This is a genomic window from Tatumella ptyseos (assembly GCF_030552895.1).
GTDB classification, from domain to species: domain Bacteria; phylum Pseudomonadota; class Gammaproteobacteria; order Enterobacterales; family Enterobacteriaceae; genus Rosenbergiella; species Rosenbergiella ptyseos_A.
Window position 1 is genome coordinate 1,614,529 of the sequence record NZ_CP130649.1, and the last position, 57,671, is coordinate 1,672,199.

General features: G+C 45.8%; 52 protein-coding genes, 1 tRNA gene, 2 pseudogenes and 1 other annotated feature (2 of these 56 only partly in view). Of the genes and pseudogenes, 29 read left to right on the top strand and 26 right to left on the bottom strand.

The window, feature by feature from the left end:
• On the top strand, positions 1-505 hold the 3' end of the coding sequence (locus QJR74_RS07605) for a basic amino acid/polyamine antiporter (protein ID WP_304371280.1). Its footprint begins 887 nt before the window's first position; 505 of the gene's 1,392 nt are visible here — the last part of the coding sequence; its start codon lies beyond the left edge, outside the window; it ends in the stop codon at positions 503-505.
• Positions 506-552: 47 nt separating this feature from the next.
• On the opposite strand, the gene QJR74_RS07610 is transcribed toward QJR74_RS07605, so the two are convergent.
• Positions 553-951 carry a hypothetical protein gene (locus tag QJR74_RS07610; protein WP_304371281.1) on the bottom strand — a complete coding sequence of 133 codons (399 nt, stop codon included), beginning with the start codon at positions 949-951 and terminating at the stop codon, positions 553-555.
• A gap of 161 nt (positions 952-1,112) precedes the next feature.
• Between QJR74_RS07610 and rstA the strand changes: the two genes are divergently transcribed.
• The 5 genes from rstA (at position 1,113) to QJR74_RS07635 (ending at position 6,287) form a co-directional block, all read left to right on the top strand.
• Positions 1,113-1,841, top strand: a complete 729-nt coding sequence (gene rstA / locus QJR74_RS07615) for a two-component system response regulator RstA (protein WP_304371282.1) — start codon at positions 1,113-1,115, stop codon at positions 1,839-1,841.
• Positions 1,838-3,160 carry a two-component system sensor histidine kinase RstB gene (gene rstB / locus QJR74_RS07620; RefSeq protein ID WP_304371283.1) on the top strand — a complete coding sequence of 441 codons (1,323 nt, stop codon included), beginning with the start codon at positions 1,838-1,840 and terminating at the stop codon, positions 3,158-3,160. The genes rstA and rstB overlap by 4 nt, the downstream gene beginning before the upstream one ends.
• Positions 3,157-4,641 (top strand): carboxypeptidase M32, encoded by a 1,485-nt coding sequence (locus tag QJR74_RS07625; protein ID WP_304371284.1) that lies wholly within the window; start codon positions 3,157-3,159, stop codon positions 4,639-4,641. The genes rstB and QJR74_RS07625 overlap by 4 nt, the downstream gene beginning before the upstream one ends.
• 125 nt (positions 4,642-4,766) lie before the next feature.
• A complete protein-coding gene (asr, locus tag QJR74_RS07630; RefSeq protein ID WP_304371285.1) occupies positions 4,767-5,225 on the top strand; it encodes an acid resistance repetitive basic protein Asr in 459 nt (152 codons plus the stop codon).
• Between the two features lie 249 nt (positions 5,226-5,474).
• Positions 5,475-6,287: a trypsin-like serine peptidase gene (locus tag QJR74_RS07635; protein ID WP_304371286.1), complete on the top strand. Its 813-nt coding sequence runs from the start codon at positions 5,475-5,477 to the stop codon at positions 6,285-6,287.
• 13 nt (positions 6,288-6,300) lie between these two features.
• Here QJR74_RS07635 and hrpA read toward each other — a convergent pair whose 3' ends face one another.
• Positions 6,301-10,203: an ATP-dependent RNA helicase HrpA gene (hrpA, locus tag QJR74_RS07640; RefSeq protein WP_304371287.1), complete on the bottom strand. Its 3,903-nt coding sequence runs from the start codon at positions 10,201-10,203 to the stop codon at positions 6,301-6,303.
• A gap of 247 nt (positions 10,204-10,450) precedes the next feature.
• Between hrpA and QJR74_RS07645 the strand changes: the two genes are divergently transcribed.
• On the top strand, positions 10,451-11,044 hold the full coding sequence (locus QJR74_RS07645) for an FMN-dependent NADH-azoreductase (RefSeq protein WP_304371288.1): 594 nt from the start codon (positions 10,451-10,453) through the stop codon (positions 11,042-11,044).
• Positions 11,045-11,137: 93 nt separating this feature from the next.
• On the opposite strand, the pseudogene QJR74_RS07650 reads toward QJR74_RS07645, so the two are convergent.
• Both QJR74_RS07650 and QJR74_RS07655 read right to left on the bottom strand, forming a co-directional pair.
• Positions 11,138-11,311 (bottom strand): annotated as a pseudogene (locus QJR74_RS07650) (YnbE family lipoprotein); the annotation flags it as partial.
• Positions 11,308-13,929 carry a YdbH family protein gene (locus QJR74_RS07655; protein WP_304371290.1) on the bottom strand — a complete coding sequence of 874 codons (2,622 nt, stop codon included), beginning with the start codon at positions 13,927-13,929 and terminating at the stop codon, positions 11,308-11,310. The gene QJR74_RS07655 and the pseudogene QJR74_RS07650, both read right to left, overlap by 4 nt.
• A 147-nt stretch (positions 13,930-14,076) precedes the next feature.
• Between QJR74_RS07655 and QJR74_RS07660 the strand changes: the two genes are divergently transcribed.
• Positions 14,077-15,066, top strand: a complete 990-nt coding sequence (locus QJR74_RS07660; RefSeq protein ID WP_304371291.1) for a 2-hydroxyacid dehydrogenase — start codon at positions 14,077-14,079, stop codon at positions 15,064-15,066.
• Positions 15,067-15,090: 24 nt separating this feature from the next.
• Here QJR74_RS07660 and QJR74_RS07665 read toward each other — a convergent pair whose 3' ends face one another.
• Positions 15,091-15,360: a putative hemolysin gene (locus QJR74_RS07665; RefSeq protein WP_304371292.1), complete on the bottom strand. Its 270-nt coding sequence runs from the start codon at positions 15,358-15,360 to the stop codon at positions 15,091-15,093.
• Between the two features lie 251 nt (positions 15,361-15,611).
• On the opposite strand from QJR74_RS07665, the gene ttcA reads away from it, so the two are divergent.
• Positions 15,612-16,550 (top strand): tRNA 2-thiocytidine(32) synthetase TtcA, encoded by a 939-nt coding sequence (ttcA, locus tag QJR74_RS07670; protein WP_304371293.1) that lies wholly within the window; start codon positions 15,612-15,614, stop codon positions 16,548-16,550.
• Between the two features lie 229 nt (positions 16,551-16,779).
• Here ttcA and zntB read toward each other — a convergent pair whose 3' ends face one another.
• Positions 16,780-17,763, bottom strand: coding sequence for a zinc transporter ZntB (gene zntB, locus QJR74_RS07675; protein ID WP_304371294.1), 984 nt, complete (start codon positions 17,761-17,763; stop codon positions 16,780-16,782).
• A 79-nt stretch (positions 17,764-17,842) separates the two neighbouring features.
• Positions 17,843-19,450 carry a peptide ABC transporter substrate-binding protein gene (locus QJR74_RS07680; RefSeq protein ID WP_441007602.1) on the bottom strand — a complete coding sequence of 536 codons (1,608 nt, stop codon included), beginning with the start codon at positions 19,448-19,450 and terminating at the stop codon, positions 17,843-17,845.
• A gap of 162 nt (positions 19,451-19,612) precedes the next feature.
• Here QJR74_RS07680 and tpx point away from each other — a divergent pair, with 162 nt between their 5' ends.
• A complete protein-coding gene (gene tpx, locus QJR74_RS07685; protein WP_304371295.1) occupies positions 19,613-20,116 on the top strand; it encodes a thiol peroxidase in 504 nt (167 codons plus the stop codon).
• A 63-nt stretch (positions 20,117-20,179) separates the two neighbouring features.
• Here tpx and tyrR read toward each other — a convergent pair whose 3' ends face one another.
• From tyrR to pspA, 7 genes are all read right to left on the bottom strand, one after another.
• Complete coding sequence (gene tyrR / locus QJR74_RS07690; protein ID WP_304371296.1) at positions 20,180-21,733, bottom strand: transcriptional regulator TyrR; 1,554 nt, start codon at positions 21,731-21,733, stop codon at positions 20,180-20,182.
• A 101-nt stretch (positions 21,734-21,834) separates the two neighbouring features.
• Positions 21,835-22,902 carry a YcjF family protein gene (locus tag QJR74_RS07695; protein ID WP_304371297.1) on the bottom strand — a complete coding sequence of 356 codons (1,068 nt, stop codon included), beginning with the start codon at positions 22,900-22,902 and terminating at the stop codon, positions 21,835-21,837.
• Positions 22,899-24,290, bottom strand: a complete 1,392-nt coding sequence (locus tag QJR74_RS07700; protein ID WP_304371298.1) for a YcjX family protein — start codon at positions 24,288-24,290, stop codon at positions 22,899-22,901. The genes QJR74_RS07695 and QJR74_RS07700 overlap by 4 nt, the downstream gene beginning before the upstream one ends.
• Positions 24,271-24,522: a phage shock protein PspD gene (pspD, locus tag QJR74_RS07705; protein WP_441007603.1), complete on the bottom strand. Its 252-nt coding sequence runs from the start codon at positions 24,520-24,522 to the stop codon at positions 24,271-24,273. Before pspD ends, QJR74_RS07700 begins: the two co-directional genes overlap by 20 nt.
• Positions 24,523-24,561: 39 nt before the next feature.
• Positions 24,562-24,924 carry an envelope stress response membrane protein PspC gene (gene pspC, locus QJR74_RS07710; RefSeq protein WP_304371299.1) on the bottom strand — a complete coding sequence of 121 codons (363 nt, stop codon included), beginning with the start codon at positions 24,922-24,924 and terminating at the stop codon, positions 24,562-24,564.
• Complete coding sequence (gene pspB, locus QJR74_RS07715; RefSeq protein WP_048912168.1) at positions 24,921-25,148, bottom strand: envelope stress response membrane protein PspB; 228 nt, start codon at positions 25,146-25,148, stop codon at positions 24,921-24,923. The genes pspC and pspB overlap by 4 nt, the downstream gene beginning before the upstream one ends.
• Before the next feature lie 35 nt (positions 25,149-25,183).
• Entirely contained in the window at positions 25,184-25,849 is a 666-nt protein-coding gene (gene pspA, locus QJR74_RS07720) for a phage shock protein PspA (RefSeq protein ID WP_304371300.1), read from the bottom strand.
• Positions 25,850-26,009: 160 nt separating this feature from the next.
• Here pspA and QJR74_RS07725 point away from each other — a divergent pair, with 160 nt between their 5' ends.
• The 9 genes from QJR74_RS07725 to osmB all read left to right on the top strand — a co-directional run bounded on the left by QJR74_RS07725 (position 26,010) and on the right by osmB (position 35,980).
• Positions 26,010-26,975: a sigma 54-interacting transcriptional regulator gene (locus QJR74_RS07725; protein WP_304371301.1), complete on the top strand. Its 966-nt coding sequence runs from the start codon at positions 26,010-26,012 to the stop codon at positions 26,973-26,975.
• A gap of 249 nt (positions 26,976-27,224) precedes the next feature.
• Positions 27,225-28,853, top strand: coding sequence for an ABC transporter substrate-binding protein SapA (gene sapA / locus QJR74_RS07730; RefSeq protein WP_304371302.1), 1,629 nt, complete (start codon positions 27,225-27,227; stop codon positions 28,851-28,853).
• Positions 28,850-29,815 (top strand): putrescine export ABC transporter permease SapB, encoded by a 966-nt coding sequence (gene sapB, locus QJR74_RS07735; RefSeq protein WP_304371303.1) that lies wholly within the window; start codon positions 28,850-28,852, stop codon positions 29,813-29,815. The genes sapA and sapB overlap by 4 nt, the downstream gene beginning before the upstream one ends.
• Positions 29,802-30,692 carry a putrescine export ABC transporter permease SapC gene (gene sapC, locus QJR74_RS07740; RefSeq protein ID WP_304371304.1) on the top strand — a complete coding sequence of 297 codons (891 nt, stop codon included), beginning with the start codon at positions 29,802-29,804 and terminating at the stop codon, positions 30,690-30,692. Before sapB ends, sapC begins: the two co-directional genes overlap by 14 nt.
• Positions 30,693-31,685: a putrescine export ABC transporter ATP-binding protein SapD gene (sapD, locus tag QJR74_RS07745; protein ID WP_304371305.1), complete on the top strand. Its 993-nt coding sequence runs from the start codon at positions 30,693-30,695 to the stop codon at positions 31,683-31,685. It abuts the gene before it with no gap.
• A gap of 2 nt (positions 31,686-31,687) precedes the next feature.
• Positions 31,688-32,491 (top strand): putrescine export ABC transporter ATP-binding protein SapF, encoded by an 804-nt coding sequence (sapF, locus tag QJR74_RS07750; protein WP_304371306.1) that lies wholly within the window; start codon positions 31,688-31,690, stop codon positions 32,489-32,491.
• Positions 32,492-32,622: 131 nt separating this feature from the next.
• Positions 32,623-33,411: an enoyl-ACP reductase FabI gene (fabI, locus tag QJR74_RS07755; protein WP_304371307.1), complete on the top strand. Its 789-nt coding sequence runs from the start codon at positions 32,623-32,625 to the stop codon at positions 33,409-33,411.
• Between the two features lie 145 nt (positions 33,412-33,556).
• Positions 33,557-35,491, top strand: coding sequence for an exoribonuclease II (locus tag QJR74_RS07760; RefSeq protein ID WP_304371308.1), 1,935 nt, complete (start codon positions 33,557-33,559; stop codon positions 35,489-35,491).
• A 270-nt stretch (positions 35,492-35,761) separates the two neighbouring features.
• On the top strand, positions 35,762-35,980 hold the full coding sequence (gene osmB / locus QJR74_RS07765) for an osmotically-inducible lipoprotein OsmB (RefSeq protein ID WP_304371309.1): 219 nt from the start codon (positions 35,762-35,764) through the stop codon (positions 35,978-35,980).
• A gap of 39 nt (positions 35,981-36,019) precedes the next feature.
• Here osmB and yciH read toward each other — a convergent pair whose 3' ends face one another.
• The 5 genes from yciH to QJR74_RS07790 form a co-directional block, all read right to left on the bottom strand.
• A complete protein-coding gene (gene yciH / locus QJR74_RS07770) occupies positions 36,020-36,343 on the bottom strand; it encodes a stress response translation initiation inhibitor YciH (protein WP_304371310.1) in 324 nt (107 codons plus the stop codon).
• Positions 36,340-37,047 carry an orotidine-5'-phosphate decarboxylase gene (pyrF, locus tag QJR74_RS07775; protein WP_304371311.1) on the bottom strand — a complete coding sequence of 236 codons (708 nt, stop codon included), beginning with the start codon at positions 37,045-37,047 and terminating at the stop codon, positions 36,340-36,342. Before pyrF ends, yciH begins: the two co-directional genes overlap by 4 nt.
• A gap of 129 nt (positions 37,048-37,176) precedes the next feature.
• A complete protein-coding gene (gene lapB / locus QJR74_RS07780; RefSeq protein WP_304371312.1) occupies positions 37,177-38,343 on the bottom strand; it encodes a lipopolysaccharide assembly protein LapB in 1,167 nt (388 codons plus the stop codon).
• A gap of 44 nt (positions 38,344-38,387) precedes the next feature.
• Complete coding sequence (locus QJR74_RS07785) at positions 38,388-38,657, bottom strand: LapA family protein (protein WP_092673508.1); 270 nt, start codon at positions 38,655-38,657, stop codon at positions 38,388-38,390.
• Positions 38,658-38,790: 133 nt separating this feature from the next.
• Positions 38,791-39,507 carry a phosphatase PAP2 family protein gene (locus QJR74_RS07790; RefSeq protein WP_304371313.1) on the bottom strand — a complete coding sequence of 239 codons (717 nt, stop codon included), beginning with the start codon at positions 39,505-39,507 and terminating at the stop codon, positions 38,791-38,793.
• Positions 39,508-39,634: 127 nt separating this feature from the next.
• On the opposite strand from QJR74_RS07790, the gene ribA reads away from it, so the two are divergent.
• Complete coding sequence (gene ribA, locus QJR74_RS07795) at positions 39,635-40,228, top strand: GTP cyclohydrolase II (RefSeq protein ID WP_304371314.1); 594 nt, start codon at positions 39,635-39,637, stop codon at positions 40,226-40,228.
• A gap of 86 nt (positions 40,229-40,314) precedes the next feature.
• Here ribA and QJR74_RS07800 read toward each other — a convergent pair whose 3' ends face one another.
• The 4 genes from QJR74_RS07800 to sohB form a co-directional block, all read right to left on the bottom strand.
• A complete protein-coding gene (locus tag QJR74_RS07800) occupies positions 40,315-40,449 on the bottom strand; it encodes a hypothetical protein (protein WP_304371315.1) in 135 nt (44 codons plus the stop codon).
• A 127-nt stretch (positions 40,450-40,576) separates the two neighbouring features.
• Positions 40,577-41,551: an HTH-type transcriptional regulator CysB gene (gene cysB, locus QJR74_RS07805; RefSeq protein ID WP_304371316.1), complete on the bottom strand. Its 975-nt coding sequence runs from the start codon at positions 41,549-41,551 to the stop codon at positions 40,577-40,579.
• A 179-nt stretch (positions 41,552-41,730) separates the two neighbouring features.
• On the bottom strand, positions 41,731-44,328 hold the full coding sequence (topA, locus tag QJR74_RS07810; protein WP_304371317.1) for a type I DNA topoisomerase: 2,598 nt from the start codon (positions 44,326-44,328) through the stop codon (positions 41,731-41,733).
• A gap of 343 nt (positions 44,329-44,671) precedes the next feature.
• Complete coding sequence (gene sohB, locus QJR74_RS07815) at positions 44,672-45,715, bottom strand: protease SohB (protein ID WP_304371318.1); 1,044 nt, start codon at positions 45,713-45,715, stop codon at positions 44,672-44,674.
• A 137-nt stretch (positions 45,716-45,852) separates the two neighbouring features.
• Between sohB and QJR74_RS07820 the strand changes: the two genes are divergently transcribed.
• From QJR74_RS07820 to QJR74_RS07835, 4 genes are all read left to right on the top strand, one after another.
• Complete coding sequence (locus QJR74_RS07820; protein WP_304371319.1) at positions 45,853-46,614, top strand: YciK family oxidoreductase; 762 nt, start codon at positions 45,853-45,855, stop codon at positions 46,612-46,614.
• Positions 46,615-46,691: 77 nt separating this feature from the next.
• Positions 46,692-47,270 (top strand): DsbA family protein, encoded by a 579-nt coding sequence (locus QJR74_RS07825; protein WP_304371320.1) that lies wholly within the window; start codon positions 46,692-46,694, stop codon positions 47,268-47,270.
• A gap of 114 nt (positions 47,271-47,384) precedes the next feature.
• Positions 47,385-47,460 (top strand) — tRNA-Asn (locus QJR74_RS07830).
• A gap of 270 nt (positions 47,461-47,730) precedes the next feature.
• Entirely contained in the window at positions 47,731-49,008 is a 1,278-nt protein-coding gene (locus tag QJR74_RS07835) for a histidine-type phosphatase (protein ID WP_304371321.1), read from the top strand.
• A gap of 25 nt (positions 49,009-49,033) precedes the next feature.
• Here QJR74_RS07835 and rluB read toward each other — a convergent pair whose 3' ends face one another.
• Entirely contained in the window at positions 49,034-49,978 is a 945-nt protein-coding gene (gene rluB, locus QJR74_RS07840) for a 23S rRNA pseudouridine(2605) synthase RluB (RefSeq protein WP_304371322.1), read from the bottom strand.
• Positions 49,979-50,257: 279 nt separating this feature from the next.
• Between rluB and QJR74_RS07845 the strand changes: the two genes are divergently transcribed.
• Positions 50,258-50,719, top strand: a complete 462-nt coding sequence (locus QJR74_RS07845) for a hypothetical protein (protein ID WP_304371323.1) — start codon at positions 50,258-50,260, stop codon at positions 50,717-50,719.
• Between the two features lie 35 nt (positions 50,720-50,754).
• Here QJR74_RS07845 and QJR74_RS07850 read toward each other — a convergent pair whose 3' ends face one another.
• Positions 50,755-51,375, bottom strand: coding sequence for an L-threonylcarbamoyladenylate synthase (locus QJR74_RS07850; RefSeq protein ID WP_304371324.1), 621 nt, complete (start codon positions 51,373-51,375; stop codon positions 50,755-50,757).
• 9 nt (positions 51,376-51,384) lie between these two features.
• Entirely contained in the window at positions 51,385-52,260 is an 876-nt protein-coding gene (gene rnm / locus QJR74_RS07855; RefSeq protein ID WP_304371325.1) for an RNase RNM, read from the bottom strand.
• 153 nt (positions 52,261-52,413) lie between these two features.
• Positions 52,414-52,522, top strand: a sequence feature (Trp leader region).
• 24 nt (positions 52,523-52,546) lie between these two features.
• Here rnm and QJR74_RS07860 point away from each other — a divergent pair.
• The 4 genes and pseudogenes from QJR74_RS07860 to trpB form a co-directional block, all read left to right on the top strand.
• On the top strand, positions 52,547-54,103 hold the full coding sequence (locus QJR74_RS07860; RefSeq protein ID WP_304371326.1) for an anthranilate synthase component 1: 1,557 nt from the start codon (positions 52,547-52,549) through the stop codon (positions 54,101-54,103).
• Positions 54,103-55,692: pseudogene (gene trpD / locus QJR74_RS07865) on the top strand (bifunctional anthranilate synthase glutamate amidotransferase component TrpG/anthranilate phosphoribosyltransferase TrpD). The gene QJR74_RS07860 and the pseudogene trpD overlap by 1 nt, the downstream one beginning before the upstream one ends.
• 1 nt (position 55,693) lies before the next feature.
• Positions 55,694-57,070 (top strand): bifunctional indole-3-glycerol-phosphate synthase TrpC/phosphoribosylanthranilate isomerase TrpF, encoded by a 1,377-nt coding sequence (trpCF, locus tag QJR74_RS07870; RefSeq protein WP_304371327.1) that lies wholly within the window; start codon positions 55,694-55,696, stop codon positions 57,068-57,070.
• 19 nt (positions 57,071-57,089) lie between these two features.
• A protein-coding gene (trpB, locus tag QJR74_RS07875; protein WP_304371328.1) for a tryptophan synthase subunit beta crosses the window boundary here: on the top strand, positions 57,090-57,671 show its 5' portion. It continues 609 nt past the right edge of the window; the window shows 582 of its 1,191 coding nt (coding positions 1-582); the start codon lies at positions 57,090-57,092; its stop codon lies beyond the right edge, outside the window.

Below are 57,671 nucleotides of genomic sequence, written 5' to 3' on the forward strand. Positions count from 1 at the left end.
TGCTTACTTAAGCTGGACGATTATGGCAGCTGAGATACCTTTTATTGCAGCTAAACGCGGCGCATTTCCTAAAGCGATCGCAAAACAGAACGCTGCGGATGCGCCAATCGGTAGTTTATGGATGACCAATATCAGTGTTCAGATTTGTTTGATTGCAATTGCGTTATTTCATCTTGATTACAGCACACTATTAATTATCGCCTCAGAAATGGTGTTAGTCCCCTATCTGTTGGTCGGCTTGTTCTTAGCTAAAATCAGTTATCAAACGCAGAGCTACCGATCACTCCTTATCGGTATTGGTGCCACCCTCTATGGTATTTGGTTGCTCTACGCATCAGGCTTCGAACATTTAATGATGTCGTTAACGCTTTATGCGCCGGGGCTATTAGTATTCCTTTATGCTGGATGGCAACATCGTCAGGATTACACACTGCGCAAAGCAGATAAAGTGCTGATTGGCGCGATTATCATACTGGCGGTAGTTATCGGTATAGGTCGGTTATAACATGATAAGGTTATCCCAAAAGGGATGGCCTTTATCTCTGAAGGTAATTAGAAGTGGACGTGCAAATAATCATTTTCTTGATGCAAAGAAACTGATTTCCGATATTCCGCATAAATGAGTGCAATTTGGTGTTCGGAAAGTGAATAAGGCAATTGAATAGTAAAGTGTTTAATATTCTGCTGTTCAGCAAGCACTAATAATCGAGAGATATTCATTTCGTCACTCACTTGTGTCGAAATTATTTGCAGCGCCAGTTCTTTAAAATATTCAGCAGTTTCTAGATTATTATGGGCAGATTTACGAGTCACTACACCAAAGATAGGAAGAACACCGTAGATCGCATCGACGAAACGCCATTTCTTCTTACATGAAGCTGAGAGTAAGCTGCTGTAATTAAATGAAATAGCATCATTATTATCGATTGTTGATGTTGATGGCGTCGGCACATCATCCCCCAGTATTCTTCGTTTAAACCATATCTCTGCGGCGCTTATAGTCGCATATAATTACGTTATTATACCAGCAAGAGATGCCTTTTTCGTGATAACGTAGCTATAATTTCCAGTAACGTTGTTTTATTGTTAAATAAAAAAGAATTTTGTTAAAAATGAATAAAATAGTTTACGTTGAAGATGAAATTGAAGTGGGTGAATTAATTTCCGCCTACTTAAAAAAACACGATATTGAGGTTATTATCGAAACACGTGGTGATCAAGCTGAAGCGACTATCCTCGCCGAAAAACCTGACTTGGTGTTGCTCGATATCATGCTGCCAGGTAAGGATGGGATGTCGGTTTGTCGAGATTTACGCACTCAATGGCAAGGCCCAATTGTATTGTTAACCTCCTTAGACAGTGATATGAATCACATCTTAGCGCTCGAAATTGGCGCTAATGACTATATACTCAAAACGACGCCTCCTGCGGTATTGCTGGCTCGATTACGATTGCATTTACGTCAAAGCCAACCTATCACCACTACAGAAGAACGGTTAAGCCCGGCTCGACAAAGTCGCGTTATGCGTTTTGGCAAGCTTACCATTGATATGGCTAACCGCCAGGTCATTCTAGACGGGGAAATTATCTCCCTTTCTACCGCTGATTTCGATCTATTGTGGGAGTTGGCAAGTCATGCCGGGCAGATATTGAACCGCGATGTATTATTACAAACCCTACGTGGGGTAAGCTATGACGGAATGGACCGAAGTATAGATGTAGCCATTTCTCGCTTACGTAAGAGACTCTACGATAGTGCGACTGAGCCTTTTCGTATTAAAACGATTCGTAATAAAGGCTATCTTTTTGCCCCCCAAGCGTGGGAAACCAACTCAGAATGAAAAAATTATTCATTCAATTCTACCTACTGCTTTTTGTTTGCTTCATTGTCATGACTTTATTAGTAGGGCTTGTCTATAAAATGACAGCGGAGCGTGCAGGCCGACAATCCATGAACGATCTGATGGCGAGTTCACTGTCATTGATGCGCAGTGAATTACGTGAAATACCGCCTAAAGATTGGAATAGCACTGTCGATAATCTTGACCTCAACCTCTCATTTAAACTTCACATTGAACCCCTTACTAACTATCAATTACCGGATGCGGAGATGCGCCGGTTGCATGCAGGGGAAATTGTTGCCTTAGATGACCAATATACCTTCATTCAACATATTCCTCGCAGCCATTATGTTTTATCGGTCGGTCCAATACCTTATCTCTTCTTTCTTCATCAGATGAGAATGCTAGACGTTCTATTATTAACGTTCATAGCGATGTCTTTAGCCCTACCCGTATTCATCTGGATGCGGCCTCACTGGCAAGAAATGTTAAAGTTGGAAAAAATGGCACAACGATTTGGTGACGGTGACTTGGATGCGCGTACACAATTCGAGAGTACTTCCAGCCTTTATCGATTAGGCATCGCCTTCAATCAAATGGCCGATAATATTAAAGACCTGGTGGCGAGTAAAAAACTGTTAATTGATGGTATAGCCCATGAATTACGGACTCCATTAGTACGTTTACGCTATCGATTGGCAATGAGCGACAACTTATCATCAGCTGAGTCGACCGCCTTAAACCGTGATATCGGGCAACTTGAGGCCTTAATCCAAGAGTTATTAACCTTTGCTCGCCTTGATCGACCGCAAGTGGCTTTGTCATTACAACAGATCGACTTGCGGGAGTGGTTAGTAGAATGGGTCGATGATCTTCGCGTTATCCGTGCTGATAAAACGATTCAATTAGACGTCCCGCCTCAGTCGGCAAACCATGTCACTGATAATCGTTTAATGGAACGTGTACTCGATAATTTAGTCAATAATGCGCTACGTTATGCCGAGCAACGATTACGTATCAGTCTATGGTTTGACGCGCAACATGGCTATTTACAAGTTGAAGACGATGGACCGGGTATCCCCGCCGAGCAACGAGCCAAGATCTTTGAACCTTTCGTACGTCTTGATCCGAGCCGTGATCGTGCTACGGGCGGTTGTGGTTTAGGGCTAGCGATTGTCCATTCCATCGCGCAAGCTTTTCAAGGTTCGATTCGCGCAGAAAGTAGCCCCTTAGGAGGGGCCTGTTTACGCTTTAGTTGGCCACTTAATACCTTTACTCCAGATACCTCACTGCTTACCGCACGCAAGGATAATTTATGAAAGCCTATCAAGCTCTAACAGAACGTTTTCAACGCTTGTCCCGTCTCGATCATCTCGCCGCTATCGCCGGTTGGGATATGCAAACCATGATGCCAAGTGGCGGTAGCGACGCCAGAGGCGAAGCACTAGCAGAACTTAGCGTAATGCATCATGAAATTCTGGTGCAAGATAGCACGGCGGAGCTTATTGCTCAGGCTCAACAAGAATCCTTAGAGAGCGATATGCAAGCAAACCTTAATGAAATGATTCGCCACTATACTGATGCGGCTTTACTGCCGACAGAATTAGTTGAAGCTAAGGCTCTAGCGGGAAGCCGTTGCGAACAAGCATGGCGTCAGCAGCGAATTGAAAATGATTGGCAAGGTTTTCAGAAGAACTTAATCCCTGTTGTAGCATTATCACGGCAAGAGGCACAGCTGCGAGCGCAAGCACAAGGGAGTACGCCCTATGATGCGCTGCTTAATCTCTATGAACCAGGAATGACCAGCGAACGACTCGATACGCTTTTTGGAGAACTTATTAGTTGGTTGCCCGGGCTGCTACAACAGGTTGTCGCAAAACAGCCCTCTCTCACATCCTTACCCACACAGCGTATCTACCCTATTTCACAGCAAAAGGCCCTAGCAGAGTCGGTCATGCAACTGCTGGACTTCAATTTCGACCATGGTCGTCTCGATATTAGCGCCCATCCTTTCTGTGGTGGAGTACCGACCGATGTACGCATCACTACGCGCTATGATACCAGTGAATTCTTGAGCGCCTTGATGGGGGTCATTCACGAAACCGGACATGCACGCTATGAACAGAATCTGCCTAAACAATGGCCAGGCCAACCTATTGCATTGGCACGTTCAACTGCCATTCATGAATCACAGAGTCTTTTTTTAGAGATGCAGCTCGGTAGAAGCCAGTCATTTTTACGTCATCTGCACCCTCTTATTTGCCAGCATTTAACCGCCGCCACTGATCTTTCCCTTGACGAATTAGTGAAACAAGTTCAACACGTGAGTCCTGGCTTTATTCGCGTAGATGCCGATGAAGTCAGCTATCCCGCTCACGTAATCTTGCGTTATGAAATCGAACGCTCACTTATCAATGGTGAGGTTGAAGTCTCTGACATTCCTGAATTATGGGATGAAAAAATGCAGCGTTATTTGGGTATCAGTACTGCGGGCAATTATCGTGATGGCTGTATGCAGGATATACACTGGACAGATGGTTCCTTTGGCTATTTTCCGACCTATACTTTAGGTGCCATGTATGCTGCCCAGCTTTTTAATAGCCTTCAGCAACAACTCCCGAGTATTGAAGAAGCGATCACGCTTGGGGAGTTAAAACCTATTTTCGCTTGGCTTAACCAAAATATTTGGCGTCAAGGCAGCCGATACTCTATTGATGCGTTGATGCAACAGGCGACAGGTGAAACCCTGAATCCTACATGGTTTAAGCAGCATTTAGAACGCCGTTACTTAGGTATCTAGCTGACATGTACATACCGTTACATACCGATACCAATCACCAACGGACAGTTTACGAGATTCCTCATATAGTGATTCTACCGGCTCCGCAGTGGGCTATCCGATAATGTGATATTGAGGAAATTCAAATGAAAAAGCTTTTCGCACTGGTAGTTGCCGCGGCTATGGGTATCTCTTCAGCAGCTTTCGCTGCAGACACTACAGCTACCCCAGCAGCTTCCGCTGCTAAGACTACAACTACTGCAGCACCTGCTAAGCACAATGCTAAAAAGCATCATGCTAAGAAAGCAAAACCTGCTGCAGAGCAAAAAGCGCAAGCAGCTAAAAAGCACCACGCTAAGAAAGCAAAACCTGCTGCAGCGCAAAAAGCGCAAGCAGCTAAAAAGCACCACGCTAAGAAAGCAAAACCTGCTGCAGAGCAAAAAGCGCAAGCAGCTAAAAAGCATCACGCTAAGAAAGTAAAACCTGCTGCAGCGCAAAAAGCGCAAGCAGCTAAAAAGCACCACGCTAAGAAAGTAAAACCTGCTGCAGCGCAAAAAGCGCAAGCAGCTAAAAAACACCACGCTAAGAAAGTCACTAAAAAATAAGTGAATCCTAAACGTTACTAGCGTTAAAGTGTTTAAACACCCGGTTATGCCGGGTGTTTCTTTACGGGAGTTTGTCCATGATGCGCCGCTACCGTTATGAAATAATTCTTCTAACCGTTATTGTTTGCGGCATTATGGCTGCATGTTGTTTCGTCTAACATCTTCCACTCTGTGACAATTACCTTCCCTTTTCTTAGTTGATACGTCTATAGTGTCGCTATAGATTTCTATGCTGCTATTGAGAACATTATGCGCTTCAAAAGATTGTGTTTTTTTGCCCTGTTCTGCTGTCATTTTCAAGCCTATGCAGATGACGATACCCCTAGTGCAGCACAGATTAAAACCCTCTTTTTCGGCAAAGATCATCGTGTAGAGATTGATAAACCTCAGAATCATCCTTGGGATGCAATCGGACAATTAGAAACAGAAAGTGGTAATCTCTGTACTGCTACCCTAATTTCTCCCCATATCGCCTTAACGGCTGGACACTGCTTACTCGCCCCACCAGGTAAATTTGATCCTCCAGTGGCTTTGCGTTTTATTACGACAAAAAAAGGCTGGGTGTACGAATTGCATGACATAGATGCCAAAGTTGCACCAGGTTTGGCCGGGAAATTGAAGGCTGCTGGTGATGGTTGGATTGTGCCGGCTAAAGCCGCACCCTCTGATTACGCAGTCGTCATCCTACATAATCCTCCTTCTGCCATTACGCCTATTCCACTTTTCGATGGGGATAGAGAAAAGTTGATTTCAGCGTTAAATTCTGTGAATAACCAGGTTACGCAAGCGGGTTATCCTGCCGATAATCTAGATAATCTTTTTGCCCATATTGGCTGTAAAATTACTGGCTGGTCACAAACGGCTGTACTATCGCATCAGTGTGACACACTACCCGGAGATAGCGGTTCACCGTTGATGATAAATCGCGATAACCAGTGGCAAATCATTGGTGTGCAGAGCTCAGCGCCTTCAGCTAAAGATCGTTATCGCGCCGATAATCGTGCCATCGCAGTAAGCTCTTTTAATGGCAAAATATCGACGCTGACCAATAATGTTCAGTAAGTCACAGCGAGTATCAGTTCGGCGTCTCTTCAAGTAATTGCGTGATTCGCTTTTCTGATACCGGATAGGGTGTTCCTAATTGCTGAGCAAAGAGGCTCACCCTTAACTCTTCAACCATCCAGCGAGCCGCCATGACGGTATCATTGTGCTGTTCAGCCTTAGGCAGTTTATTTCGGTAACGTTGAACAGCTTGCTCAACCTGCTGTATCCGTAACATTCTTGCGCGATCACTGTGCGGATCAACAGGAAGTTTATCTAAGCGACGTTCAATGGCCTGTAAGTACCTCAAGGTATCGGAAAGTTTTTCCCAGCCATTTTGCGTTACGAAGCCAGGATAGACCAAGTGTGATAACTGCGCCTTAATATCGCTCAGCGCTAAGGCTAAGGCCATATCGACACGCCCTTTAAGTCGCTTATTAATCGCAAACACGGTAGAGAGGATCTGCTCAACTTGCTGGGCAATCTCCACCACGGTCTGGTTTAATTCGGCTTTAACTTTTTCACGTAACGCCTCGAAATGCTGCTTATCCCACACCAGCCCTCCTTGCTCTGCCATAATCTTATCGATCCCACAGTGTATACAATCATCAATTAACTGTAGGACTTGACCATAAGGATTAAAATAGAGTCCAAGCTTCGCTTTATTAGGAAGCTTCTCATGCAGATATTTAATGGGCGAAGGAATATTGAGTAGTAATAACCGCCGTTGTCCCTGCCACATAGCCTGTTGTTGTTCCGCTTCGGTGTCGAATAACTTAATGGCGACACTCTGCTTCTCGTCAACCAGCGCTGGCCACGCCTTCAAGGTAAAACCTGCTTGTTTACGGCTAAACGTTTGAGGCAATTCGCCAAAGTTCCACTCCGTGACGCCTTGCTTTTCTAGGCCTACATCGGCGACCTTAGAAAGTGTTTCACGCACCTTACCTTTCAATTGCAGCTGGAGATCCGCTAGAGACTTACTCTCTTGTAGGATTTTCTTATTCCCATCGACAACTCGGAACGTTATTTTAAGATGATCCGGAACCTGATCTACTTGCCACGCTTCACGTTCAATAGTGACGCCACTCATTCGCCGGAATTCACGCTCCAAGCATTCGAGTAGCGGTAAGCTTAGGTCCGTTACCCGGCCCAAAAAGGCGTCAGCATAGTCTGGTGCGGGAACGAAATTACGCCGTATTGGCTTGGGTAATGATTTGATTAACGCCACGATCAAGCTTTTACGTAATCCTGGAATTTGCCAATCAAAGCCTTGTTCAGTGATCTGATTGAGTAGCGGCAACGGGATATGGACTGTCACCCCATCAGCATCTTTACCTGGTTCAAATTGATAAGTGAGTGGTAATTGCACGTTACCTTGTCGCCAGCTATTCGGATAGTCGTTCGCATCAATGTTTCCCGCCCCTTCGCGTACCAACATCGTTTTATCAAAATCGAGTTGATGCGGGTCTTGTCGATAAGCCGTTTTCCACCACTTATCAAAGTGACGAACCGAGATAATATCGGCCGGAACTCGCTGTTCGTAGAACGCAAATAACGTTTCATCATCGACTAAGATGTCTCGTCGACGTGATTTATGCTCAAGATCCTCAACTTCTAAACGCAACTTTTGGTTATGAGTAAAGAAACGATGGGTAGTTTGCCACTCCCCCTCAACCAAGGCGTGACGAATGAAAAGTTCACGACAGATCACCGGATCGATTTTGCTATAATTGACTTTACGTTGCGAAACAATCGCTAAACCATATAACGTGACTTTTTCCAAAGCAGAGACAGCGCCTTGTTTCTTTTCCCAATGAGGTTCACTGTAACTGTGCTTCACCAAGTGACCCGCAAGCGGTTCAATCCACTCAGGATCAATCTTAGCGGCGATTCTTCCCCACAGTTTGCTGGTTTCCACCAGTTCAGCTACCATCACCCACTTGGGCGGTTTTTTAAATAAACTCGAGGCCGGGAAAAGGTGGAAGCGGGTTTGACGTGAGCCCATAAATTCGCCCTTTTCGACCTCTTTCTGGCCAACCCGAGATAATAGCCCACTCAATAAGGCACTGTGCAGCTCGCGGTAAGGAGCCGGTTCACTATTTAGAGAAAATCCGAGCTCGCGAACCACTTGCCGTAATTGCGTGTAGATATCTTGCCATTCTCGAATTCGCAAATAGTTAAGATAATCGCTTTTACATTGTCGGCGAAATTGGTTGCCGGTTAGTGCTTTCTGTTGCGCTTGAACGTAATCCCATAAATTGACCCACGCCAAAAAATCCGACTCTTTATCGGCAAATCGGCGATGTTTTTCATCAGAGGCCTGTTGACGGTCGGCAGGCCGCTCCCTAGGATCTTGGATAGAAAGCGCGGCGGTGATGATCATCGCTTCCCGTACACATCCAAATTGTTGTGCCGAAAGCACCATTTTGGCTAAACGAGGGTCGATGGGTAATTGCGCTAACTGGCGCCCCGACGCTGTGAGTTTTTGTACACTCTGCGTCGAATTTTCAACAGCACCTAGCTCTTCTAATAGGCGCACGCCATCTTGAATATTACGATTATCGGGTTTTTCAACAAAAGGAAAGTGTTGGATATTGCCTAAACCGAGCGCTGTCATTTGTAAAATAACAGAGGCTAAATTAGTCCGTAATATTTCAGGGTCTGTAAATTCAGGACGTGAAAGATAATCATCTTCCGAGTATAAACGGATACAAATTCCCTCGGAGACCCGACCACAGCGCCCAGCCCGTTGGTTAGCAGAAGCTTGAGATATAGGCTCGATCGGTAGCCGTTGGACTTTGGTACGGTAACTGTAACGACTGATTCGTGCAGTGCCAGGGTCAATCACGTACTTAATACCCGGTACGGTGAGTGAGGTTTCGGCGACATTTGTTGCTAAAACGATACGACGTCCCGTATGGCTTTGAAATACACGGTTTTGTTCACTATTGGATAAGCGGGCGTAAAGCGGTAAAACCTCAGTGTGGGGCAATCCCTGGCGTGATAGCGCATCAGCGGTATCACGGATCTCTCGCTCTCCGCTCATAAAAATAAGAATATCGCCTGGTGGCTCACGATAGAGCTCATCCACCGCATCGAAAATAGCTTGCAGTTGGTCGCGGTCCCCTTCGCTACTCTCCGCACTAACGGGCCGGTAGCGGGTATCGACAGGATAGGTACGACCCGAGACTTCAATGATTGGCGCATCATCAAAATGTTTGGAAAAACGCTCTGGGTCAATCGTCGCTGAGGTAATAATAACTTTTAAATCAGGACGTTTGGGTAATAGCTCTCGTAAATAACCTAATAGAAAATCAATATTTAGACTACGTTCATGAGCTTCATCGATAATGATGGTATCGTACTGTAGCAACCGTTTATCTTGTTGAATTTCGGCCAGTAAAATACCATCTGTCATCAATTTGATATGTGTCTGATCCGAAATTTGGTCGGTAAAACGAACTCGGTAGCCGACGACTCCCCCTAAGGAAGTGCCAAGCTCTTCAGCAATACGGTTCGCCACCGTACGTGCCGCTAAACGACGTGGCTGTGTGTGGCCAATAAGGCCTTGGCGTCCGCGCCCAAGTGCCAGACAGATTTTCGGGATCTGTGTCGTTTTTCCTGATCCGGTTTCGCCTGCAATAATCACTACTTGATGATGAGAGATCGCTTCAGCAATCGCCTGTTGTTTTTGGCTAACCGGGAGATTGTCGGGAAAATGAATAGTAGCTGGACGGCTGGCATCATGGCTCACCATCCGCTGCTCAGCCGCAATGAGTTCTTGCTCAATTTTATCAATGACTGCCTGTTGCGACTCAGGTCGAGTAATCTTATCGATACCCCTCAATCGCCGACGCAAATGCTGACGATCACGAAATGAAACCTGCTCGCTGCGTGTCCACAGAGAGGAAAGAGTCGTCGATTCAGTTTTAGACATAGAACGGTATTACCTTGAAAAGTAAGCAACGTAGGGTTCAATTTGGTGCCAGGCAATAAAAGCCTCGATTGCTCGGATTATAGCATAAGTCAGCGTTAAACGGCAGGCGGTAACGGCGCTGAGACGGAGGTTATCGATAAAGAGAATTATTCAGAAATTTTGAAGATAGGCATCGAAAAGATTAGCTTTTTTCTCGCCACCTTTCCCCCTATAGTAATGATAATTAACCGTTTCATAAGGAAATATCATGAGCAAAGTATTAGTCCTTAAGTCGAGCATTCTCGCCGAGTATTCACAATCATCTCTCTTGGCCGATTATTATGCGGAAACCGCGATCGCCAAAGGTGACAGTGTCACAGTTCGTGATTTAGCGGCAAACCCTATTCCCGTGCTCGATGGTGAATTAGTAGGTGCCTTACGCCCAAGCGATGCGCCACTGAGTGAACGTCAACAACAGGCGCTAGCCCTTTCTGATGAGTTAATTACCGAATTACAAGCTCATGACATCATCGTATTCGCTGCGCCGATGTATAACTTCAATATTTCAACGCAATTAAAGACCTATTTTGATTTGATTGCTCGTGCTGGCGTGACTTTCCGTTATACGGAGACCGGACCTGAAGGCTTAGTCACTGGCAAAAAAGCGGTTGTACTCTCCACTCGCGGCGGCATCCACAAAGATACACCGACCGATTTAGTGACCCCTTACCTTGCATTATTCCTTGGCTTCATTGGTATTACCGATGTGAAAACTATCTTAGCTGAAGGGATTGCCTATGGTCCTGAGGTTGCGGCTAAAGCGATTGAGGAAGCTAAAGCCGAAATTAAACAAATAGTGTAATTCGGTCGTTTCCCAATACAAAGCGCCTTAATTGGCGCTTTTTGTTGTGGACTGACCGGGGGCTTGCATTTTTTCAGGCGTTTTTTCTGCTTGTCGCTGCTTGAGAAGTCGCTCCACCTCTGGATCAGCTTTTATCGTGATGTCGTGGTCAACCTTCACATTCATATTAATCGTAATCGGCTCTTTAGGTGCCGCCACTTCAATTTTTGGGATACAACCCACTAATAGGGTCGAAACGCCAAGCAGTACAATGAAGCCTAATCTCATTGTGCATTTTCCTTATTTGCAGGCAGTCGAGTTTGCTCCTCTAACCACGACTGTAAATTATCGCCATAGCTCAAACTACGCCATAGCATAAAGATATTTTCGGTATGTTGATAATTGAGGTTAACGCGCTGTCTTTTGTCATCGAAACGACTCGTACCATGGATCTGCGATTTCATCACCATATCCCCTTTGGCACTCACATTGACCGTGGCATAGGACTTAGAAATTTCCATGTAACGTAACCAATCAATGGCTGCCCCTGCAGCAAGGTTATTTTTTAAAATTTGATCTAATAAATCTTTATCAACCCGCAGCGTTAAGCCTTTATCATCTTTGATCCAGCCATTTTCAATTAGCCATGGCGAATTTTCGACCCAGAAAGGTAACTTGCCACTAATTTTCCCCGACATCGCAATTTGTTTTGGATGAATAGCTGTAATAAGCTCACTCATTCCCAGATGTTTTATTTCTAATAATGCGCTTTTATGCTGGGGTAAGCGCAATTGATTCATGGAAAGCGTCCCGCCAAAAATATCCAGCGAAGCATCGTCAAGGGTTAACGGATTCTGTTCATCCCAAGGCCAACTTCCTTTCAACTTAACGCTCAGATGACTCATCGGGAATTTATTATCGATGGTTTCGACCGACAAGGCTACCGGTTCACGTAATCCAAAATGCCAGCGGTGGTCACTGAAGCGAAACGGTAATGAAAAATTCACGCCGTTAAACTGATAGTTGGGCAGCCAGATATTGCCATCCTTCACCACCCAGTGCCCACCTGCTTGGAAACCCTCTTTCTCTGTGAGAGAAAAAGCAGCTTGGGCGCGTATATTTCCTGAACGCAGCGCAACACTTTTGGTTGGGCCTGCTAGAGATTGAAAGACTGAGAGCGGCTGTTCCGGCCACCATGCTCGTCCTAACCAGCGGCTATTATCCCTGCGGCCAATCACTCGCACAGGTCCGATTGGATTGGCAACCAGTTGCCCCTTAAAACCGAACTGATCGGGAGTCGTCCCATCAACCTTCACATCAAGCTGCGCGGTAGGTAACTGGCTCGTCTCTCCGAAAAAAGTACGGTCAGCAGTAATTGCAAATTGACCGGTAAACTGCCGTTTATCCTGTTGAGTGACCCAATGTGCTGGCGCTTTCAGAGTCATACGTGGTTTTTGCATCAACATGCTGCCGTAGCGAATCTGGTCGAAACCCGTCGAGAGAGAGGTCAACGTAATCTCTTCGTTATGCCAGAATCCACGCCCTTGTACGTCCCAATTCGCGGTAAGTGGCAATATCATGCCTTTACCCCAGTAACGCCAATCCCATCGGCCCTTATCGGGTAAAAATTGATTAGCCATACCTGCAAGGTGCAGAAGGTAAAAACTACTTCGTTCATTTCTTACCATGAAGTTAGCTTGTAATAGGCCGCTGAAACCTTGCTGAGTTAAACGTACGCCAGCTATAGGCCATCGCGCTTCATCAACTTCCCAACCTGGAAGAATTTCACCGCGCATCAATAATAACGCTTTGGGTTGGAAATGAATCGCCGGGTCAAGTAGTGCTCCCGTTAATGCAGCCGGAAGTCCCGCATAAAATTGTAGGTCTTGTAACTTTGCAGTACCGGTTAAGCGTAATGGGAAGTGATTGTCTGATAGCGATAAATTTCCTGGCCCCAATGTCAAGACAACATTTCCTTTCCCCCCTCGTCCTTGGGTAAGTACGTTGACACGCCCTGTCAGTAACGTCTGTTCAAAACCTTGTTGCCAATGTTGAGCAGAGAGTGAGAAAAAGCCGCTAAGGTTTTGTTGAGGTACGGGCCAAGACCAGGTCCCTTTTTCAATTCGAAATTCATCAGGCGTTATCGAGAAAGGTGCATTTAATAAGGGTTGCTCGGCCGTTGAATCTTTGACTAAGAGTTCCCCTCGCTGCGAATTACGTGACACTGTCACGTCAAGAGGATGAGGATAGCTTGCCAAGACCAACTTGCCCTGCAAATTTGCCTCATCAGGAATAGTGGTCACCCCATCGGCGAGTTTAACTTTCCCTGTCAAATTTAAGGGCTGAGTCATTAGAGGATGCGCGAAGGTAACCTTTTTGAGGTTAAGCAACTGGCCAGTCAGCTCAGCGTCTACACTCAGCGTTTCACCATGATAAGTCAGTTGCTGATGGGCTCCAGATGATGTGAAATGAAGTGCGCCCTGATAGGTTTGCCAAGGCTCAATGATTAATGAAGCGATATCAACATCTATTCCTGGAATCTGCTGTTGTAACTGGTGAAGACTCAAGGGTTTACTTTCAGAGTTCGATGAAGAAGGCCACTGTTTAAAGCAATCACTATTAAGGGTCAATTTACCCACTGTTATCTTTAACGGATAACGGCTTAAAGCAACACGGGGGGTTGAGGCTTGGGCAAGTTGGCATCCCTGTACGTTCAGAGTAAAGGAAGGTAAGGTAAGTTGGGTTAGTGATAATGAAAAACGACTTTGTCTTTCAATCGTCACGCCGTCGGGTAGAAAATGTTGTGCGACCAACGTCGACCATTGGTTAATGGTGAGCCCAATTCCTACAAGGCTTATGATGACTATTGCTACAGCAAATAAGATATAGCGTAACGCTAACGACATATTTCCTTATCCCTTATAACGCTTTTAACAAATCCCATTAACTCATTAATTATTTTTACTAGTTTACGTCTAATAGTATGATGTAGCGCAAAATATAATCATACCGCTCGAAGTATAACATCACCGGTCTCTATTGGAGAAAAAACTATGAAAATTGCGGTTTATAGTACGAAGAGCTATGACCAGGCAGTACTCAATGAGGTGAATAAACAGTTCGGTTATACTTTCAGTTTCTTTGACTTTCGACTCACTGCGGAAACGGCTAAAAACGCAGTAGGCCATCAAGCTGTCTGTCTCTTTGTTAACGATGAATGCGATGGACCTATTTTAACGGAATTACATCGTCTAGGTATTCGTGTGGTCGCGCTGCGCTGTGCCGGTTTTGATAATATCGACTTGCCTAGCGCACATCAATTAGGGATCGATGTTGTACGTGTCCCCGCTTATTCCCCTGAAGCAGTCGCCGAGCATACTATCGGTATGATGATGTGTCTTAACCGTCGAATCCATCGCGCGTATCAACGCACTCGAGAAGGTAACTTTTCACTCGAAGGATTAACCGGTTTTAATATGTTCGGTAAAACCGTAGGAATTATCGGCACTGGCAAGATAGGCCTCGCCACTTTACGCATTTTACGTGGTTTCGGTATGGAGCTGCTGGCAACTGATCCTTATCCTAATGCTGAAGCAGAGACCTATGGGACTACCTATACGAGCTTAGAGGAGTTACTTCAACGCTCAGACATCATTTCACTGCACTGTCCCATGACATCCGATAATCACCATCTATTGAATGCTCGAGCCTTCGAAAAAATGAAAAAAGGAGTAATGATCATCAATACGAGTCGAGGCAGTTTAATTGATTCCTCCGCCGCGATCGAGGCGTTGAAAGAGGGCAAAGTCGGCGCATTAGGAATGGATGTGTACGAAAATGAGCGGGAACTTTTTTTTGAAGATAAGTCGAACGAAATCATTCAAGATGATATTTTTGGCCGCCTATCGGCCTGCCATAATGTCTTATTTACTGGACATCAAGCTTTCCTTACCCAAGAAGCACTCTCCAGTATTGCCCTGACAACATTGACGAATCTATCGCAAATATTCTCCGGGCAATCGTGCGACAACGCGGTGCGATAACCCCCTGCACGCGAAGAGATACTCTTAGCGTGCGCAATGACCACTCATGAGTGCCGTTTCACTGCAACGCTTACCGTTTACTAATTGGCACATCCCAACACGGCTACCATCGAGTTGGCGAGCATAAGCGAGCGACCCACCTGCCATAGCACAGTTATCTGAGGCGATAACGGACATATGCACTGGCTGAATATGTGCAGCGGTCGCTTGCTGTTCAGGCTCTGCAGGCTGGTGGCTCGAGCAACCAGCCAATAACATTACGGTAGCCGCAATCAGTGAGGAAACAACTTTCATTCGGTAAGCTCCAGGGACGATAGGCAAGAGCTTGAAAATATGTCAGAGTTATCGCGAATAATCGAGCTAATACATAACTTTTTACGATTTAATTTAACAATTAGCCGTTAAACGAGAATTTAAAAGAGTTTTGTCGCAATACTTCTGATTAGACCCAGAAATATGCTAGACTTCGCCGCGCGTTGAACTATGACCCGTTTAACCACTGCCCAACGACTTTCTCGTAGAATTTTGATTCAGGTACTCGCTTAATGTCATTCAATCCCGAAATTACTAGTAAACAGCAATATAACCTCAATAAATTACAAAAACGCTTACGTCGCAACGTCGGTGAAGCGATTGCTGATTTTTCTATGATTGAAGAAGGCGATCGCATTATGGTTTGCCTATCCGGCGGTAAAGACAGCTATACCCTGCTCGAAATTCTGCGCAATTTACAAAAAAGCGCGCCAATCAATTTTTCTCTCATCGCTGTCAATCTCGATCAGAAGCAACCTGGCTTCCCAGACCATATCCTCCCTGAATACCTTGAATCGTTGGGCGTTGAATATAAGATCGTTGAGGAAGACACTTACTCAATAGTGAAAGAGAAGATCCCTGAAGGGAAAACAACTTGCTCTTTATGTTCGCGTCTGCGTCGCGGTATTCTCTACCGTACCGCCACCGAATTGGGTTGTACTAAGATTGCTTTGGGCCATCACCGCGATGACATCATCCAAACATTATTCCTAAATATGTTTTACGGCGGAAAAATGAAAGGGATGCCACCTAAGCTAATGAGCGATGACGGAAAACACATTGTAATTCGCCCTCTCGCTTACTGCCGCGAAAAAGATATTATTCGTTTTTCTGAGGCTAAACAGTTCCCGATTATCCCTTGTAATCTATGCGGCTCCCAGCCAAATCTGCAACGCCAAGTGATTGGCGATATGTTACGTGATTGGGATAAGCGCTATCCGGGCCGGATCGAAACTATGTTTAGTGCAATGCAGAATATCGTGCCTTCGCATATGGCCGATACGACATTATTCGACTTCCAGGCGGTTACGCATGGAAGTCCTGTCGTGGAAGGCGGCGATTTAGCCTTTGACCGCGATACCTTACCGACCACCCCTACCGGCTGGCAACCAGAAGATAACGATGATGAGCCGCGGTCAATCGACCGACTCGATATTATCGAGCTAAGCTAAATGATTGAGGGAGGCAGATGCCTCCCTTTTTTACGCATAAAAAAAAACCGGCCCTAGTTTCCTAGGTGCCGGGGTCATGAGAATCAATTACGCTATGCTTTAATTCAAAATGTAAGACAATGTGGAGCACAACGTCCATCGCTTGACGTTGCATTCACCTGCGGAAAGAAGTATGCCCCAACGGTCTCCCAAGCGTTTTGATTCAGATCACCTTTTAGTCCGACTTCCGTTAGAGCCATTTACGACTCTTCAACCAAAGCGTTACCGCAATAGCAATTGCCGCGAGGAGAATGCAGAATACAGCAAATCCATAATGCCAACTCCCCCCCGGTATCCCGCCAAGGTTGACGCCAAATAGCCCAGTAAGGAAAGTCGCCGGCAAAAAGACCATTGCCATTAACGACATAATATAGGTACGACGGTTCATCGACTCGGCAATCAACGCATCGATTTCATCACTGATGACGGCAGTACGAGCGATACCCGCATCAAGATCTTCCAATCCACGCCCTAATCTATCGGCAATATCCTGCATGAGGCGTCTGTCTTCATCCGCCATCCATGTGAATTTCTCATTAGCAATACGCGCAAACACATCACGTTGAGGGGCCATATACCGTCTCATGACTATAAGTTGCTTACGCAATAAAGCCATTTCACCGCGCGCTGGCACCTTGCCATCGAGTAAGGCATCCTCGAGTGCGGTAATCCGATCATACAATTGTTCGATGAATTCGCCGCTTTGCTCAGTGAGTGCATCACAAAATTCGACAATCCAATTTCCGGCGTTCTCTGCCCCATTGCCCTTTTGTAAGTCCTCCCAGACCGTATCAATGGCACGGGCTTTACGCTTACGGGTGGTGATAATCAAATTACCATTAATAAAAACACGTACCGCTACCAGCTGATCAGGTCGCGCATTATCATTGTGATTAATGCTGCGTAATACCAACATAAAACCGTCGGCAAGCCGACTGATACGCGGTCGCAGGCTATCACCCGCCAACGCATCACGCACCGTATCAGGGATCACTGGAGTGGATTGTAACCAATCCCTACTAACGGTTGAAGAATAATCCAAGTGAACCCAACAGGGTTTGGTTGGCCCCACCTCCCCGGCTGCGGCAATAGGTAACATTCCACCTGTACCATCAAGTTGACAAGCAATGATGGCGTCAGGCACGTGCAATTGGCTGATATCAATTGAGCTCAAAACAGTTCCCTTTCTCTCATGTTTCTTTCGAGTGTAGGTGAAGTCACGTGTCGTTTGTGACCTAATACGTAAAATTTCATTAATGCTTATCGATACGGAGTTGCCGGCTATAGACGACATCTTCAGGGTTGTTAATCGGGTAACCCTTAACCCAAGGTTTAATTAATCGGCCGTTAGTGTATTGATAGATGGGTGCAATCGGCGCATTGTCAGCAATCAGCTGTTCAGCCTTAGCATAGATTTCTTGTCGTGCGGCTGGGGTTGTGGCCATGCTAGCGTTATTCAATAAAGCATCGTAAGCCGGGTTAGCGAAACCTGATATGTTACCGGTATGCTGTGATGTCAATAATGAGAGAAAAGTTGAAGGCTCATTATAATCCCCCACCCAGGAAGCACGGATTACATCGAAATTACCCTGTTTACGACTATCGATATAGGTTTTCCACTCTTGATTCACTAAGCTGACTTCCGCGCCCAAATTCTTTTTCCACATCGATGCCACGGCAATTGCTATCTGTTTATTACTGTCCGATGTGTTATAGAGAATGCTGAGTTTTAAAGGGTGAGTCGGTCCGTAACCTGCGGCGTTTAGCAGCAATTTTGCTTGGCGGTTTCGTTCAGCTTGGTTAAGTTGCTGATAGGCCAACGTCGGCGCGGCGAAGCCTTGGGTGATGTCGGGGGTAAAATACCATGCGGGTTTTTCCCCCGTTCCCAATATTTTCTCTGCAATAATTTGCCGATCTATACTCCAAGAGAGTGCTTTTCTAACATTCACATTTGCAGTGGGCCCTTTATGGGTATTAAACGCATAATAATAGGTACCCAGCTGCGCAGGAGTATAGACTTCGCCAGGCAGGGCTTGCTTTAGGTTCTGATAACGATTTTTAGGGAAAGACTCAGTAACATCAATATTATTTGCCTGATACCAATGCGTTGCAGTGACGGAATCGTTTAGCGGAATAAAGGTTACCTTATCGAGAGTTGAATGGGCATTATCCCAGTAATGGGTATTACGAGTTAGGACAACTCGTTCATTTACAATGTGTTTATCTAACTGATATGCCCCATTACCGATTAGGTGCCCCGGTAATGTCCATTGATTACCATATTCAGCGATGGCTTTTTGCGGAACAGGATAAAGCGCGAAACTACTCGTTAATACCGGAAACCACGCTACGGGATGCGCTAACGTCACCTTAAGGTGGTAGTCATCTACCGCGACCACCCCTAAACTTGCTAAAGGCGCTTTACCAGCAGTGATTTCCGCAGCATTTTGAATTGCAGCCAGTGCAGGAAACCAAGCATAAGGTGAGCTGGTTTTCGGATCGACCATGCGCTGCCAACTATATACAAAATCTTTCGCCGTGACAGAATCACCATTAGACCATTTAGCATCTTTTCGTAGCGTAAAAAGCCAGATTTTTTGATCACTGCTTTGCCAGCTTAATGCAACACCTGGTACCGGATGCCCCTGCTCGTCTTGGTTGGTAAGTCCTTCAAATAAATCTCGCAGAACAGGAATCTCTGGCAGCCCGACGGCCTGTGCCGGGTCAAGTGAGGCAGGCTCATCTTTTATTTGACGCACGATTTCTTGATGGGGGGCCAACGTCTCCGCGCTGACCGACATACTCAACACCATAGAGAGCGGGACGACACAGAGGGTGGTAAGACTTAATTGACGGCGCATAGGCGATATTCCTTAATCTCGGATAAACTCACTGTCAGGGTTCAAAGGACCAATTCGAATTTCAGCTCTCGATTAAACCTTAAAAGTATGTCATAAAAGTAGGGTTAACTCATTAATGTTCCTACTGATTAGGAATATATCATTCGATTCAAGGACACTATCATGTCGCAAACCGTTACGCTAAAAGGTTCACCCATTGCTGTCGCCGGTCAATTTCCAAGCGCGGGCAGTCAAGCTCCTGCTTTGACGCTCACCAACAAAGACCTCGGAGATGTCGGTTTAAGCGCCTACGCAGGCCAACGCAAGGTACTCAATATTTTTCCAAGCGTCGACACCGGCGTTTGTGCAGCATCTGTCCGTAAATTTAATCAAGTCGCGTCAGAATTAACGAATACTGTCGTGCTGTGCATCTCAGCAGACCTGCCTTTCGCTCAGTCTCGCTTTTGCGCGGCAGATGGACTGGATAATGTCGCCTCGCTATCTTCTTTCCGTCATCCAGAATTTAAAGAAGCATGGGGTGTGGATATTAAAGAGGGACCACTCGCAGGTCTGACTGCACGTGCCGTGGTAGTCTTAAACGAGAATGATGTAGTGATTTACAGCGAACTGGTTCCTGAAATCGCTCAAGAGCCGGATTATGAAGCAGCATTAAGCAGCTTAAAATAGTCTTACAGGCCAAGCATCCTCTGCTTGGCCTGCTTTTCTTAATGGCCGTTAAATGATAAAGACTTACGACTCTTTAGTCTCTCCACTTTTTTGGCCCACTCCGTATTCACGTAATTTATTGGCTATCGCTGTATGCGATACACCTAAGCGCTTGGCTAACTTACGAGTACTCGGATAATTGGCATAAAGCTTAGTTAAGACAGAACGTTCAAATCGTCCATTAATCTCATCGAGAGTGCCCTCAAGTTGTAAAATATCGACATCGTTATCTGGTGTAATACTAGGCAGCATGACATCTTGGGGTCGTAATTCGTCACCTTCAAATTGTGTCATTGCCGCGTACAGACAGTTCTTCAACTGACGAATATTCCCTGGCCAATGGTATCGTGATAGGTGAGCAGCGAGTGTCGAAGCTATTCGTGGTACTGCGATCCCCTGTTCATGGGCAAAACGCGCCACAAAGAAACTGGTTAGCGCCATCAAATCTTGAGGATGTTCACGTAGCGCTGGTAACTGTAGAGACAACACATTCAACCGATAAAAGAGATCTTCTCGAAATTTGCCCAAATCAACCAATTCCTGCAGGTTTTTTTGCGTCGCACAGATAACACGTACGTCCACATGGACCTCATGCTCGTCTCCCACTCGTCGAAAGGTCCCATCATTTAAGAAGCGCAACAATTTAGTTTGAAGGCTTGGCGACATCTCACCGATTTCATCGAGGAATACTGATCCCCCCGCCGCTTGTTCGAAAAAGCCTTTCTGGCTATCTAATGCGTTAGGATAAGCGCCTGCCGCATGCCCAAATAGTTCGCTTTCTGCAACATCATCAGGTAATGAACCACAATTCAAGGCCAAAAAAGGCTGATTGTGACGAGGACTAAGCTGATGACATGCCCGAGCAATAATATCCTTACCTGTACCAGTTTCTCCAACAATCAATAAGGGTGCATCATGCATAGCCAGTTTTTTTGCACGCTGTACAACTTGGCGCATCTTAGGGCTGTCCGCAATGACATGATTAAAGGCCCCTTCTGCTTGGAAATCAGTAAGGGTTGCTACGCGATGAGTTTCGGTTACGGATTTAAACATCACCAGGGTGCCTGTTTGGTGGACCTCTGACGTATCATCATCTGGCAAGAAAAGTGGACAGACTTCGACTAAGAAATCACGACCCTGTAACGTTAAGGGTAATGACTTTTTGGAGGCAACGTCGGACAGTTCGAAGTGCGGAATAAGGTGAGTTAAAAGTTGATGAGAAGGCTGCTGAGTCAGCGAAAACAATTGCTGAGCCGCAGCATTAGTCAGCTCAATACGCCCTTTTATATCTGTACAGAGTACGGGATCGGGTAAGCTATTAACCAATGCATATAACGCGCGTTTAGACTGTTCTGAGGGCATGTAGCTCACACGACGAACATCGACAACCCCAGGGGTTCGCCGGATTTCCGCCATGAGGCCACTGAAATCATCGAAATTGACTGAGCTAAATCGCAAATAAACCGTATAACTTTCGCTAATTTCAATACCATATAAATCAATATTGCGTTTAACTAATAAGTTTAACAGTTCGTGAACCAATCCTTGACGATCTTGGCATTGTACTTCTAAGCGCATTTCAACTCTCCCCGACAGCTTAATCCTTTAAGTATACGCCAGGACGAATTAAAGCAGAATCTTTCTGTCAGGAAAAGTTGACACTTTTATGCGTATTGACCCTAAGATGGTCGATTCGGTTTACGTTGACGAAATTTCTCACCAAGATCGGCGATTAATCCACGACGGAACTCACTCACTTTTGGCGCCTCTCCTTCTGGCCACGGGATGGGGCGGCAGAGAGACATGGTTTTTATCCCCAAGCGTGCAGTCAATAATCCAATACCCACGCCCTGGGCGACCCGCCCTGAAAGCCGTGCGGCCAAATCTTGTGAAAGCCAATCGAGACTACTTTCTTGCACCCACTCTGTAGCTCCCGCGACAGCCATATTGACTAATAAGGCTCGGAGTAATTTTATTCGCCCAAAATAGCCAGGTTCAACCTGATAGAGTTTAGCGATTTGATTAATCATTCGTAAGCTACGCCAAGCCACCAACCCCATATCCACAAACGCATAAGGACTTGCGGCAATCATGATGGCTGACTGAGTAGCCGTTTGACGAATTAAACGACGTGCCTGGTTATCGAAAGTCGGTTGGACTAGCGTCGAATAGAGGGTGATGACCTCTTTATCGTTCAATGAGGGATCTAACGCTGCCCGCCATTGTATTACTGCCGGGTGATCAACCGGCAACCTGGCATCCTTAATTAAGGATTCACAGAACGCGACAGCGTGTTGATGACGATGACTCGATAACAATGTTTGCGCTTGTTGGTGAATATGCATCTGCTTTTTTAAACGTCGTAATCGTGCGACTTCAGCCAGTAGCGCACTCAATCCAGCGCAGACGATCATCACACCCGCGGTCGCCATCCCAAGCGTAAACCACTGTTTATCATGCCACGCGGTGATTATTGATTGGACTAACTGCGCCATACCACTGACCAATAAAATAAGAATCCCGAACAGCAATAGACGCGCCCAGACAGGAAATTTTGGGCGTAAGCTTTGTTCTAAGCTAATCTCATCAACCTCATTTATCTCCTCCGCAGGGTCAGATTCTTGCGCAATAAAATGCTGCTCTGCGTGTACTTCATCAAAGTGATGAGAGGTTTTAATCTTTTCTGCGCTCGGTTCCACGGGTGTGTCAACAAAGTCGATACGTGGCTTAACGTCCTTGCCCGTCATGTCAGTTTATCTCCCAATAAAAAATCTAACGCATTATCCATCCGCAAATGGGGTAATGGCTTGTCTGCGTCCATCTCTAAAGGGGTGAAGTTCTCAAACCTAAAGCCCTGCTGTTGCCAAAATGAGGCGGTAGGCAGCTGAGTTGGCACTTCACCTGGGTAGAGCGAGACCGGTTGATAGTCGGGTAATCGACGCCCTCTTAATGCAGGCACCTGTTGATGCTGGTGTTCAATGACGCCAGGGATGGTGGCTTGAATTGAACTCAAGGCTAAACATTCAATTTTGACCCCTTCGAATGCTGCATTCTGCCAAGCGGCTTGCGTCACCTGACGTAGCAGAGAGACCATGTTGGCATGTTGATCGCTGGTGACATGATCCGCTTTAGTCGCCGCAAAGAGCAGCTTATCTATTACTGGAGAAAACAGTCGGCGGATCAACGAGCGCTGGCCATAGTGGAAGCTCTGCATCAGCTGTGTTAGCGCTAAGCGCATATCGTTAAAGGCGTTGGCTCCTCGGTTTAGCGGCTGTAAGCAGTCCACCAACACAATTTGGCGATCAAATTTTACGAAGTACTCTTTATAAAATTTCTTCACTACATGTTGGCAGTAAAAATCATAGCGCTGTTTTAACGTCGAAAAGATCGAAGCCTTACGGCTATCGGTAAGTTCAGCTGGAAATTCGTCAAATGGCCAAGGAAAAAATTGTAGTGCGGGCGCGCCCGCCATTTCACCGGGTAAGATGAAACGACCCGGCTGAATAAAGTGGTAACCTTCGGTTTTGCATCGGTGAAGGTAATCTGTCCAACGCTGGGAAATTTCTGCCAGTAATAATTCATCGACTGGCGCTTGAGGATTCAAGTCAGCACAGGCTGCCTGCCAATCCGATGCCCACTCTGCACGCTGTCCCGTTAGCAGTTCACGCATTTGTGCAGACCACTGCGCATAGCTCTGCCCCAGCATCGGTAAGTCGAGCAGCCACTCACCAGGATAATCGATAATTTCAAGGCGCAGTGAGGAGGTTTCTTTAAGATAACGCTTAAGCGCATGCTGAGTTCGGTAGCGAATAACCAACTCGATTTTACTCACCCCCTGTGTGGGCGTAGGCCAACTCGCGGGATGTCCGTAAAGCTGCGCAATCCCACGATCGTAGCTGAAGCTTGGCGTAGCTAGGTCGCGTTGGGGAACCCGTTTTACGCCAATGATCCGCCCTTCACGCAGTGGGGTGAAGAGCGGTAAACGCGCACCATGATGAGTAGAGAGTAACTGATTAACCAGAGACGTAATGAAGGCCGTTTTACCACTACGACTCAACCCTGTTACAGCGAGACAGAGGTGCTGGTCTACGCTGCGTTGTACCCAAGACATCACCTCATTTTGGAGTTTTTTCATGCTGCTCTTTCAGTAATTTAGCGGAAATTTTTTTCATCACTTTACTTAAAACTGGTTCCAGCACCATACCAAGAAACAGTCTTACGGGTTTTTTACTGACTGATTTGACCGCCCAGCCAGCAACACCCGCCGGACCAAAAGTTACAGCATTGATGAGTACAAATTTACCCACTGATTTTAAGGCAGGCTTAACCTGCCGTTTTGCTGAGTCTTTCCATTGTTTATTCATCATACCCTCACTTTATAATCCGTTTGTCTTGAAACAGATGACTTAAAGCTTACGAAAACGGCTACGAACCGAGAAAGTTTCAGACGTCACATACCCTTCCATCTTGCGTAGTCGTTGTTCACTCTCTTTCAAGGTTTGGTCGGCTTGACTCAATACCTCATCAATAGAAAGTGTAGCGGGTTCTGTAGAGGAACCCCGCGGTTTTTTGTCTAAAATGAAGCCCAACGCAACATAGAGCAACAGCGTGACAAAAAATAGTCCGAACGTTGAGAGTACAGCGATAATCCGTACTAGATTAACAGGGAGGCCACTGTAATCGGCGATTCCAGCACAGACCCCTAAGATCTTACCTTCTTCACTGTTACGATAAAGGGGCTTATCACTGATAAAGGGAAGTTTGATCATGGTTGTCTCCACTCAGGGTTTTCGGCATCCAGTATCGCTTCTAAAGCGTGAATACGATCCTGCATACGGTCGGCATCTCTCTTAAGCTGCTCGATCTGGGCGATTTCTTTAACAGAGAGCTTATTAGAAAGTTTGCCCTTATTGTTATAGTGTAGCCACAGCCATAAGGGCGCGATAAACACGATAAACAGCGTTAAGGGTACACTAAGTAAAAATCCGCTCATCAACACTCCTTATTAGTCAATTACCGTAGGCTGCATTATTCAGGCTTAGCAACTTGTTGGCGAATTTTAGCGAGCTGTTGACTGATCTCGTCGTCCGCGCTGAGCTCAGAAAACTGCTGATCTAAACTGGCTGTATTGGCCGACTTTAAGACTTCTGCTTCGGCTTCCATATGATCAATGCGACGCTCAAACGATTCGAAACGCGCCAGGTTTTTCTCGATTTTACCACTATCAATATGTTGACGAATTTGACGACTGGTCGAGGCCGTTTGATAGCGTAGCGATAGCGCCTTCTGACGAGCACGCGTTTCAGTCAACTTCGTTTCAAGCTCAGCTGTTTCATTCTTCATTTTGCTTAGATTTTCATCAAGAATTTCCGCGTCTGCTTGTAATTTTTCGGCCAACTGCGTCAATTTCTGCTTTTCAATCAGCGCCGCACGAGCAAGTTCCTCTTTATCTTTACGGACGGCTAATTCAGCTTTTTGCTGCCACTCTTCAGACTGAACAGCAGCGGAATCAATCCGGCGTTGTAACATCTTTTTCTCTGCTAACGCCTTTGCTGAGTGGGTGCGAACCTCAACCAAGGTATCCTCCATCTCTTGGATCATCAATCTCACCATCTTTTGAGGGTCTTCCGCCTTCTCGAGTAAAGTGTTGATGTTTGAATTAATGATGTCAGTAAACCGTGAAAAAATGCCCATAACGTAATCCTCTAACCATAATTAAGATAATCAATCGTTAGATAGCAAATCCCATGCCAACTATTATAATATTGTTTTTAAAGGAATTTATAGGTTATACATTTTGATAAATTCCTCTAAAATAGTTAAATTGACCAATATATAGTGAATTAGACCAATTATGAAAAGTGATACCGTTCTTGGCGAATCTGAAAATTTCCTTAATATGCTCGATCACGTTTCAGCACTGGCCCCACTTAATAAACCAGTGATTATTCAAGGTGAACGCGGGAGCGGTAAAGAGTTGGTGGCGCAACGACTGCATTTTCTCTCTACACGGTGGCAAGAAAATTTTATTACGTTGAACTGTGCGGCGTTAAATGAAAATTTATTAGATTCCGAGCTATTCGGTCATGAAACTGGTGCTTTTACCGGGGCACAAAAACGCCATCAAGGTCGTTTTGAACGCGCACATCAAGGCACACTTTTCCTTGATGAGATCGGCAATGCCCCCTTGGCCGTACAGGAAAAATTATTACGCGCAATTGAGTATGGTGAGATTGAACGGATTGGCGGTACTGCATCGCTGTCGGTAGATGTACGCGTCATATGTGCTTCACATGAAGATTTACCGGCCCACGTTAAGGCAGGAAAGTTTAGAGCAGATTTGCTTGATCGCCTTGCCTTTGATGTCATCTACGTACCGCCGCTACGAGAACGACAAGCTGATATTCTGCCTTTAGCTAACCATTTTGCAATGCAGATGTGTCGAGAGCTCAATAGATCCTATTTTGCCGGTTTCACAGATTTTGCAGAACAACAATTGCTGTCAGCGGCTTGGCCTGGCAATGTGCGTGAGTTAAAAAATGTGATAGAGCGTTCTATCTACCGCTCGACAAAAGTAGACGAACCACTCAGCGAAGTCATCCTTTCCCCTTTCCATAATTCGACTACCGACCCCATCCTCCCAAGGGTAGACTCGATACGCCCTTCTCTGCCGCTCGATTTACGGGAGTGGCAATACCAGCAAGAAGCAGACTTAGTGAAAGCGAGTCTGCGACAGTTCCCTCAACAGACCCTTGCCGCCAAGGCTCTAGGGCTGACTTATCATCAGTTTAGGGCTTTATTAAAGAAACACAGAATATAAATAGTGCGCTCTAAAATGGATAAAAAAAAGCCCGCGGTCAGCGGGCAAAAATACTAGAAGCAATGTGAGCAATGTCGTATCTGATAACCTGTCATCACCAGATGCATTGATAGTAATCGTTATCATTCCCAATTGCAAATGTTTCTCATTCTTTTTTGGAGGAGGTCACTTGCTTCATTACCGCCCTGCGATTGGTTTTAATGGTGGCTTAGGGTAAAATTACTTAATGGTTCATCAATTTAGTCCACTATGACGAAAATATTACGAGCTATGCTCGCCAGTATTGGTGTGCTATGCGCAACACCTGCTCTAAGCACCGCCTCGCCCACTCATAATACAGGTATTGTCTATTGTGTTAATGGTGAGGTGAATACCTTTAATCCTCAACTCGCGAGTGGTGGTGTGGTGATCGACACGCTCTCCGCACAGCTTTACGATCGTCTGTTAGATGTGGACCCTTACACCTTTCGCCTCATACCAGCATTGGCCGAACGCTGGGAAGTTCATGATGAGGGGGCAACCTTCATCTTTCATTTACGTTCAGATGTCTCATTCCAACATACGCGGTGGTTCATGCCTAGCCGAAAAATGAATGCAGATGATGTGGTATTCAGTTTTGCACGGATGTTTGATAAGCATCATCCTTGGCACCAAATCAATGGTGGCCATTATCCTTATTTCGATAGCTTGCAATTTGCTGACAGTGTCCAGTCCGTTAAGAAAGTGGATAGCCATACCGTTGAGATAAAGCTTGCTCACCCTGACGCCAGCTTCTTGTGGCATATGGCGACCCACTATGCGCCGGTTCTTTCTGCTGAATATGCTGACCACTTAAGCCAAAACCATCAGCAGGAGATGTTAGATCGGCAACCTGTCGGAACTGGACCTTACCAATTAAGCGAATACCGCAGTGGCCAATTCATTCGTTTGCAACGAAATCCTTTTTATTGGAAAGGTGTTCCTCGCCTTCGTCAAGTCGTGATTGACCTAGGGGCTGGCGGTACAGGGCGATTGTCGAAATTACTCACCGGGGAGTGTGATGTACTCGCCTACCCTGCCGCGAGTCAACTCACTATCTTACGAGATGACCCCCGTTTACGGATGACTCTGCGGCCCGGTATGAATATGGCTTTTTTAGCCTTTAACACTCGCCGTCCGCCCCTTGATAACGTTAATGTTCGTCGCGCGTTATCGCTGGCTATTAATAACGAGCGACTTATGGCATCGATTTATTACGGTACCGCGGAAACCGCTGCTTCGGTGCTGCCAAGGGCGTCATGGGCCTACGATAACGATTCTCAAGTTACGGAATACGCGCCTGAAAAAGCTAAGCAGCTACTAAAATCAATGCATCTGAACGATCTTCATTTAAAGATGTTAGTGCCTGTTGCATCGGAACCCTGGAACCCGAGCCAATTGAAAACAGCAGAATTGATCCAAGCTGACCTAGCTCGAATCGGGGTACATGTAGAGATTCAGCCGGTTGAAGGACGGTTTCAAGAGAACCAATTAATGGCAATGAATCATGACCTGACCTTGGGCGGCTGGAGTACGGACAGTAATGATCCGGACAGTTTCTTTCGTCCTATGCTCAGTTGCGCCGCCATCAATTCCGGCACAAATTATGCGCATTGGTGCGACGAACAATTTGACGATACGCTGCACTTAGCCCTGCTTTCACAACAATTGTCTGGCCGAATCGACTATTATCATCAAGCTCAGCAGATTTTAGCGCAGCAACTTCCTATTCTGCCCTTAGCCTCATCATTACGGTTACAAGCTTATCGTTACGATATCAAAGGACTGGTTCTTAGCCCCTTTGGGAATAGTTCCTTTGCGGGTGTATACCGCGACACAAAGCAAGGTGTAACACCATGAGTCTCTATATAGCGCGACGACTATTTTTACTTTTGGTGACCTTGGTACTGCTTTCATGGGTGAGTTTTAGTCTCTGTTACTATACTCCCCACGCACCACTTCAAGGTGCAAAGATGACTGATGCCTATTATTTCTGGCTAGAAGGCATGATGCACTTTGACTTTGGAGTTTCTAGCATTAATGGACAACCGGTTAGTGAGCAATTATTAGAAGTGTTCCCTGCAACCCTAGAACTTTGCCTGTTGGCCGCAATACTCGCCACATTGGTGGGACTCCCCCTTGGCATTGTCGCAGCCATCAACCGCCATAAATGGCAAGATAAACTAATTAGTGGTTTTGCTTTAATCGGTTTTTCTTTGCCAGTCTTCTGGCTTGCTTTGTTGCTAACGATGCTCTTTTCGCTTTCACTCGGCTGGTTTCCGGTATCAGGCCGCATCAATCTTCTTTATCCTGCTCCAGCAGTGACGGGTTCAGCATTATTAGACGCGTGGCTTTCTCGGTCGCCTTTACGCCATGAGATGTTATTGAGTGTCCTTCGGCATTTAGTCTTACCAGTAGTGACGCTATCAATAGTCCCGATGACAGAGTTGATCCGGTTAATGCGCGACAGTACGCTTGATATTATTAATCAAGGTTATATCAAAGCAGCGATTATTCGTGGCCTTTCTCGTTTCACTGTTGTTCGCCGTCATGTCATCCATAATGCGCTTCCGCCTATCGTTCCCCATTTAGGATTACAGTTTTCAACGCTACTTACCTTAGCGATGATTACCGAAGCGGTATTCAATTGGCCAGGAATTGGTCGCTGGCTAATCACCGCGGTGCGGCAAGCAGACTATAATGCCATTTCTGCTGGTGTCATGACTCTGGGCAGTTTGGTTATTTTCATTAACATGCTGGCCGATATTTTTGGGGCCATCATCGATCCACTCAAACATAAGGAATGGTATGCCAATCGATAAGATTTATCAGGAGGAAAAACTTCCTGGCGCATTTCGACGAGCATGGCATTTTTTCTATCGCGATACCTCTGCGATGATCGGTTTCTATGGGACCTGCGCCCTGCTATTGCTTTGTGTGTTTGGTCAGTTACTGGCCCCCTATGGGCTCGATCAACAGTTTATCAGCTACCAGTTATTACCTCCTTCTTGGTCGCGGTATGGCGATGTCTCGTTCTTTCTTGGCACTGATGATCTAGGCCGTGATTTATTAAGCCGATTATTAGCCGGTGCGTTACCTACTGTCGGGGGGGCCTTAGTTGCGACAATTTTCGCAGCGATCTGTGCTTTTCTACTGGGAATTTTGGCGGGAATGACCCGCGGCTTACGCTCAGCCACCATTAACCATTTTTTAGATATTGCCTTATCGCTACCTTCTCTACTGATCGCCATTATCGTGGTGGCATTTCTCGGTCCAAGTCTCAGTCACGCGATGTTAGCGGTATGGATTGCGTTAACGCCAAGAATGATCCGCACGCTCTATTTGGCGATTCGGGAGGAGATGAACGAAGCTTATGTTGTGGCAGCAAAAATGGATGGTGCAAGCCCATTTTTATTATTGAAAGGAACAATCTTGCCAAATATTTTACCGGTGTTAGTCAGTGACTTCACGCGGTGTTTATCAATCGCTATCTTTGATATCTCTGCATTAGGCTTTCTGGGATTAGGGGCTCGACTCCCTTCGCCAGAATGGGGGACGATACTTGGTGATTCGTTAGAATTGATCTATGTTGCCCCTTGGACAGTGATGCTTCCCGGTGCCGCGATTATGGGGGCTATTTTACTGATCAATTTATTTGGTGAAGGCGTACGCCGCGCTGTTGATGCAGGAGTTAAGTAGATGCCACTGCTCGATATACGTAATTTAACCATTGAATTTGTGAATGATAACAAGCCTATTAAAGCGGTGGACCGCGTTAACCTGTTATTAAACGAAGGCGAAATACTCGGCCTGGTTGGAGAATCAGGATCGGGCAAAAGCTTGGTCGCTAAAGCTATCTGCGGCGTAACATCGGATAATTGGCGAATCACAGCCGATAGGATGCGCTTTGGCGATATCGACTTGCTGCGCTTATCTCCCCGTGAGCGCCGTAAGATTATTGGCCGCCATATCTCAATGATCTTTCAAGAACCCCAAGCTTGTCTTGATCCGTCCGCCTCAATCGGTCGCCAATTAAAACAAGCGATACCGGGTGAAACCTTTAAGGGGCCTTGGTATAAACGCCTATTACCTTGGCGTAAAGCCCGCGTGATCGATATCCTGCACCGCGTAGGAATTCGCGACCACCGTGATATTATGCGCAGTTATCCTTATGCATTAACTGAGGGTGAATGTCAGAAAGTAATGATTGCTATTGCCTTGGCCAGTCAACCTAAATTGTTGATTGCTGATGAACCCACTAATGCGATGGAATCGACTACACAAGATCAAATTTTTCGATTACTAAGACGCTTAAATCAAAACAACAATACAACTGTCTTATTAATTAGCCACGACTTACGAACGGTCAGTCAATGGTCAAATCGAATTCAAGTGCTTTACTGCGGTCAAACGGTTGAAGCAGCGGCGAGTAAAGAGTTAATTGCAACCCCTCACCATCCGTATACCCAGGCCTTAATGCGGGCAATGCCTGATTTTGGACAGCCACTTCCGCATAAAAGTCGCTTAAATACATTGAATGGATCAATTCCCTCTTTGGAGCATTTACCCCTTGGCTGCCGTTTAGGTCCTCGGTGTCCTTATGGCCAACGGGAATGTATAGTGCGTCCCCCCTTGACCGGCACTAAGCATCATCAATACGCTTGCCACTTCCCGCTTAATATCGAGAGTTAGTTATGTTAGAAACCCTATTAGAAGTCAGGAATCTGAGCAAAACCTTTCGATACAAGACTGGGTTATTCCGCTCCCAACAGGTTGATGCAGTTAAAAATGTCAGTTTTACTTTGAAGGAGCGCCAAACGTTAGCCATTATCGGTGAGAATGGGTCAGGAAAATCCACGTTGGCCAAAATGCTGGCTGGAATGGTTGCTCCGACATCGGGCGAAATGTTGATTAATAATCAGCCCTTATTTTTTGGCGATTATCGTTTTCGAAGCCCACTTATCCGGATGATTTTACAAGACCCCACCGCCTCGTTAAATCCTCGACAACGGGTAAGCCAAATTCTCGATCTCCCGCTCAGGCTTAACAGCGAACTGACCGATGAACTCCGTATCCAACATATTATCGCTACCTTGAAAAAGGTGGGGTTACTTAAAGAGCATGCGGGGTTATATCCCCATATGTTAGCGCCAGGACAACGTCAACGTCTTGCGCTCGCCAGAGCACTCATCTTACAACCTAAAATCCTGATCGCAGATGAGGCCATGACCTCTTTAGATATGACTATGCGGTCACAATTGATTAATTTGATGTTAGAGCTGCAAGAGCGCGATGGGCTATCTTATATTTATGTCACACAACAAATTGGCATGATGAAACATGTCAGTGACTCACTGATTGTGATGCGCGAAGGTGAAGTGGTTGAACGGGGCGGGACTGCAGATGTATTGGCTTGTCCGCTTCATGATTTAACTCGAAAATTAATCAATAGCCACTTTGGTAGTGAACTCACGTCGGATGCATGGCGTAACGACTAGATAATTCGGCTAATATTTCGGCGCTATCCTCGTCAAATTAGCCTATCTAAGAAAAGTCGTGTTAGAATCGCGCCAACTTTTTTGCAGAGATCGTTTCTGCTAACAATACTGATAGTTAAGGGACAAATATTATGGGTTTTCTTTCAGGTAAACGCATTCTTATCACGGGTGTAGCAAGCAAGTTATCAATCGCTTGGGGTATCGCACAAGCGATGCACAAACAAGGTGCTGAGCTGGCTTTCACCTATCAAAACGACAAGCTTAAAAGCCGTGTTGAAGAATTCGCTAAAGAAGTCGGTTCTGATATCGTTCTGCCTTGCGATGTTGCTGAAGATGAAAGCATCAAGACATTATTTGCTGAATTAGCAAAAACCTGGCCTAAGTTCGACGGTTTCGTGCACTCAATTGGTTTCGCCCCTGCCGATCAGTTAGACGGTGACTATGTGAATGCGGTAACGCGTGAAGGTTTCAAAATTGCCCACGACATTAGCGCATATAGCTTCGTTGCGATGGCAAAAGAGTGCCGTGAAATGCTGAATCCTAATGCAGCCTTACTTACCCTTTCCTACCTAGGCGCTGAGCGTGCAATCCCTAACTACAATGTCATGGGTCTAGCAAAAGCTTCTTTAGAAGCTAACGTTCGTTACATGGCTAACGCGATGGGTCCAGATAGCGTACGTGTTAATGCCGTTTCTGCGGGTCCAATCCGTACATTGGCTGCATCAGGTATCAAAGATTTCCGTAAAATGTTATCCCATTGTGAAGCGGTAACGCCAATCCGTCGTACCGTAACGATTGAAGACGTGGGTAACTCTGCTGCCTTCTTATGTTCTGATTTAGCTGGCGGTATCACCGGCGAAGTCGTTCACGTTGACGGTGGCTTTAGCATCGCAGCAATGAACGAATTAGAACTTAAATAATATTGTTGAGCAGGCACGCTCAGTGCCTGCTTAATTCCTCCTATCCTTCCACTCCCACTGCTAATTGCGCGATTAATGTCTTGCCGCAACGTATCGATTCGCGTAAAACTGGTTGCCGCCAATTAGCCACAGATGACTGAAAATTATGCTTCAAGATAATCCGCTGCTGGCGCAGCTAAAACAAACACTGCATGATCAGACTCCACGCGTTGAAGGTGTAGTTAAAGGAACCGATAAAGGGTTTGGTTTTTTAGAGGTTGAAGGCCAAAAAAGCTACTTTATTCCCCCGCCGCAAATGAAGAAAGTCATGCACGGCGATAAAATTAGCGCGGTGATCCAAACAAATAAAGATAAAGAAAGCGCCGAGCCAGAGAAACTGATTGAACCTTTCCTCAGTCGTTTCGTGGGACGAGTACAGAAAAAAGATGATCGGCTATCCATTATTCCTGACCATCCCTTACTGAAAGATGCTATCCAATGCCGTCCAGCACGTGATGTTGATCACGAATTCGTTGCGGGTGACTGGGCTGTTGCAGAGATGAAGCGCCATCCGCTCAAAGGTGATCGGGGTTTCTACGCTGAACTGACTGAGTACATTACGTTCGGTGACGATCACCTTGCTCCTTGGTGGGTGACACTGTCACGTCATAATTTAGGTCGTGGTGCGCCTGAAGCTGATTTACCAGCATTTCAGCCTGAAACACTTGATCGTCGTGATCTCACCGCACTCGATTTTGTGACCATAGATAGTGCCTCAACCGAAGATATGGATGATGCATTATTGACTCGCCAACTTGATGATGGAAAGCTTTGCCTAACCGTCGCGATTGCTGACCCGACGGCTTGGGTTGTGCCTAATACGCCTTTAGATGATATTGCTGCAGAACGCGCTTTTACAAACTATTTGCCAGGCTTCAATATCCCTATGTTGCCGCGCGAGCTATCCGATGATTTATGCTCGTTACGCCCTAACGTAAAACGCCCTGTCCTAGCCTGTGATATCACCATCGATAGCGAAGGTGCCATCACTGGAACACCTGAATTCTATGCAGCATGGATCGAATCGAAAGCGAAACTGGTCTACGATAACGTTTCAGATTGGTTAGAAAATACAGGTGAGTGGCAACCCGAAAGTGATGCGATTGCTAAGCAAATTAATTTATTGCAAAACTTCTGTAGTACCCGTCATCAATGGCGTAAAGCTCATGCTCTTGTCTTCCGAGACCGCCCTGATTACCGCTTTGTACTGGGTGAAAAAGGTGAAGTTTTAGAGATAGTTACCGAGCAACGCCGAGTTGCAAATAAGATGGTCGAAGAAGCTATGATTACAGCGAACATCGTAGCGGGAGAAGTATTACGCGATCAGCTTGGATTTGGTATCTATAACCTGCACAGTGGGTTTGATGAGCAAAATGCTGAACAAGCGAGTGCCATCCTGGCTAACCACGGGATCGTTGTTGACCCTGCGTCAATTGCGACGCTCGATGGATTCAAAGTATTGCGTCGCCGCTTAGATGAAGAGCCCACACAATATTTGGATAGCCGTATTCGTCGTTTCCAATCCTTTGCTGAAATTGGAACCGCTGCAGGACCGCATTTTGGATTAGGATTAGATGCTTACGCTACTTGGACTTCACCAATCCGTAAGTATGGCGATATGGTCAATCATCGTCTTCTAAAATCGATTATCTTGAAACAACAAGAGACAAAACCGGATGACGCCTTAACCTTACGTATGTCTGAGCGGCGTCGCCAGCATCGTATGGCTGAACGTGATGTCGGTGATTGGCTCTATGCGCGCTATTTACAACCTTTCGCAGGAACCGAGCATAAGTTTACTGCTGAAATCATCGATATCAGCCGAGGAGGCATGCGTATCCGTTTAAATGATAATGGTGCTGTTGCCTTTATTCCTGCACCGTTTATTCACTCAGTGCGTGATGAACTCGTATGTAGCCAAGAATTAGGTACTGCGATGATTAAAGGTGAAGAGCGTTATCGTGTAACAGATATCATTGAAGTAACTATCGCTGAAGTGCGCATGGAAACCCGATCTGTCGTGGCAAGACCCGTTGCTTAACGGCACGCCCAACTACTCAACCACCCTGAAGGGTGGTTTTTTTTCGCTGAGAAAACCTTGTTTAAATATGCAGTTATCCTGAACCGCAGATAGTTAATAGTGCTTAATTGTAAAATATAGTCAGCTTTGGCCTATTTAAGAGAATTCGCCTATATTATAGAGGTAATGCAAATTAAAATTCTTAATACTAGCGAATGATCTCAAAATAACTATCAGTCTGATTTGGTTGAATGGCACCTCTGGGTTACTCACATTCAACAAGGAGAATTTATGACATTTAATAATAAAGCCATGGTTAAAGCAGTGATTGCGTTAACGGTTGTAGCCGTTCTTAGTGGATGTTCTAACTGGTCAAAACGAAGCCGTAACACTGCTATAGGTGCAGGTATTGGCGCCATTGGTGGTTCAGTATTAACACACGGTGATGGCTTGGGGACGTTAGGTGGCGCCGCTCTAGGTGGTGTGATTGGACATCAGTCTGGCAATTAATACTAATGCCGGTGCCTGCACCGGCATTCATCATCAACTTCATCCGCCTGCTAACTTAACGCGATACCCTTTCTCTTCGAGGTAGCTTTTCAGAAAATCGCGCTTATCACCCTGTATTTCTATATTTCCCTCAATAACAGTCCCACCACAACCACATTTTTTCTTTAATTCGGCTGCTAGTTGACCTAGGGCTTTATCATCTAAATCTAACCCAGTGATAATACAGACGCCCTTACCTTTTCGACCACTGGTTTGACGACTTAATCGTACAATCCCGTCGCCTTTCGGACGTGAAATAACTTCTTTAACAGGGGTGATCCGCCCCCTATCAGTTGAATAAACTAAGGGTGCGTCATCTTTCATTTGGTCGACTCCAAGGAATCTAGGATATGTTGTAGAGTCTGCGCTGGATCTACTGATTGAGTGATAGGGCGACCAATGACCATGTAATCTACCCCTGCATTCACTGCATCAAGTGGCGTCATGATTCGTCTCTGGTCGCCCTGCTCACTCCCTACAGGACGAATCCCAGGCGTCACAAGTAGAAACTCTTCACCAAACTCCTGCTTGAAATGTAGCGCTTCTTGGGCAGAACACACTACACCATCGAGACCTGAAGATTGTGCTAGCTGTGCTAATTTTGCGGCATGCTGTGAAGGCGTTTCTTTAATTCCTAACCCTGTCAGATCAGATTGATCCATACTAGTTAATACCGTCACGGCAATGAGATGAGGTGCTGTGCTTCCGTAGTTATCTAAGGCGAGCTTTGCCGCTTCCATCATCCGCTCCCCCCCACCCGCATGGACATTAACCATCCAGATGCCGAGGTCCGCAGCGGCAGTAACTGCTTTTGCTACCGTGTTGGGAATATCATGGAATTTTAAATCGAGAAAAATCTCGAAATTACGACGATGTAAGGCGTGAATAACTTCTGGTCCGAAACGTGTGAACATCTCTTTCCCGATTTTCAAACGACAACTTTTCGGGTCGATTTGATCCGCCAAGGTTAAGGCTGAATCCAAGTTATCGAAGTCAAGGGCCACGATGACGGGGGACGTTACAGACATAATTTTCCTTACAATAGATAGGCAACGATTTAGCCATATTTTACCTACTTAACTAAGCCAGTGACAGTGCCAATGTGTGCCTCGCTTGAATTTGTCGTTAGTATGTTGTAACTAACGTGCGCTTTTTTTTTATGAGTCTAAACCTCTCATGGGTTTGATAGTCGACCAACTTTTGCAAGATGGACAATGCCAATAAATCGCATGGGCCGTAAACCCACATTTTTGACAGCGGTAACGAGGTTTCAATCGGAGTTGTTCTGCAACCATATCACGAAGCACCGCTAAGCTCTCCTTAGCGCGACCATCTTCTGTCCCTTCAAGATAATAGTTTACGAGTCGATGGAAACCATTCAGGGTGGGTGCAGAATGTAGTTGAGCTTCAAGAAAATGTTGCGCGGGCTCCAGTCCTTGTTGAGATTCTATCTCTTCAGCGAGATATAATTCAGCCATACTTCCTTGGTATTTCGCTACACATTGCTCTAGAAATTCTCGCCAACGACTCATATCTTCCAATCGTTGATAAGACTCTTTGATTAATGGGAGGACTTCGCTAATCATTTCCGGGTCTTGTTCAGGGACTTTTTGTAAAACCTGAATCGCTTTATCTTGTTCGTTTTTAGCCGTCCATACTCTACCGAACATGATCGAGACACGTGCACAACTCTTATCGGCTGATTCAGCCTTACGTAATAAGGCTAATGCCTTTTCTAAATCGTCCCCAGCCATAGCCTGAAGTGCAAGTTCACAATAAAAATGCGCAATGTGTGTACCTTGAGTTGACTTATCGGCTCGGGCCAATTTCTCTGCGGTATCAATCGCTTGCTGCCAATCACTAGTCAGCTGATAAATAGAAAGAAGCTGTTTGAGTGAGCTTGCTTTAAAATCATTTTCATTGATTAATTGTTTAAACATTGACTCTGCACGATCATAAAGCCCAGCAGCCATGTAATCTCGGCCCAGTTGCTGAATAGCTAGGAGGCGCTGATCGTAGTCTAAGGAAGTACTTTCCATCAAAGATTGGTGAATCCTTATCGCTCGATCTACTTCTCCACGCGAACGAAACAGATTACCCAAGGTTAAATGCGCTTCTACGTCAGTCGTATCTTCTTTCAACATATCAAGAAAAAGATCAACGGCTTTATCTTGCTGATTTGAAAGCAGGAAGTTTACCCCTGTCACATATTCACGCGACAGGCGATTGGCCTCTTGCTGCTTGCCCTGTTGGGCACTACGTCTTCCCATATACCACCCATAGGCAGCTGCAATGGGTAATAGTAGGAACAGCAATTCAAGCATCGACTGATCCTAAATAGTGAGTCTTATTGCACATAGCACGGCGTTTACTTACTGAGCTGTTGTTCAAGTTTAATAACTTTATTTTTTGCATGAGCCAGTGCAACACGCGCACGTAACCAAAATAAGCCACAAATCGCCCATCCTAACAGAAAACCGATACCGAATAACGATGCCAATAAAGTTGATAGACGGAATGTCCCCTCAGCGACTAAAAAGTTGAAGGTAACTAATTGCTCATTCTTTGCTCCAAGTGTAAAAGAGACAATGAAAATGAATAAAACGACGATAAATAGTAGCAAATATTTGAATTTCACTTGGCATCCCTTCAAACCGTTGATTTAACGAACCAACCATTTAATCAAATTGAATTAAATAAATTTACCAATTACTGCTTATAGTATGGGGATCATTCTCGCTTTTACAATCGAAATTACTAAAAAAAGCCTGTTACGATCGCTGCCGCCTTAACGTATTAAATATCATCATAACCATGAAGCTAAAGACCCAGGCAATGACTACAGAAGCTATTAGGTCTCTAGGCCAATGCATCCCCAGTGATAGTCTACTCCACATCACCGCCCATGCCCACAGTGTGACAATGATTATCACTGGCCAATATTTTCTGAAACTCAATAGCGCATAGAAAAGTAGCAGCCAACTGGCAACAAAGAAACTATGGCCTGAAGGGAATGAATACCCCGTTTCGTGCTGCCAATGTTTCTGTTGCCATTCTGACAGAGTTGGCCAATAAAGGTGGGCTTGGCTTACTAGCTGTTGACGCGCTAACTTAGGCTGCTGGTAAAACAAGTCAGGTGCTTGATGCATATGTTCCGTAAGCGCAACCACGTAAGGTCTGGGTTCGGCAAAATAAGGCTTTAATAAGGACTTAATCCCCTGCCCGCCCCATACAACTATGATAATCAAGAGAAGCAAGCTACCCAATTTATGTTGTGAGGGAGGGGTAAAGCGGTAGAGTAACACAGCAAGAATGATGGAGGTGATGATCCCCCATGGACGAGTAACTGTCTGAGTGAAGAGATAAAGGGGATAAGCTGTGACGGTATGAATAGGCCCAGTCCAATGCCAGCTACACACCAGCGCAATCACCGCTGGAAATAGTAGTAAAATGGCGCCGGCCGTTAATTTTTTAAGCTGATTACCCATAAGTCCTCATAGCATTAGTATCTTGGTGTGCTTTTTCTTGAACATCTTACAGACTTCTGCTGAGACTATGGCAGAATAGAGACAAGCATCAAAAATATTGAGTATAAATTAAATACTGAGGTATGTAATGCAGTTAACACGTGTTGCCGAGGCCAAGCTTCCCACTCAATGGGGCGAATTTCTGATGGTTGGTTTTGAAGAAAATTCCACGCAAAAAGATCATGTTGCGCTAGTGTTTGGTGACATTAGTGGTGATACGCCCGTTCTCACTCGTGTTCATTCAGAGTGTTTAACGGGGGATGCGCTGTTTAGTTTACGGTGTGACTGTGGATTTCAACTCGAATCAGCATTAGATGCCATTGCTAAAGAGGGCCGTGGGATCTTGCTTTATCATCGCCAAGAAGGTCGAGGCATAGGATTGATTAATAAAATCAAAGCTTATGCGCTGCAGGATAAAGGTTATGATACTGTTGAAGCGAATGAAGCATTGGGCTTTGCTCCGGATCAACGCAATTTTTCTTTTTGTGCTGACATGCTTACGCTTTTAGGTGTCGATAAAATACGTCTTTTAACCAATAACCCTAAAAAGGTAAGTGTTCTCAGTCAGGCTGGTATCAAAATCACTGAAAGAGTTCCGCTCCAAGTTGGACGTAATCCTAAAAATAGCCATTATCTTGATACTAAAGCCGCTAAATTAGGGCATCTATTGGGTCACTCTTAAGAATTGAACAAGATGACGTAATTCATAAGACTGAGTTCGAGAGGGATTCGGTCTTGCTCTTCCCCCCAGTTCATAAGCGATTTTCACTAAATCGCCCAAAGTAGATAGCCGACCAACGCCCAAAAGCCCACACAAAACCCTAAACTTAGTAACCATATGGTCTTAACCGAGAGTCGTAAAGTCGGGTAATGTGCGACGGCTGCTTTTCTTTGCTGTTCCATAATTCTTGCCTACTACAGTCTACTCATTAACAAAGTGTGCAGTATGGCGAGAATTTAGAACTTACTCATGATTACGATCAAGTTCAACGTGACTAAGGTGCTGAACTTTAATATATCCCTAGTCAATCTACTTAAAAGGAAGTTTTATGTCCTTAAACATCGCTTCAATATCGTCGTTCGACCGCAAAGCGATTGCGGTATCGACAACATCGCGAGTCAAATGTGATGCAAAACGCTGTATAAAGTCGTACATGTAACTGCGTAGGAAGCTACTACTACGAAAACCAATCTTCGTCGTACTATGTGTGAAGATATTCGAAGCGTCGATACCCACTAAATCAGGGTCAGAGATTGGATCAACTGCCATACTAGCAATCACACCAATCCCCAAGCCTAATCTTACATAAGTTTTAATCACATCAGCATCTGTGGCCGTGAAAACAATTTTAGGGCTAAGTCCAGCATGACTAAACGCAGTGTCCAACTCTGATCGTCCTGTAAACCCAAAGGTATAAGTGACCAAAGGATATTCGGCCAATTCTTGGATAGTGACTTCTTTTTTCTGCGCTAAAGGATGAGAAGGTGGTACCACAATCGAACGATTCCAGTGGTAGCACGGTAGCATAATCAGATCGTCATAGAGATGCAGTGCTTCCGTCGCAATAGCAAAATCCGCATTACCTTTTGAGACTGACTCCGCTATCTGAGTCGGAGAGCCCTGATGCATATGCAGTGATACTCGCGGATACTTCAGCATAAAACCTTTGATCGTTTCAGGTAGCGCATAGCGAGCTTGAGTGTGTGTGGTCGCGACGTAAAGTGACCCCTGATCTGGCCAAGTGTGTTCACCCGCTACCGACTTAATAGCATCGACTTTCGATAGCACTTCACGCGCGATACGAATAATTTCTTGGCCTGCCGGCGTGACTTGCGTAAGGTGTTTGCCACTACGTGAGAAGATTTGAATACCCAGTTCATCTTCAAGCATTCTAACTTGCTTACTGATACCGGGTTGTGAGGTATAAAGCCCCTCTGCTGTCGAGCTAACATTTAGATTGTGGTTAACTACTTCAACGATATAACGTAACTGCTGTAATTTCATTAATCTTCCTTAACACGCTACAACGTAGAGGCTAGGCTGCTTAAAGAGGCCGGAGAGAGTGCATTTCTATAACAATGATAACATTATTTATATTCAGAAAGAATAATTGGTTATAACAGTTTTGGGGGAATGAGTAAGGGAAAAAAATATGCACGCCTGCTAAGACGTGCATGAATAATCTATTTTTTAGCTTCTTGCCATCTACCGTCGATATAAAAAAGCGTCCAATTGGTCGCTTTACCCTCTTTCTCAGAAGAGATGTATTGCTGCTTTGTTTTACGACTATATCTGACAAAGGTTTTATTACCTTGGGGATCCACTGCAGGAGCTTCCGTTAGGTAAATAAATTTTTCTGGTAACCGGTCTTTAAAACGTTGGAGCTCCTCAATCAGCGGCGCACGAGTTTCCCGTGATTTAGGGAAAGTGTTTGCTGCCAAGAAGATACCCGAAGCACCATCGCGCAGAACGAAGTAAGCCTCTGATTTTTCGCATTCTAATTCTGGCAACGGAACAGGATCCTCTTTAGGGGGCGCGACTTCACCATTGCGTAAAATCTTCCGTGTATTTTTACACTCTTCGTTGGTACAGGCCATATACTTGCCGAAACGTCCCAACTTCAGGTGCATTTCGCTACCACACTTATCACACTCGACGATGGGGCCATCGTAACCTTTAATACGAAACTCGCCTTCTTCGACTTCATAGCCATCACAAGATGGATTGTTACCGCAGACATGTAACTTACGTTTTTCGTCTATCAGATAACTATCCATTGCCGTACCACATTTAACGCAGCGGCGGCGGGCACGCAGGGCATTGGTTTCCGCATCATCCCCTTCGAGAATATTCAGAACTTCACTCTCAGGAATGAGGTTAATAGTTTGTTTACAACGTTCTTTAGGCGGTAACGCATAACCTGAACAGCCTAAGAAAACGCCAGTGGTAGCAGTTCGAATACCCATAGCCCTTTCACAAGTTGGGCAATCGATAGAGGTTAGCACCATAGGATTCGGTTGCATCCCACCTTCTTCAGGATCTTTTTCTGCTTGGGTAAGCTGTTGACTAAAGTCCCCAAAGAAATGATCTAGCACCCCTTTCCACTCGGCCTGATCATTAGCGACCTGGTCTAAGTTATCTTCCATTCGCGCGGTAAAATCATAGTTCATTAATTCTTGGAAATTTTCTTCCAGACGATCTGTGACGATTTCACCCATTTTTTCTGCATAAAAGCGACGATTTTCAACCTGAACATAACCGCGATCTTGGATAGTCGAAATGATCGATGCATAAGTAGACGGACGGCCAATGCCACGTTTCTCTAGTTCACGGACCAAGGAGGCTTCGCTAAAGCGTGCGGGTGGTTTGGTGAAGAGTTGACGTGGTAAAATTTCCTGTAAATCAAGTTCATCGCCGACCTTGACGATAGGTAGTGTCATATCTTCATCATTTTTACGTAGGGCTGGCATTACTTTCGTCCACCCATCAAAGCGTAAGGTACGACCTTTTGCTTTGAGTACATATTCATCCGCTTTTACCGTTAAGGTTGTCGAATCATAACGCGCAGATGTCATCTGACAAGCAACGAATTGACGCCAAATCAGTTGATAAAGCTTACGTGCATCAGCTTCCATATCTTTGAGCTGCTCAGCATCTACTGACACGTCAGAAGGACGAATGGCTTCGTGCGCTTCTTGGGAGTTCTCTTTGTTCGAATATAGGGTCGCAGACTCAGGCAAATATTTGTCACCGAACTCAGACTGGATGTAGTCACGTGCCATACTGATAGCGTCTTGACTCAAGTTAGTAGAGTCAGTACGCATATAGGTAATATGTCCCCCTTCGTACAAACGTTGTGCCAACATCATGGTTTTTTTCACGCCGTAACCAAGGCGTGTGCTGGCCGCTTGCTGCAGAGTTGAGGTAATAAAAGGTGCGCTAGCTTTACTGCTCGTTGGCTTATCTTCGCGATCGAGGACCTCAAAACGTGCTTTTTGGAGTAATTTAACGGCAGCATCAGTTTCGGCTTTATGGGTTGGACGAAACGCGCTGTCCTGCTTATGCGTGACACGCATTAACAGTTCATCACCTCTCGGAGTATTAAGCTTAGTGTCAACTTCCCAATACTCTTGCGGAACGAAAGCTTTAATTTCCCGCTCGCGTTCGACAACAAGACGGACTGCTACCGACTGCACGCGCCCTGCGGAAAGCCCGCGTGCAATTTTTTTCCAGAGTAAGGGAGAAACCATATAGCCTACAACACGGTCCATAAAACGACGCGCCTGCTGGGCATTAACGCGGTCAATATTTAATTGACCCGGTTTTTCGAAAGCTTGTTGAATCGCATTCTTGGTGATTTCGTTGAAGACAACCCGGCTAAAGCGTTTGTCATCTCCCCCAATAATTTCTCTTAAATGCCACGCGATGGCTTCCCCTTCACGGTCTAAATCCGTTGCGAGGTAGATATGATCAGCATCTTTAGCCAATGCCTGCAGTTCTGCCACGACTTTCTCTTTGCCTGGCAGGATCTGGTAGTTAGCCTTCCAGCCATGCCAAGGATCAACACCCATACGGTTAACTAACGCCTCAGTGGCATCTTTCTTTACCGCTTTAGATCCTTTAGCTTTGCTGGTGGTTCCACTTTTTTTTGTTGCTGAACCACTCGTTGGCAAGTCACGAACGTGGCCCACACTTGATTTGACAACGTAGCCACTGCCCAGATATTTATTAATCGTTTTGGCCTTTGCAGGTGACTCCACTATTACAAGTGCTTTACCCATAAATAATCTACCTAATAGAAACGTTCATAGAACGTGAAAAACTTTGATGGATAACATTCATTACCCGCTAAATTCTGTTACAGAATATGTTATATAGCACAATTGTGGCACTGTAACGGGAAATAACCAACTGATTAAAATAATTTATTTCGTAGCGCGTGTGAAAAATTGGACCTAATAGTCTGCTACGCCAAATCGCCACACTCTACCTGATAAAATCAGTTTCGCAACATTAATTCAAGTCACTTGCGGGCTAAGCCTAGAAGAAATTGGACAAGTTAATTAACGAAATAGTTATTAAAAAGCCCCTCAAAAAAGGGGCTTATAGCTAGATGAGTAGAGGTTACAAAAGCGGTTTTTGCCCTCGTTGCCAAACCTTAAGAATCGCCTTCTCAAGCACTGAGGCGCCACTTTGCGTAAATCGCTCTACCAATGTCTTACGACGGGTATAACTGATACTTAACAGCTTAAATTGCTGCATTTTGCTGATGATCAGTGCATCGCTAGTCGAAATTTCATCAATTAGCCCTTTCTCTAGGGCCTGTTTGCCATACCAATGCTCACCTGTCGCAACACTATTGATATCCAAAGTTGGGCGCATCTCGGCCACGAAAGACTTAAACAACTGATGAGTCTCATCCAAATCTTGGCGAAATTTCTCCCGCCCCTCTTCACTGTTCTCGCCTAGCATGGTCAATGTACGCTTGTACTGACCTGCGGTATGCAGCTCAACATCGATATCATTCTTCTTAAGCAAACGATGGATATTAGGAATTTGCGCCACCACACCAATTGAACCAATAATCGAAAAAGGCGCGGCCACAATATGATTTGCAACACAGGCCATCATATAACCGCCACTTGCGGCTACCTTATCGACAACTGCAGTCAGTGTGATGCCCTGATCACGAATACGTTGCAGTTGTGAGGCCGCTAATCCGTAACCATGCACCACTCCACCAGGGCTTTCCAGTTTAAGTAATACTTCATCACCGGTCTTTGCGACAGATAAGACTGCAGAGACTTCTTTGCGAAGCGTCTCAACTTCATGAGCATCCATACTTCCTTTAAAACTCAATAAAAAAAGAACCGGCTTATTCGCTTTGCCTCCTGCTTTTGAATTGGCTTTCTCTTCTTTTACTCGCGCCTTCTCATTCTGTTTTTCAGTTTTACGCCACTGTTTTTGAGCAGAAGGCTCAACTAAAGCGAGCTCTAAACGTTTTTGGAGTTGTTCAAACTCTCTACCCGGCTCTCTAATTAGGAGTTCACCTGGTGACTGTTTCGCTTTCCCGCGTTGATTCACGATAAAGAGTATCAGGGCCACAATAACCACTAGTAAGGTCACACTTTTGGCCAAGAACAAGCCATATTCTGCTGTAAAACCCACATTATTCTCCTCTGGGGGTAAGTGACGGTAAAAATTAATTGTTTGTAATAATCTGTCGTGGTTCGTCATCACCTATAATTGTAACATAGCCATCAAAGCGGCATAACTGCTCATCTCTTTTGCATAAGGAAAACACAATGCACTATCAAGCACCCAACGACCTATTAAAAAACCGGACAATACTTGTGACTGGTGCAACAGATGGAATTGGTCACGAAGCAGCGCTTTCTTATGCGCGTCATGGCGCCCGACTTATTCTTCTTGGGCGTAATCAACAGAAGCTTGACCACGTCGGTGCCGAGATCCACCATAAGTTTGATAAATTTCCCTCACTATTTAAGATAGATTTTGCTACCGCTAAACCCGACGACTATCACGAGTTAGCACAGCACATTGCGCTGGTGGCGCCGACCTTGGACGGTGTATTACACAATGCGGGTATGTTGGGTAAAATTCTCCCCTTGATGGAAACCCCCGCTACCCTCTGGAAGCAAGTGATGACGGTCAATCTCGATGCTGCTTTTTATCTTACCCAAGCGCTTATGCCCTTGATGTTGAATGCAGAGAAAGCATCATTGATATTCACTACATCAAGCGTTGGCCGCCAAGGCCGTGAAGGCTGGGGAGCCTACGCGATGTCGAAATTTGCCACAGAGGGGATGATGCAAGTCTTGGCAGAAGAGCTTGCTACTACCAACGTTCGAGTCAACTGTATCAATCCGGGTGGTACCCGCACACAGATGCGGGCTAATGCCTATCCGAATGAAGATAGTATGAAGTTAAAAACCCCTAACGATATCATGCCATTGTATTTATGGTTGATGGGTGACGATAGTCTAACCACTCACGGTCAAAGTCTCGATGCACAACCTGGGCGTAAAGCTGGACCCGCTGAGTAATTTTTCTTAGTACTGGAAAATATGACTTATCTTTGCCACGCTTGTTCTATTAATGATCACTCTTCAGGGTACGCCATATGACCGACATTCTATTTCGCCAAAGCGAGCAAAGTTTAACTTGGGGGGCGGGTGAGTTAGTTTTGGAAGTTTTTCTTGAACCAACTTGCCCGTTTTCCGTCCTAGCTTTTAACAAACTTCCTGCTCTCCTTAATGCGGCCGGGCCGGAGCAGATGCAAATCAAAATCCGGCTTCAGTCGCAACCTTGGCATATGTTTTCCGGAATAATCGTTCGTTATATTCTTGCAGCCTCTACGCTCAATGAAGGGCAGCATGCCGTGAAGACTGTCATGCAGAGTGTGGCCGATCACCGTGAAGAGTTTGAATTTATCGACCATTGTCGAGGCCCCAACTTACACACAACGCCCGAACAACTCCTACAGCGTTTAGTCTCTTATAGTGGTGTGGATGTCCGCGAAATTTTCGACCAAACAACGCTTCAGGATTTGGTAAAGCGCCAAACGAAGTATGCTCGACAGAATGGTATCCATGTCTCGCCAACTTTTATGGTCAATGGCTTAGTGCAACCTGGTTTGAGTAGTCAAGACTCCGTTGAAGAGTGGATGGAGACGTTAGGACTAGGTCAATTTAATCAGTAACTTAATTTACTTTTTAACCAATTCGCCGCTTTATCACCCAATCAGTAATGTAGCGGCGATTTTACCTTTGACATCGCGACGGCGAATCGTTAGGATTCACGGCGTTCACACAATTCCTCTGTAGTTCAGTCGGTAGAACGGCGGACTGTTAATCCGTATGTCACTGGTTCGAGTCCAGTCAGAGGAGCCAAATTTAAGAAGCCAGTTATCGAAAGGTAACTGGTTTTTTTGTTTTAATATCTATTAGCATTCTAAATTTATTACTGCTTAATTTCTGAAAAGGGGCTTCGACCGATATCTTTTCCCTTATGAAGTATTTCTTTCTAAATTACCTATCATTCTTCATTTTGGTAATAATATCTCCTTTTTACTACCAGTACATAACGGTTCAAAAATCTGCAAAGACAATGGCTTAATGGTAACCTAGCTACATCATGAAAATGAAAAAGGTCACAATTAAATGCCCCATTCGCTAATAAAAACGTTGATTACCTGCGTTATCGGGCTGATGAGTTATATTCCGCTGAGCCACGCCTCTTCAAGCTACATTCTCGATAAAGTTATTGTGGTAACTCGCCATGGCGTTCGTTCGCCTACTAATGGTCATGATTATGCGGAACTCACTGGTCAGCAATGGCCAAAATGGAATGTGCCTCCAGGATATCTTACGGGACATGGCTATGCTGGCATGGTTCAGCAAGGTCAATTTTTTGGTCAACTATGGCAGCATCTTGGATTATCACTTTCCTTACATCATAGTTGCCCCGACCCGCAAACAGTCAGCGTTTGGACTGCACCTGACCAGCGCACACAAGCAACCGGTAGCGCGCTCCTCGATGGATTGTTCCCTGGCTGCGGAATACCAATAGGCCACACTCGTTTAGCTGCTGATCCGCTTTTTGACGCCGCTAAGATGGGGTTCGGTTTGCCCAATAATACGTTAATACTCCAGCAAATCCGTTCACGCATGGCGCTCTACGCTCCTTTATCAGAGCATTATCGTGCGGCAGTCGATCTGTTTCGCCAAGCGGTATGTGCCCCACACTCGACAAGCTGTGCCTTTTTAAATAAACCTTGGGGCATCACTATTACTGATGGGGGGAAGCCTAAATTAGCGGGGCCAGTGGCAGATGCAGCCTCTATGGCGGAAAGCATTAGGCTTGCCTATAGCGAAAACCTCCCCCTGTCTGAGGTAGCGTTTGGCAATGTTCGTCATGCGGATGATGTGGGACGATTGCTAGCCTTGCACGCTGCTAAATATGATCTGGTGAGTGATACTCCAGAATATGCAAGACAAGGTGGGTCCTTACTCATGACTCAGATCCTTGATGCCTTGACGGGAAAATCGACCCTATACGCCTCACTCTTATCGAGTCCGATAGTGATATTCGTGGGCCATGATACTAACATCGCGCAATTACAGACCATGTTGGGATTCAGTTGGCATTTGGCAGAATATCCCCGTAACGATACCCCACCCGGCGGCAGCTTAGTGTTTTTTCGCTTCCATGAAGCGAAAACGGGTGAGCAATTTGTCCAGCTAAGCTTCCTGACCAGAAGTCTTGACCAATGGCGTGAACTAACGCCCTTGTCTTCACATACTCCGATGCTACAAGCCGACTATATCTATAAGGGCTGTTTTCGATATGACAACAAAACCCTCTGCCCGCTTTCGAGTTTTGTTCGTCAGGCTCGTCAACAAATTACGAAGCAGGATAACACTCACGTTTTTCAGTAGTAAAAAAGGCCCTTTCGGGCCTTTATTATTTAGTCTGTTGACGCTTAGAGCTGGGTCTCGGTTTTGACGCCGTAGAAGCAGGTTTCCCCTTCTGGCTCGTTTCGCCCCGAGCCGCTTGCCGGCGTGTATTACCGGATATTTGATTGTGGCGTTTCACCGCGCGACGAATTTGATTCGCTTTCGTGCGGCGACGATCTTTTTCAACAGCAAGTTTCGTCACTGTTTCTTCGCTCATGCCCACCAGCTCACGCAGGTAATTAACCGCAACTAAGTCCATCTCTGTATAGCCACCACGCGGTAAGCCTTTAGGGAGATGAATATCGCCGTAGCGCACACGCATCAAACGACTGACCTGTACCCCGACCGCTTCCCAAAGGCGACGAACTTCGCGATTACGTCCTTCGGTTAGGGTAACGTTATACCATTGGTTGATCCCTTCACCACCACCAAATTTCAGCGTTTTAAAGGCTGCCGGACCATCTTCTAGTTGGACACCAAGGCTTAATTGGCGGATCTTCTCATCGTCCACTTGACCGAAGACACGTACCGCATATTCGCGTTCAACTTCACGGCTAGGATGCATAAGACGGTTGGCTAATTCACCGTCGGTGGTAAACAGGAGTAAACCACAAGTATTTACATCCAGACGGCCTACAGCTATCCAACGTGCGCCATGGAGTTTAGGTAAACGATCAAAGACCGTAGGGCGACCTTCAGGATCGTTGCGCGTACAAAGCTCCCCTTCCGGCTTATAGTAAGCCAAAACTCGGCAAACTTCGCTCTCTGTCGCAATGACTGCCACTTGGCGACCATCAATTCGGATCTTTAATGTATTAGAAGGTTCGACCCTATCACCAAGTGTGGCAATTTTACCGTCAACACTGATACGACCGGCCGAGATCATGGCTTCAATTTCACGACGTGACCCATGACCTGCTCGCGCTAAAACTTTTTGTAACTTCTCGCTCATAACTGCCTCGCTGTCGCCTTCCCAGGCATCAGTTTATAAATTCGTTTAAAATCAATAACTTAAGTTATTCTCTATTGCCATTATACAGGATGAGAGAAGGGATGTAACGCCTTTTTATTGCCCGACTCAAGGGATTCTTCTTAAGGGAAATCGCTGGACTATCATTACTCGCTGGCATAATCTTCTACCGCCCTTGGCCTCGCTAATAAGAAGTATTCCTTATCAGTGAGTGAAGGTCCTTATATAATCTTTGGATTTAACATTGTAACGGAGCTGCCCATGCATTTACCTCGCCTTTCCCTTATCCTAAGTGGAGCGCTATTATTTGCCAGTGTTAGTTATGCAGATCCAACCACCAGCATCGACCAACGCCTTGATCAACTGATGGGTGCCAACAGCCATAACCAGTACCACCAATTCTTCTTAACCTTTCAACATGCAGTGTCGCACCAAGATAAGCAACAAGTCGCTACCATGTTAAGTTATCCCATTACTGCTCAAGTGGCGGGCCGGGATCGCATACTGCTCAACAAGAAAGACTTTCTTGCGGTTTATGACAAAATTTTCACCAACAGTCTACAAGATGTCGTACGTCATCAACGTTATGAGAAACTTTTTGCAAATAGCGATGGGGTGATGATCGGCGAGCAAGGCGAAATTTGGTTTAGCGGAGTGTGCCAACAGACGCCGTGTTCAATCCCAGTAATAAAAATCATCCGCATTAATGGTAATTCACGCTAACGAAGATTGGGCAATATTTCGATTGCCCAGTACTTTTATTCGAAAGGACGCGTATCACCTGCGCCTTGACGAACGATAACAGGGGCACCATCAGAAAGATCGATAACGGTGGTTGGATGCTGCCCGATGGAACCGCCGTTGAGAATCAAATCGACTTGATGACCGACTGAATCTTGAATCTCTTCTGGATCGGACTCAGCGAAATCATTACCGGGAAGAATAAGCGTTGTGGACATCAACGGCTCACCTAACGCTTCTAATAAAGCCTGAGCGACCGGGTGTGACGTTACACGTAGTCCGATCGTTTTGCGTTTTTCATTCATCAAACGGCGCGGAACTTCTTTCGTCGCTTTTAATAAGAACGTGTAACTGCCAGGCGTATTATTTTTTAATAGGCGAAAAGCAATATTATCAACCTGAGCATAGGTTGATAGTTCCGATAAATCTCGGCACATTAAGGTAAAATGATGACGGCCATCTAATTGCCTCAGGCGAATAATTCTCTCCATCGCGGCTTTATCTTCAAGTTTACAACCAATCGCATAACCCGAATCTGTGGGGTAAACAATGACTGACCCTTGATTAATTTGCTCAACCGCTTGTTTGACGATGCGCGGCTGAGGATTTTCTGGGTGAATATAAAATAATTGGCTCATAATCGTCTCCTACCCACGCGGTGGGGCAGCTAAAGCTGGAAATTTTTCCCATATGGGAACCACATCTTTCGGTAACCATAGTTTACGTCCTAACTCGATCCATGCACAGGGCTGATGAAAATCAGATCCTAACGAACCAGATAAGCCGTAATCCACTGCATACTTGGCTAATTGCTGTCTTTCATTCGGTGCCTGTTGACATTGAGCGACCTCCATCGCATCGCCACCTACGTCCGCAAAGTAGGCTAATAAGCGCTTGAGCCATTTATTGGAGAGCTGATAGCGTGCAGGATGAGCCACCACCGCCACACCACCCGCTTGATGAATGGCTTCAACCGCATCTGGAAGTGTGCACCACTGTGCTGGAACGTAGCCAGTTTTACCCCGAGCGAGATAATTTTTGAATACTTGGGCCATCGTCTCAGCTTTACCTTGCTGTATAAGGTAACGAGCAAAATGGGCTCGTGTAATCTGCCCAGCACCTGCCTCGTGACGTGCACCGCTCAGCGCATCCTTAATCCCCGCCTTGGCAAGCCGTTCCGCAATCATGACTGCACGGTCTTCTCGGCGCTGATATTGCTGCTGTAATAAAGTCACCATCGCTGGATGTTGGGGATCAAAACCTAAGCCAACGATATGTATTTCGTGATTTTCCCATAGGGTAGAGATCTCCACTCCCGTAATCAGCGTCAAATCGAGATTTTCTTCACGAATAGCATTTTGGGCATCTTCGATTGCTGCGGTCGTATCGTGGTCTGTGATTGCTAATACCTTAACCCCTCGCTCGTTAGCGCGAAGAACGAGTTCCCGCGCACTCAATACCCCATCTGAGGCTTGAGTATGGGTATGCAAATCATAGATAATCGCGCGTACAGTATCGGTCAAAATTTACTCTCTCAGCCGTGTTCAACATTTGCCCTACTGATAAATCACTTTTAGTTAACCTAGAGTGTTGACAATCTCGTCGTGAACTAGTTAACTAGTACACAGGACTTCGAACAGGACACAATCTCATGATGGTTATAACATTAAAGCATTCACAGTGGTGGCGCGTCACTCTCCCATAATCGGGCGACGTTGTCATGCATCCAGCTTAAATAACCGCTATGCAGATTTCTAAGCCCGCCCACTCGGCGGGCTTTTTATTGGAAGAATAATAGAGATAACACTAATGATATCCAGCAAACTCAAACTCATCACTGTTGAACCCCCCTATTCAGCCGATCCTACAGCACTGTTTAACCAACTTTGCGGTGCGAGGCCCTCTACCTTACTGCTCGAATCAGCAGATGTGAGTAGTAAAGACGATTTACAGAGCCTAATGATTGTCGATAGCGCGTTACGTATTAGTGCATTAGGTAACGTCGTTAAGGTCCAAGCATTGAGCGCTAATGGCCGGAGCCTATTACCGCTGCTATCTGACAAACTTCCCGCTGAGGCTGACACGACGCTTTGCGCCGATCAGTTGGTTATTACGTTCAGTACTCCACCGTTGCTACAAGACGAAGACAGCCGTTTAAAATCCGCATCCGTTTTCGATGTACTGCGTTTAGTGCCTACCTTAGTAGGCGATAGTGATCAACAGCGCCACGCCCTATTTTTAGGTGGGTTATTTGCCTACGACTTAGTTGCGGGATTTGAAACACTCCCCCCGCTACAACAGGATCAAGCCTGCCCGGATTACTGCTTCTACTTAGCTGAAACGTTACTCGTGCTCGACCACCAAACTCAACAAGCCCGTCTTCAAGCTAGTTTGTTTACCGATAACAGCGATGAGTTTCAACGTCTGCAAGCAAGATTACATCAACTTCATCAGCAAATGTTAACCACGCCAACCAAGGTTTCTGCTGCCCCAGTACCCGAGATGCAACTTAGTTGTAACCAGGACGATGCGACCTATTGCGATATTGTAAAATCGCTCCAAGCCGCTATTCGCCAAGGGGAAATTTTTCAGGTCGTCCCTTCTCGACGCTTTTCCTTACCTTGCCCCTCTCCGCTCGCGGCTTATGATGTATTGAAGAAAAGTAATCCTAGTCCTTACATGTTTTTCTTGCAGGACCAAGAGTTCAGCCTCTTCGGCGCTTCTCCAGAAAGTTCGCTGAAGTACGATGCCCAGAGTCGGCAAATTGAGATCTACCCCATTGCGGGGACACGTCCGCGTGGCCGACATGCTGACGGTTCGCTGAACCTTGACCTCGATAGCCGTATAGAACTTGATATGCGTAATGATGAGAAAGAGATGTCCGAACATCTTATGTTAGTCGATTTAGCGCGTAACGATTTGGCTCGTATCTGTACACCTGGTAGCCGTTATGTCGCAGACCTCACCAAGGTAGACCGCTATACCTTTGTGATGCATTTAGTTTCTCGCGTCGTCGGTCGCTTACATGATGATTTTGACGTACTGCATGCCTACCGTGCTTGTATGAATATGGGAACCTTAAGTGGTGCGCCAAAAGTACGCGCTATGCAGTTAATTGCAGAGCATGAAAAGACGCGTCGTGGCAGTTATGGGGGTGCCGTCGGCTATTTTACTGGGACCGGGGATTTTGATACCTGTATTGTGATTCGCTCGGCCTATGTAGAAAACGGAATTGCTAGCGTGCAAGCAGGCGCAGGAGTAGTACTTGATTCAGACCCACAGTCTGAAGCCGATGAAAGCCGAAATAAAGCGCGAGCAGTATTAAGAGCTATCGCGACTGCTCACCATTGCCAGGAGATCTTCTAATGGCTGATATTCTATTAATTGATAATTTTGATTCCTTCACCTACAACTTAGTCGACCAGTTACGGACATTCGGTCATAACGTTATTATTTTCCGTAACAACGTCCCAGTAGAACAATTAGTTACCAAGGTTAATAGCTTAGAGCAGCCTATCGTTTTGTTATCGCCAGGTCCAGGCGCACCAAGTGAAGCCGGCTGTATGCCCGAGTTGCTTAAGCAACTACGCGGTAAAGTCCCCATTATTGGTATCTGTTTGGGGCACCAAGCCATCGTCGAAAGTTACGGCGGGACAGTGGGGCAAGCAGGTGAAATTCTCCATGGCAAAGCCTCTGATATCACCCACGATAACTTAGAGATGTTCCAACATTTACCTTGCCCTTTACCCGTTGCGCGCTATCACTCGCTGGTCGGGAGTAATGTGCCGCCCAGCTTAACGGTTAATGCTACTTTTAATGGTATGGTGATGGCCGTCAGGCACGACGCAGACCGCGTATGTGGATTTCAATTTCATCCTGAATCTATCCTCACTACTCATGGCGCTAAATTACTGGAACAAACGCTTACTTGGGCGTTAACACGATAAGGGACTTTCATGAAATTATTACTTGAGCGCCTCTATCAGGGGCAACAGATCAGCCAGCAAGAGAGTGAGCAACTATTCTCTGCCGTCGTTAAGGGTGAAATTGATTCTGTTAGTCTAGCAGGGCTATTGATTGCCATGAAAGTAAGAGGTGAATCGCCACAAGAAATTGCAGGTGCAGCCACCGCTTTCCTCAATCATGCGCTCCCCTTCCCCCGCCCTGATGGCCTGTTCGCGGACATTGTCGGGACGGGTGGTGATGGTTCAAATAGCATTAACATTTCTACTGCGAGTGCCTTCGTAGCGGCAGCATGCGGTTACAAAGTTGCCAAACATGGTAATCGTAGTGTCTCCAGTAAGTCCGGATCATCCGATCTATTGGCTGCCTTTGGTATCAACTTAGATATGCCTCCTGCGCAAGCCCGCGCAGCGTTGGATGAACTGAATTTATGCTTTCTCTTCGCGCCGCATTACCACACGGGTTTTCGACATGCGATGCCCGTCCGCAAACAGCTAGCCACTCGCACACTGTTTAACGTGCTGGGACCGTTAATTAACCCAGCTCGTCCACCCTTGGCATTAATTGGTGTCTATAGTCCAGAACTGGTGCAGCCCATTGCAGAGACGTTACGGGTACTAGGCTATCAGCGTGCGGCAGTGGTGCATGGCGGCGGCATGGATGAGATCGCGATTCACACTACAACAAACGTCGCAGAACTTCGAGATGGGGAGATAACTCGCTACCAAATTAGCCCAGATGATTTTGGCCTCTCGCTACATTCCATTGAGAGTCTACGAGGAGGCACTCCAGAAGAAAACCGTGACATTTTAGCGCAATTACTTCAGGGTAAAGGTAAGGAAGCCCATGAACACGCCATTGCTATCAATGTCGCGATGTTAATGAAGCTTTTTGGCCAAGAGAACTTACGCGAGAATGCCACAAAAGCTCTCGACGTGTTGCGTAGTGGTGCTGCCTATCAATGTGTTACAGCGTTAGCCGCAAGAGGATAATATGCAGGGTACCGTACTTCAGAAGATCGTTGATGATAAGAAAATTTGGATAGCGGCGCGTAAAGCGGCGCAACCACTGACAGATTTCCAAGCTGAGGTCACGCCCAGCGATCGTTCCTTTACTCAGGCATTACGTGAGCATAACCCGGCCTTTATCTTAGAGTGTAAAAAAGCCTCTCCCTCTAAAGGGTTAATTCGTGATGTATTTAACCCTTCAGCCATCGCTACGGTCTACCGTGACTATGCTTCAGCTATCTCGGTCTTGACTGACGAGAAGTATTTCCAAGGCGACTTCGCCTTTCTGCCGATAGTGCGACAAGCCGTTCACCAACCGGTACTGTGTAAAGACTTTATGGTTGATCCCTACCAAGTCTGGTTGGCTCGGTACTATCAAGCCGATGCTATTCTATTAATGCTATCTGTATTAGACGATGAGCAGTATCGCCTTCTCGCGGAAGTGGCTAAGAAATTAAAGATGGGAATTCTTACTGAGGTGAGCAACCAGGAAGAACTAGACAGAGCCATCGCTTTGCAAGCCGAAGTCGTCGGAATCAATAATCGCGATTTACGTGACCTTTCTGTAGATACCGATAAAACCCGCCAGTTGGCAAGTCAACTGCCTGAGGGCACCTTGGTCATTAGTGAGTCAGGTATTCAGCACTACTCACAAATCAAAGATCTGAACCAATATGCACAAGGATTTTTAGTTGGCTCATCCTTGATGGCAGAAGATGATCTGCGCTTTGCCGTCAAGCGCCTGCTCTCCGGCGAAAATAAAGTCTGTGGCTTAACCCGTGGCCAAGACGCTCAAGACGCTTATCAAGCTGGGGCACTTTATGGTGGACTGATATTCGTTGACGGATCTCCACGTTGTGTGAATGAAGAGCAAGCTAAGCGCATCATTGAAAGCGCCCCGCTTCGTTATGTTGGGGTTTTTCGTGATGTCGAAGTCGGCGACATTGTCTTAAAAGTCGAAGCATTAGGTCTATCTGTTGTACAGCTTCATGGTAGCGAAGACCCTTCTTACGTCCGCCGCCTTCGCGATTTATTACCCGCTAGCTGCCAGATTTGGAAAGCCTTTAAGATCGAGGGGCACCTGCCAGATCGAGGCTGGATCGGCGTTGATCGGTACGTTTTCGACAATGGACAAGGCGGTAGTGGCAAAAGCTTTGATTGGCAATTATTAGCCGACCAACCGCTAAATGATATTATCTTGGCGGGAGGACTCAATGCAGAAAATATCGAATCCGCATTAGCTCTAGGTTGTGCTGGCGTTGATCTCAATTCCGGTGTTGAAGTCTCGCCAGGGATTAAAGATAAACAACAACTGACGACCGTTTTTAACGCGATCAATACCTACGCAACCCACGCTCAATAACAATGAATGGATACTGAAAATGACATTATTAAATCCTTATTTTGGTGAGTACGGCGGGCAATATGTCCCACAAATCTTAATGCCAGCCTTAGCGCAGTTAGAAGAAGCCTTCGTCAGCGCACAGCGTGATCCTGAATTTCAACAACAGTTTACTCAGTTACTCAAAGATTATGCTGGCCGCCCAACTGCCCTAACCTTATGCCAAAATTTAACGGCCGGCACACAGACTCGACTATACCTAAAGCGAGAAGATCTCCTGCACGGTGGTGCGCACAAAACTAATCAGGTTCTGGGTCAAGCACTGTTGGCTAAGCGTATGGGTAAAAATGAGATTATTGCTGAGACTGGAGCGGGTCAACACGGTGTGGCATCTGCCTTAGCCTGTGCACTCCTCGGTATGAAGTGTCGAATTTATATGGGCGCGAAAGACGTTGAGCGTCAGTCACCCAATGTTTTTCGTATGCGGTTAATGGGCGCAGAAGTCATCCCGGTACATAGTGGTTCTGCAACCTTAAAAGATGCCTGCAATGAAGCATTACGCGATTGGTCTGGAAGTTATGAAACCGCCCACTATATGTTAGGTACCGCCGCAGGCCCTCAT

What these genes read in the sequence shown, in the direction of transcription:
- QJR74_RS07790 (WP_304371313.1), bottom strand. Translation starts at nt 39,507, where the DNA reads ATGGGTAATCAGCTTAAAAAATTAACGGCCGGCGCCATTTTACTACTA.
- pspD (WP_441007603.1), bottom strand. Translation starts at nt 24,522, where the DNA reads ATGATGAATAAACAATGGAAAGACTCAGCAAAACGGCAGGTTAAGCCT.
- ribA (WP_304371314.1), top strand. Translation starts at nt 39,635, where the DNA reads ATGCAGTTAACACGTGTTGCCGAGGCCAAGCTTCCCACTCAATGGGGC.
- sapB (WP_304371303.1), top strand. Translation starts at nt 28,850, where the DNA reads ATGAGTCTCTATATAGCGCGACGACTATTTTTACTTTTGGTGACCTTG.
- rstB (WP_304371283.1), top strand. Translation starts at nt 1,838, where the DNA reads ATGAAAAAATTATTCATTCAATTCTACCTACTGCTTTTTGTTTGCTTC.
- osmB (WP_304371309.1), top strand. Translation starts at nt 35,762, where the DNA reads ATGACATTTAATAATAAAGCCATGGTTAAAGCAGTGATTGCGTTAACG.
- topA (WP_304371317.1), bottom strand. Translation starts at nt 44,328, where the DNA reads ATGGGTAAAGCACTTGTAATAGTGGAGTCACCTGCAAAGGCCAAAACG.
- QJR74_RS07655 (WP_304371290.1), bottom strand. Translation starts at nt 13,929, where the DNA reads ATGTCGTTAGCGTTACGCTATATCTTATTTGCTGTAGCAATAGTCATC.
- rstA (WP_304371282.1), top strand. Translation starts at nt 1,113, where the DNA reads ATGAATAAAATAGTTTACGTTGAAGATGAAATTGAAGTGGGTGAATTA.
- sapC (WP_304371304.1), top strand. Translation starts at nt 29,802, where the DNA reads ATGCCAATCGATAAGATTTATCAGGAGGAAAAACTTCCTGGCGCATTT.
- hrpA (WP_304371287.1), bottom strand. Translation starts at nt 10,203, where the DNA reads ATGTCTAAAACTGAATCGACGACTCTTTCCTCTCTGTGGACACGCAGC.
- cysB (WP_304371316.1), bottom strand. Translation starts at nt 41,551, where the DNA reads ATGAAATTACAGCAGTTACGTTATATCGTTGAAGTAGTTAACCACAAT.
- yciH (WP_304371310.1), bottom strand. Translation starts at nt 36,343, where the DNA reads ATGAAAGATGACGCACCCTTAGTTTATTCAACTGATAGGGGGCGGATC.
- QJR74_RS07695 (WP_304371297.1), bottom strand. Translation starts at nt 22,902, where the DNA reads ATGACGGGCAAGGACGTTAAGCCACGTATCGACTTTGTTGACACACCC.
- trpCF (WP_304371327.1), top strand. Translation starts at nt 55,694, where the DNA reads ATGCAGGGTACCGTACTTCAGAAGATCGTTGATGATAAGAAAATTTGG.
- QJR74_RS07835 (WP_304371321.1), top strand. Translation starts at nt 47,731, where the DNA reads ATGCCCCATTCGCTAATAAAAACGTTGATTACCTGCGTTATCGGGCTG.
- tyrR (WP_304371296.1), bottom strand. Translation starts at nt 21,733, where the DNA reads ATGCGCTTAGAAGTACAATGCCAAGATCGTCAAGGATTGGTTCACGAA.
- QJR74_RS07760 (WP_304371308.1), top strand. Translation starts at nt 33,557, where the DNA reads ATGCTTCAAGATAATCCGCTGCTGGCGCAGCTAAAACAAACACTGCAT.
- QJR74_RS07860 (WP_304371326.1), top strand. Translation starts at nt 52,547, where the DNA reads ATGATATCCAGCAAACTCAAACTCATCACTGTTGAACCCCCCTATTCA.
- ttcA (WP_304371293.1), top strand. Translation starts at nt 15,612, where the DNA reads ATGTCATTCAATCCCGAAATTACTAGTAAACAGCAATATAACCTCAAT.
- asr (WP_304371285.1), top strand. Translation starts at nt 4,767, where the DNA reads ATGAAAAAGCTTTTCGCACTGGTAGTTGCCGCGGCTATGGGTATCTCT.
- QJR74_RS07845 (WP_304371323.1), top strand. Translation starts at nt 50,258, where the DNA reads ATGCATTTACCTCGCCTTTCCCTTATCCTAAGTGGAGCGCTATTATTT.
- pspC (WP_304371299.1), bottom strand. Translation starts at nt 24,924, where the DNA reads ATGATCAAACTTCCCTTTATCAGTGATAAGCCCCTTTATCGTAACAGT.
- QJR74_RS07625 (WP_304371284.1), top strand. Translation starts at nt 3,157, where the DNA reads ATGAAAGCCTATCAAGCTCTAACAGAACGTTTTCAACGCTTGTCCCGT.
- pyrF (WP_304371311.1), bottom strand. Translation starts at nt 37,047, where the DNA reads ATGTCTGTAACGTCCCCCGTCATCGTGGCCCTTGACTTCGATAACTTG.
- QJR74_RS07820 (WP_304371319.1), top strand. Translation starts at nt 45,853, where the DNA reads ATGCACTATCAAGCACCCAACGACCTATTAAAAAACCGGACAATACTT.
- QJR74_RS07635 (WP_304371286.1), top strand. Translation starts at nt 5,475, where the DNA reads ATGCGCTTCAAAAGATTGTGTTTTTTTGCCCTGTTCTGCTGTCATTTT.
- pspA (WP_304371300.1), bottom strand. Translation starts at nt 25,849, where the DNA reads ATGGGCATTTTTTCACGGTTTACTGACATCATTAATTCAAACATCAAC.
- QJR74_RS07700 (WP_304371298.1), bottom strand. Translation starts at nt 24,290, where the DNA reads ATGAAAAAACTCCAAAATGAGGTGATGTCTTGGGTACAACGCAGCGTA.
- QJR74_RS07645 (WP_304371288.1), top strand. Translation starts at nt 10,451, where the DNA reads ATGAGCAAAGTATTAGTCCTTAAGTCGAGCATTCTCGCCGAGTATTCA.
- fabI (WP_304371307.1), top strand. Translation starts at nt 32,623, where the DNA reads ATGGGTTTTCTTTCAGGTAAACGCATTCTTATCACGGGTGTAGCAAGC.
- QJR74_RS07660 (WP_304371291.1), top strand. Translation starts at nt 14,077, where the DNA reads ATGAAAATTGCGGTTTATAGTACGAAGAGCTATGACCAGGCAGTACTC.
- rluB (WP_304371322.1), bottom strand. Translation starts at nt 49,978, where the DNA reads ATGAGCGAGAAGTTACAAAAAGTTTTAGCGCGAGCAGGTCATGGGTCA.
- sapF (WP_304371306.1), top strand. Translation starts at nt 31,688, where the DNA reads ATGTTAGAAACCCTATTAGAAGTCAGGAATCTGAGCAAAACCTTTCGA.
- lapB (WP_304371312.1), bottom strand. Translation starts at nt 38,343, where the DNA reads ATGCTTGAATTGCTGTTCCTACTATTACCCATTGCAGCTGCCTATGGG.
- QJR74_RS07850 (WP_304371324.1), bottom strand. Translation starts at nt 51,375, where the DNA reads ATGAGCCAATTATTTTATATTCACCCAGAAAATCCTCAGCCGCGCATC.
- tpx (WP_304371295.1), top strand. Translation starts at nt 19,613, where the DNA reads ATGTCGCAAACCGTTACGCTAAAAGGTTCACCCATTGCTGTCGCCGGT.
- QJR74_RS07665 (WP_304371292.1), bottom strand. Translation starts at nt 15,360, where the DNA reads ATGAAAGTTGTTTCCTCACTGATTGCGGCTACCGTAATGTTATTGGCT.
- QJR74_RS07800 (WP_304371315.1), bottom strand. Translation starts at nt 40,449, where the DNA reads ATGGAACAGCAAAGAAAAGCAGCCGTCGCACATTACCCGACTTTACGA.
- QJR74_RS07725 (WP_304371301.1), top strand. Translation starts at nt 26,010, where the DNA reads ATGAAAAGTGATACCGTTCTTGGCGAATCTGAAAATTTCCTTAATATG.
- pspB (WP_048912168.1), bottom strand. Translation starts at nt 25,148, where the DNA reads ATGAGCGGATTTTTACTTAGTGTACCCTTAACGCTGTTTATCGTGTTT.
- QJR74_RS07825 (WP_304371320.1), top strand. Translation starts at nt 46,692, where the DNA reads ATGACCGACATTCTATTTCGCCAAAGCGAGCAAAGTTTAACTTGGGGG.
- QJR74_RS07680 (WP_441007602.1), bottom strand. Translation starts at nt 19,450, where the DNA reads ATGCGCCGTCAATTAAGTCTTACCACCCTCTGTGTCGTCCCGCTCTCT.
- sapD (WP_304371305.1), top strand. Translation starts at nt 30,693, where the DNA reads ATGCCACTGCTCGATATACGTAATTTAACCATTGAATTTGTGAATGAT.
- sapA (WP_304371302.1), top strand. Translation starts at nt 27,225, where the DNA reads ATGACGAAAATATTACGAGCTATGCTCGCCAGTATTGGTGTGCTATGC.